The 44,873-nt window shown below is 68.3% G+C and carries 40 protein-coding genes and 1 tRNA gene (1 of these 41 cut by a window edge); 16 read left to right on the top strand and 25 right to left on the bottom strand.

The features are described from left to right. Positions 1-13: 13 nt before the first annotated feature. Positions 14-319 carry a DciA family protein gene (locus tag KBC94_RS25410; RefSeq protein WP_294377041.1) on the bottom strand — a complete coding sequence of 102 codons (306 nt, stop codon included), beginning with the start codon at positions 317-319 and terminating at the stop codon, positions 14-16. Between the two features lie 178 nt (positions 320-497). Between KBC94_RS25410 and secA the strand changes: the two genes are divergently transcribed. The 4 genes from secA to KBC94_RS25390 all read left to right on the top strand — a co-directional run bounded on the left by secA (position 498) and on the right by KBC94_RS25390 (position 5,955). Then, complete coding sequence (gene secA / locus KBC94_RS25405; protein ID WP_294377039.1) at positions 498-3,272, top strand: preprotein translocase subunit SecA; 2,775 nt, start codon at positions 498-500, stop codon at positions 3,270-3,272. 100 nt (positions 3,273-3,372) lie between these two features. Beyond that, entirely contained in the window at positions 3,373-4,599 is a 1,227-nt protein-coding gene (gene argJ, locus KBC94_RS25400) for a bifunctional glutamate N-acetyltransferase/amino-acid acetyltransferase ArgJ (protein WP_294377037.1), read from the top strand. Positions 4,600-4,633: 34 nt separating this feature from the next. Next, entirely contained in the window at positions 4,634-5,509 is an 876-nt protein-coding gene (locus KBC94_RS25395; protein ID WP_294377035.1) for an ATP-binding protein, read from the top strand. Then, positions 5,506-5,955, top strand: coding sequence for an NUDIX domain-containing protein (locus KBC94_RS25390; RefSeq protein ID WP_294377032.1), 450 nt, complete (start codon positions 5,506-5,508; stop codon positions 5,953-5,955). The genes KBC94_RS25395 and KBC94_RS25390 overlap by 4 nt, the downstream gene beginning before the upstream one ends. 85 nt (positions 5,956-6,040) lie before the next feature. Here the strand turns inward: KBC94_RS25390 and KBC94_RS25385 are convergent, their stop codons facing one another. The 11 genes from KBC94_RS25385 to KBC94_RS25335 all read right to left on the bottom strand — a co-directional run bounded on the left by KBC94_RS25385 (position 6,041) and on the right by KBC94_RS25335 (position 16,550). Next, the gene (locus tag KBC94_RS25385) at positions 6,041-6,259 is read right to left on the bottom strand and encodes a DNA gyrase inhibitor YacG (protein ID WP_234197724.1); all 219 of its coding nucleotides are present in this window, start codon (positions 6,257-6,259) and stop codon (positions 6,041-6,043) included. A gap of 19 nt (positions 6,260-6,278) precedes the next feature. Continuing rightward, positions 6,279-7,034 carry a cell division protein ZapD gene (gene zapD, locus KBC94_RS25380; RefSeq protein ID WP_294377021.1) on the bottom strand — a complete coding sequence of 252 codons (756 nt, stop codon included), beginning with the start codon at positions 7,032-7,034 and terminating at the stop codon, positions 6,279-6,281. 69 nt (positions 7,035-7,103) lie between these two features. After that, entirely contained in the window at positions 7,104-8,111 is a 1,008-nt protein-coding gene (locus KBC94_RS25375; protein WP_294377018.1) for a hypothetical protein, read from the bottom strand. Positions 8,112-8,119: 8 nt separating this feature from the next. Continuing rightward, the gene (locus tag KBC94_RS25370) at positions 8,120-9,142 is read right to left on the bottom strand and encodes a hypothetical protein (RefSeq protein WP_294377014.1); all 1,023 of its coding nucleotides are present in this window, start codon (positions 9,140-9,142) and stop codon (positions 8,120-8,122) included. A 13-nt stretch (positions 9,143-9,155) separates the two neighbouring features. Beyond that, complete coding sequence (locus KBC94_RS25365; protein ID WP_294377011.1) at positions 9,156-10,646, bottom strand: MBOAT family protein; 1,491 nt, start codon at positions 10,644-10,646, stop codon at positions 9,156-9,158. Between the two features lie 115 nt (positions 10,647-10,761). Next, positions 10,762-11,367 carry a dephospho-CoA kinase gene (gene coaE / locus KBC94_RS25360; protein WP_294377008.1) on the bottom strand — a complete coding sequence of 202 codons (606 nt, stop codon included), beginning with the start codon at positions 11,365-11,367 and terminating at the stop codon, positions 10,762-10,764. Between the two features lie 7 nt (positions 11,368-11,374). Then, positions 11,375-12,328, bottom strand: a complete 954-nt coding sequence (locus tag KBC94_RS25355; protein WP_294377005.1) for an A24 family peptidase — start codon at positions 12,326-12,328, stop codon at positions 11,375-11,377. Beyond that, on the bottom strand, positions 12,328-13,566 hold the full coding sequence (locus tag KBC94_RS25350; RefSeq protein ID WP_234197718.1) for a type II secretion system F family protein: 1,239 nt from the start codon (positions 13,564-13,566) through the stop codon (positions 12,328-12,330). Before KBC94_RS25350 ends, KBC94_RS25355 begins: the two co-directional genes overlap by 1 nt. A gap of 28 nt (positions 13,567-13,594) precedes the next feature. After that, a complete protein-coding gene (pilB, locus tag KBC94_RS25345; protein ID WP_294376999.1) occupies positions 13,595-15,328 on the bottom strand; it encodes a type IV-A pilus assembly ATPase PilB in 1,734 nt (577 codons plus the stop codon). 190 nt (positions 15,329-15,518) lie between these two features. Next, positions 15,519-15,595, bottom strand: a tRNA-Pro gene (locus KBC94_RS25340). Between the two features lie 25 nt (positions 15,596-15,620). Then, on the bottom strand, positions 15,621-16,550 hold the full coding sequence (locus KBC94_RS25335; protein ID WP_294376996.1) for a polyprenyl synthetase family protein: 930 nt from the start codon (positions 16,548-16,550) through the stop codon (positions 15,621-15,623). Between the two features lie 236 nt (positions 16,551-16,786). Here KBC94_RS25335 and rplU point away from each other — a divergent pair, with 236 nt between their 5' ends. The 4 genes from rplU to proB all read left to right on the top strand — a co-directional run bounded on the left by rplU (position 16,787) and on the right by proB (position 19,719). Beyond that, entirely contained in the window at positions 16,787-17,098 is a 312-nt protein-coding gene (gene rplU / locus KBC94_RS25330; protein WP_017761189.1) for a 50S ribosomal protein L21, read from the top strand. A gap of 18 nt (positions 17,099-17,116) precedes the next feature. Beyond that, on the top strand, positions 17,117-17,374 hold the full coding sequence (gene rpmA / locus KBC94_RS25325) for a 50S ribosomal protein L27 (RefSeq protein WP_017761188.1): 258 nt from the start codon (positions 17,117-17,119) through the stop codon (positions 17,372-17,374). An 89-nt stretch (positions 17,375-17,463) separates the two neighbouring features. Then, on the top strand, positions 17,464-18,531 hold the full coding sequence (gene cgtA, locus KBC94_RS25320; protein ID WP_294376988.1) for an Obg family GTPase CgtA: 1,068 nt from the start codon (positions 17,464-17,466) through the stop codon (positions 18,529-18,531). 54 nt (positions 18,532-18,585) lie between these two features. Then, positions 18,586-19,719: a glutamate 5-kinase gene (proB, locus tag KBC94_RS25315; RefSeq protein WP_294376985.1), complete on the top strand. Its 1,134-nt coding sequence runs from the start codon at positions 18,586-18,588 to the stop codon at positions 19,717-19,719. A gap of 102 nt (positions 19,720-19,821) precedes the next feature. Here proB and KBC94_RS25310 read toward each other — a convergent pair whose 3' ends face one another. Both KBC94_RS25310 and KBC94_RS25305 read right to left on the bottom strand, forming a co-directional pair. Further along, the gene (locus tag KBC94_RS25310) at positions 19,822-20,322 is read right to left on the bottom strand and encodes a CNP1-like family protein (RefSeq protein ID WP_294376982.1); all 501 of its coding nucleotides are present in this window, start codon (positions 20,320-20,322) and stop codon (positions 19,822-19,824) included. Positions 20,323-20,335: 13 nt separating this feature from the next. Further along, positions 20,336-21,001 carry an RNA pyrophosphohydrolase gene (locus KBC94_RS25305; RefSeq protein WP_017761184.1) on the bottom strand — a complete coding sequence of 222 codons (666 nt, stop codon included), beginning with the start codon at positions 20,999-21,001 and terminating at the stop codon, positions 20,336-20,338. Positions 21,002-21,142: 141 nt separating this feature from the next. Between KBC94_RS25305 and KBC94_RS25300 the strand changes: the two genes are divergently transcribed. Together KBC94_RS25300 and KBC94_RS25295 are read left to right on the top strand one after the other, a co-directional pair. After that, positions 21,143-22,885, top strand: a complete 1,743-nt coding sequence (locus tag KBC94_RS25300; RefSeq protein ID WP_294376978.1) for a proline--tRNA ligase — start codon at positions 21,143-21,145, stop codon at positions 22,883-22,885. A gap of 89 nt (positions 22,886-22,974) precedes the next feature. After that, positions 22,975-23,652 carry a lytic transglycosylase domain-containing protein gene (locus KBC94_RS25295; protein ID WP_294377051.1) on the top strand — a complete coding sequence of 226 codons (678 nt, stop codon included), beginning with the start codon at positions 22,975-22,977 and terminating at the stop codon, positions 23,650-23,652. 59 nt (positions 23,653-23,711) lie between these two features. Here the strand turns inward: KBC94_RS25295 and KBC94_RS25290 are convergent, their stop codons facing one another. From KBC94_RS25290 to hemA, 6 genes are all read right to left on the bottom strand, one after another. Continuing rightward, a complete protein-coding gene (locus KBC94_RS25290; RefSeq protein WP_294376975.1) occupies positions 23,712-25,037 on the bottom strand; it encodes a hemolysin family protein in 1,326 nt (441 codons plus the stop codon). Between the two features lie 154 nt (positions 25,038-25,191). Next, the gene (locus KBC94_RS25285) at positions 25,192-26,190 is read right to left on the bottom strand and encodes an AAA family ATPase (RefSeq protein ID WP_294376973.1); all 999 of its coding nucleotides are present in this window, start codon (positions 26,188-26,190) and stop codon (positions 25,192-25,194) included. A gap of 258 nt (positions 26,191-26,448) precedes the next feature. Further along, the gene (gene grxD / locus KBC94_RS25280) at positions 26,449-26,772 is read right to left on the bottom strand and encodes a Grx4 family monothiol glutaredoxin (RefSeq protein WP_294376969.1); all 324 of its coding nucleotides are present in this window, start codon (positions 26,770-26,772) and stop codon (positions 26,449-26,451) included. 38 nt (positions 26,773-26,810) lie between these two features. Further along, entirely contained in the window at positions 26,811-27,662 is an 852-nt protein-coding gene (gene prmC, locus KBC94_RS25275; protein ID WP_294377048.1) for a peptide chain release factor N(5)-glutamine methyltransferase, read from the bottom strand. Between the two features lie 95 nt (positions 27,663-27,757). Next, positions 27,758-28,843: a peptide chain release factor 1 gene (gene prfA, locus KBC94_RS25270; RefSeq protein WP_294376966.1), complete on the bottom strand. Its 1,086-nt coding sequence runs from the start codon at positions 28,841-28,843 to the stop codon at positions 27,758-27,760. A gap of 110 nt (positions 28,844-28,953) precedes the next feature. After that, entirely contained in the window at positions 28,954-30,240 is a 1,287-nt protein-coding gene (gene hemA / locus KBC94_RS25265) for a glutamyl-tRNA reductase (RefSeq protein WP_294376963.1), read from the bottom strand. A gap of 91 nt (positions 30,241-30,331) precedes the next feature. Here hemA and KBC94_RS25260 point away from each other — a divergent pair, with 91 nt between their 5' ends. The 6 genes from KBC94_RS25260 (at position 30,332) to KBC94_RS25235 (ending at position 38,472) form a co-directional block, all read left to right on the top strand. Then, on the top strand, positions 30,332-30,607 hold the full coding sequence (locus KBC94_RS25260) for a hypothetical protein (RefSeq protein ID WP_294376960.1): 276 nt from the start codon (positions 30,332-30,334) through the stop codon (positions 30,605-30,607). Positions 30,608-30,702: 95 nt separating this feature from the next. Next, complete coding sequence (locus KBC94_RS25255; protein ID WP_294376957.1) at positions 30,703-31,392, top strand: TetR/AcrR family transcriptional regulator; 690 nt, start codon at positions 30,703-30,705, stop codon at positions 31,390-31,392. Further along, entirely contained in the window at positions 31,389-33,302 is a 1,914-nt protein-coding gene (locus KBC94_RS25250) for an alkyl sulfatase dimerization domain-containing protein (RefSeq protein ID WP_294376953.1), read from the top strand. Before KBC94_RS25255 ends, KBC94_RS25250 begins: the two co-directional genes overlap by 4 nt. A 79-nt stretch (positions 33,303-33,381) precedes the next feature. Then, positions 33,382-35,058: a GMC family oxidoreductase N-terminal domain-containing protein gene (locus KBC94_RS25245; protein ID WP_294376950.1), complete on the top strand. Its 1,677-nt coding sequence runs from the start codon at positions 33,382-33,384 to the stop codon at positions 35,056-35,058. A 78-nt stretch (positions 35,059-35,136) separates the two neighbouring features. Beyond that, on the top strand, positions 35,137-37,452 hold the full coding sequence (locus KBC94_RS25240) for an arylsulfatase (RefSeq protein ID WP_294376948.1): 2,316 nt from the start codon (positions 35,137-35,139) through the stop codon (positions 37,450-37,452). A 51-nt stretch (positions 37,453-37,503) separates the two neighbouring features. Further along, complete coding sequence (locus tag KBC94_RS25235; RefSeq protein WP_294376942.1) at positions 37,504-38,472, top strand: tripartite tricarboxylate transporter substrate binding protein; 969 nt, start codon at positions 37,504-37,506, stop codon at positions 38,470-38,472. A gap of 90 nt (positions 38,473-38,562) precedes the next feature. Here KBC94_RS25235 and KBC94_RS25230 read toward each other — a convergent pair whose 3' ends face one another. From KBC94_RS25230 to ugpA, 5 genes are all read right to left on the bottom strand, one after another. Further along, positions 38,563-41,016: a DUF3772 domain-containing protein gene (locus KBC94_RS25230; protein ID WP_294376940.1), complete on the bottom strand. Its 2,454-nt coding sequence runs from the start codon at positions 41,014-41,016 to the stop codon at positions 38,563-38,565. A 126-nt stretch (positions 41,017-41,142) separates the two neighbouring features. Beyond that, the gene (gene ugpQ, locus KBC94_RS25225; RefSeq protein WP_294376938.1) at positions 41,143-41,880 is read right to left on the bottom strand and encodes a glycerophosphodiester phosphodiesterase; all 738 of its coding nucleotides are present in this window, start codon (positions 41,878-41,880) and stop codon (positions 41,143-41,145) included. After that, positions 41,881-42,891, bottom strand: a complete 1,011-nt coding sequence (locus tag KBC94_RS25220; protein WP_294376936.1) for a sn-glycerol-3-phosphate import ATP-binding protein UgpC — start codon at positions 42,889-42,891, stop codon at positions 41,881-41,883. Between the two features lie 138 nt (positions 42,892-43,029). Then, positions 43,030-43,881, bottom strand: a complete 852-nt coding sequence (gene ugpE, locus KBC94_RS25215; RefSeq protein WP_294376933.1) for a sn-glycerol-3-phosphate ABC transporter permease UgpE — start codon at positions 43,879-43,881, stop codon at positions 43,030-43,032. 159 nt (positions 43,882-44,040) lie between these two features. After that, positions 44,041-44,873, bottom strand: partial view of a sn-glycerol-3-phosphate ABC transporter permease UgpA gene (ugpA, locus tag KBC94_RS25210; protein WP_294376932.1) — the 3' portion only. 49 nt of this gene lie beyond the right edge of the window; the window shows 833 of its 882 coding nt (coding positions 50-882); the start codon falls outside the window, past its right edge; its stop codon occupies positions 44,041-44,043.

The following is a 44,873-nucleotide window of genomic DNA, read 5'->3' as shown; positions in this document are numbered from 1 at the left end:
AACCGAGAGTCCATCAACTCGCCGTCGATATCTTGATCCGAATCGCCGTGGTCTCCCAGCCGTGGGAGCGCAGATGCGCCAGCAGCATCGGCACCATCTGCCGCAGTTTCGCCGCCACCGCACTGCCTTTGACAAGCAGGCACCAACTGCCGTCCTCCAACGGCCCCGCCTGCAGCGTCGCGAACATCGCCGGTGGAACCAGCGGCTGGATGGCCTTGAGCCGCGCCTGGCTGGCTCGAACCCGGGACAGCAGCCCCGACAACGTGGGCGAATCCTCGGTGGCTTGAAGCAAGGTGATGGCGTGGGAACGTCGGGTCATGGACAGGCTCTAAAATGCCCTGTTCACCGGCCCCAGGGCTGGTGAGGCATGTCGCGGGATGGCGTGGCGGGTCTTCTCTTGGAAGGCTGGTCGGCGCCCCCAACTCGTCCACTATCTTAGGCTTTCCGACCCGCCGTTTCTCGAGGCAGCCTCGAAGCGCGCGCCGATATCGCATCCAATGGCCACGAACTTCCTCACCCGCCTATTCGGCAGCCGCAACGACCGCCTCCTGAAGCAGTATCGAAAGAACGCAGAGCGCGTGAACGCGCTGGAGCCACAGTTCGAGAAGCTCGACGACGATGCGCTGCGGGGCAAGACGCAGGAGTTCAAGGAGCGGCTCGCCAAGGGCGAGCTGCTGGACGATCTGCTGCCTGAGGCCTTCGCCACGGTGCGGGAGGCCTCGAAGCGCGTGATGAAGATGCGGCATTTCGACGTGCAGCTCATTGGTGGCATGGCCCTTCACCAGGGCAAGATCGCCGAGATGCGCACGGGCGAAGGCAAGACGCTTACCGCAACGCTGCCGGTCTACCTGAACGCGCTCACTGGCAAGGGCGTGCATGTGGTCACGGTGAACGACTATCTGGCCAGCCGCGATGCGACCTGGATGGGGCGCCTGTACAACTTCCTCGGACTGACGGTGGGCATCAACCTGCCCAACATGCCCAAGGAGGAGAAGCAGGCGGCGTATGGCTCGGACATCACCTACGGCACCAACAACGAGTACGGTTTCGACTACCTGCGCGACAACATGGTCTACGAGCCGACCGACCGTGTACAGCGGGGGCTCAACTACGCCATCGTCGACGAGGTGGACTCCATCCTGATCGATGAAGCGCGTACGCCGCTGATCATCAGTGGCCAGGCCGAAGACCATACGCAGATGTACCTGACCATCAACCAGGTCGCGCCTCTGCTGACCCGCCAGGAGGGCGAAGAGGATCCCCGCACTGGCGAGGGCATCACCAAGCCTGGCGACTTCACAGTCGACGAGAAGGCGCACCAGATCTTCCTGACCGAAGATGGCCACGAGAAGGCCGAGCAACTGCTGAGCCAGGCCGGCCTGCTTCCGGACGGCGCGTCGCTGTACGACCCGGCCAACATCACGCTGATGCACCATCTGAACGCCGCGCTGCGTGCACGGCACCTGTACCACCGTGACCAGCATTACGTGGTGCAGGAGGGCGAAGTGGTCATCGTCGACGAATTCACCGGCCGCCTGATGAGCGGCCGCCGCTGGAGCGACGGCCTGCACCAGGCCGTGGAAGCCAAGGAAGGCGTGGAGATCCAGGCCGAGAACCAGACGCTGGCCTCAATCACCTTCCAGAACTATTTCCGCCTGTACGGCAAGCTCGCGGGCATGACCGGCACGGCCGACACCGAGGCCTACGAGTTCCAGGAGATCTACGGGCTCGAGACGGTCATCATCCCGCCCAACCGGCCGAGCAAGCGCGACGACCAGCTCGACCGCGTCTACAAGACCACGCGCGAGAAGTACGAGGCGGCCATCGGCGACATCCGCGAATGCCACGAGCGCGGCCAGCCAGTGCTGGTGGGCACCTCGTCGATCGAGAACTCGGAAATCATCTCCGGGCTGCTCACCCAGGCAGGCCTGCCTCATCAGGTGCTCAACGCGAAGCAGCACGCCCGCGAGGCGGACATCATTGCCCAGGCCGGCCGGCCCAAGATGATCACCATCGCCACCAACATGGCAGGCCGCGGCACCGATATCGTGCTGGGCGGCAATGTGGAGAAGCTGGTCGAGGCCGTGGAGGCCGACGAATCGCTGGATGCCGCGACCAAGCAGGCGCGCATCGACGAACTGCGCGAAGGCTGGAAGGCGGAGCACGAGTTTGTGCGCTCGCTGGGCGGCCTGCGCATCATCGCCACCGAGCGCCACGAGTCCCGCCGAATCGACAACCAGCTGCGCGGCCGTTCGGGCCGCCAGGGTGATCCCGGCTCCTCTCGCTTCTACCTGAGCCTGGACGACCAGCTGATGCGCATCTTCGCGGGCGACCGCGTGCGCGCCATCATGGACCGCCTGAAGATGCCGGACGGCGAAGCGATCGAGGCCGGCATCGTGACGCGCAGCATCGAGAGCGCGCAGCGCAAGGTCGAGGCGCGCAACTTCGACGTCCGCAAGCAGCTGCTCGAATACGACGACGTGGCCAACGACCAGCGGAAGGTCATCTACCAGCAGCGCAACGAGATCCTGGACGCCACCGAACTCGGCGCCCAGATCGACGCGCTGCGCGAGGGCTGCTTCACCGACCTGGTCCGCCAGTACGTGCCGGCCGAGTCGGTGGAAGAGCAGTGGGACCTGCCGGGTCTGGAGCGTGCCCTGGCGGCGGACTGGGGCCTCGAACTGCCGCTGGTGCAGGAAGTCGAGGGCGCCGCTGCCATGACCGACGAGGACATCGTCGAGCGCGTGGTCAAGGCGGCCAACGAGGCCTACGAAGCCAAGGTCGCCCTCGTCGGCCGCGAGCAATTCACGCAGTTCGAGCGCATGGTGCTGCTGCAGGCCATGGACAGCAACTGGCGCGAGCATCTGTCCTCGCTCGACTACCTGCGCCAGGGCATCCACCTGCGCGGCTACGCGCAGAAGCAGCCCAAGCAGGAATACAAGCGCGAGGCCTTCGAGCTCTTCGGGCAACTGCTCGACACGGTCAAGAACGAAGTGACGCGGCAGCTGATGTTGGTGCGCATCCAGTCGGCCGAGCAGATCGAGCAGGCCGCCGACGATCTGGAAAGCCGCGCCGAGGCCATCTCCAACCTCACCTACACCGCGCCGACCGAGACGGGCGAACCAGAGGTGCGCAGCACTGCCGCGGCCAGCCCCACGGCAGCCGCAGCGGCCGTGGCCGCCGCCGTCGCTGCCGGCCGCGTGGGCCGCAACGATCCCTGCCCCTGCGGCAGCGGCAAGAAGTACAAGCAATGCCACGGCAAGCTGAGCTGATCGCCGGCTGAGCCTTCGCCTTTGCACCCCGGCGCCGGCCGTCATCGGCACGGCACCGGGGCGCCGCCCAATCTGCGTCCGAGATTTTTCAGGAAACCCCATGCCCGTGAACCTGACCGCCCCCGATCCCGCTCAACTGCACCCGGTGCCGGGTGTGCGTATCGGCGTCACCGAAGCCGGCGTGCGCAAGGCCAATCGCAAGGACCTGACCGTATTCCTGCTCGACGAGGGCAGTGCCGTGGGTGGCGTGTTCACGCAGAACCGCTTCTGCGCCGCTCCGGTGCAGGTCTGCCGCGAGCACTTGGCCGCGGGTTTCGGCGTCCGCGCGCTGGTGATCAACACCGGCAATGCCAACGCCGGCACCGGCGAGGATGGCCTGGTGCGTGCGCGCTCCACCTGCATCGCCCTGGCCCGCCTGCTGGAGGTGGCGCCTGAGCAGATCCTGCCCTTTTCCACCGGCGTGATCATGGAGACGCTCCCCAACGACCGCATCGCCGCAGGCTTGCCCGCCGCGCTGGACGACGCATCGGAGGCGCACTGGGGCCGCGCCGCTGAAGGAATCATGACCACCGACACCGTGCCGAAGGCCTTCAGCCGTCAGGTCGCGCTGGGCGGTGCCACCGTCACCATCACTGGCATCAGCAAGGGGGCCGGCATGATCCGCCCGAACATGGCGACCATGCTGGGCTTCCTGGCCACCGATGCGCGCATCGCGCCGGCGCTGCTGCAGCCGCTGGCCCGCACGCTGGCCGAAGGCTCCTTCAACCGCGTCACCATCGACGGCGACACTTCCACCAACGATTCCTTCGTCGTCATCGCCACGGGCAAGACCGGCCCGGCCATCGACGCGCTGGACAGTGCCGATGGCCAGGCCTTGCTGGCGGCCATGCAGGCGGTCGCGCGCGACCTGGCCCAGGCCATCGTGCGTGATGGCGAGGGAGCGACCAAGTTCATCACCGTGCAGGTGGAAGGCGGCCGCGACGCCGCCGAATGCCGGCAGGCGGCCTATGCCGTGGCGCATTCGCCCCTGGTCAAGACGGCCTTCTTCGCCAGCGACCCGAACCTGGGCCGCATCCTTGCGGCCGTGGGCTATGCCGGCATTGCCGACCTGGACCAGACGCGCATCGAGCTGCACCTGGACGATGTGCATGTGGTCACACGTGGCGGCCGTCATCCCGACTACCGCGAAGAAGACGGCCAGCGCGTGATGAAGAAAAGCGAGATCGTCGTGCGCATCGGCCTGGGCCGCGGCGAGGCCAGCGACACGGTCTGGACCTGCGACCTCAGCCACGACTACGTCTCCATCAACGCGGACTACCGCTCCTGAGAAGGCGCGGGCCCCGCGCCCGCCGCATGCCGCCATGAACGAGAAATTCGAGCGCCTGATCGAACGGGCCGAGCAGTTGATCGACCGCATCGAGTCCGTGCTGCCCCAGGCACTGGGCGCGCCGCCCGACTGGAACGCCGCCATCGCCTGGCGCTACCGCCGCCGCAGTTCCGGCCATGGCCGGCTGGAGCCGGTGCGCCACGTGGCGGCGATGGCGCTCTCCGATCTCAAGGAGATCGACGGCCAGAAGGAAAAGATCGAGCGCAACACCCGCCAGTTCATCGAGGGCCGCCCCGCCAACAACGTGCTGCTGACCGGCGCGCGCGGTACGGGAAAGTCCTCGCTGGTGCGGGCCTGCCTGCATGAGTTCGCGCCGCGAGGCCTGCGCCTGATCGAGGTCGACAAGGCGGACCTGACCGACCTGCCCGACATCGTCGAGGTGGTTTCCGGCCGGCCGGAGAAGTTCATCATCTTCAGCGACGACTTGAGCTTCGACGAGGGCGAGCCGGACTACAAGGCGCTCAAGTCCATCCTCGACGGCTCGGTGGCCGCGGCCACGCCCAATGTGCTGATCTACGCGACCAGCAATCGGCGCCATCTGCTGCCCGAGTACATGAAGGAGAACCTCAGCTACACGCACACGGAGGACGGTGAAGTCCATCCCGGCGAGGTGGTGGAAGAGAAGATCTCGCTGTCCGAGCGCTTCGGCCTGTGGGTGAGCTTCTATCCCTTTTCGCAGGCCGAGTACCTGGCGATCGTGGCGCAGTGGCTGTCGTCCTTCGGTCTGGACGCTGCCGCCATCGAGTCGGCGCGGCCCCAGGCGCTCGTGTGGGCACTGGAGCGGGGCTCGCGCAGTGGCCGGGTGGCCTACCAGTTCTCCCGCGACTTCGCGGGGCGGATGGCGGCATGACGGAAGTCGCCCCTTCCACCGCGCCCCGCAAGCACACCGAAGTGGCTGTCGGTGTGCTCATCGCTGTGGACGGCGCGCTGCTGCTGTCCACGCGCCCTGACGGCAAGCCCTATGCGGGCTACTGGGAGTTCCCCGGCGGCAAGATCGAAGCCGGCGAAACGGTCGAAGAGGCGCTGCGTCGGGAGCTGCAAGAGGAACTGGGCATCACCATCGACGGCGCCGAGGTCTGGCGCGTGACCGAGCACGACTATCCGCATGCGCTGGTGCGGCTGCACTGGTGCAAGGTGTTCAGCTGGTCCGGCGAGTTCGAGATGCGTGAAGGCCAGACGATGTGCTGGCAGCAGCTGCCGCTGACGGTGATGCCGGTGCTGCCCGGCGCCATGCCGGTGCTGCAGTGGCTGGCGGAGGAGCGGGGGATCGTGGGTCCGGTGCTCGCCGGCGGCTGAGGCAACATCCCTCAGGCTGGGCGTCGCCTCCCGGCTGCTGCGAATGTGCCGAGTGACCAGCCTTCCGCGGCCAGGCGACCTTCTCTCAGCTTTGCAGGCGCGGATCCCCGAAGGGCTCGTCGTCGGGCGGCGCCTCGGTCGGCATGCGGAACTGCTCGCTGGCCCACGCCCCCAGGTCGATGCCCTTGCACCGTGCGCTGCAGAACGGGCGGAAGCGGTTCTCTGGCGCATAGACGCTGTCCTGCCCGCAGGCGGGGCAGGGCACCAGGCGAACAGCAGGCTTCTTCTTTGGGTCGGAACTCATCGGAACGGCAGGGCGCCCTTCAGGCGCACAGAGTGAGCTCGAACGGCGCGTCGTCGATGCTGGGTTGCAGATGGCCCTGCTCATCCTGCCGCATCAGCCGCACAGAGACCATCAAGCGATTGCCGCTGATCTCCGGCACCACATCGAGCGACGGGTCGATACGCAGGCGGAGCAACTGGAAGCTGCGGCTCTGCGGCAGCGTCTGCTGGAACTGCCCACGCGTGGCCATCACCCGGCAGGGCATGTCGGCATCGCGCAGCAGCTTGAGCAGCAGATAGACGGCCTCGGCCAGCGGCGACAGGCTCGCGGCCCATTGCTGCAGGTCGGCCCGACGCTGGGCGGCACTGCGGTGCTGCCAGGCGTGATAGGCGGGCAGGTCGAATTCGCAGGTGCCGGCAGGAATGCCCGCTCGGCTGCGGATGCTCATCAGCCACTCGTTCTCGGCCAGCGTCTGGCCCGCCTTGCCGCTTGCGCTGTTGAGCGACTGGAAGGCACGGTCCAGCTGCAACACGAATGCGTCGAGCAACGACTCCTGGATGGCGGGATTGCCGCGGTAGCCGTTGAACACCGCCTTCTGCTTGTCCAGGTCTCGCAGCGCCTCGGACTTGAGGTCGGCGCGGCCCGCCACGTCCATGATGTCGAACATGGTGAGCAACGCGAAATGATGATGCAGCGCCGAGTCCGATGGCACCAGTTCGCCCAGGCGACGGAACAGGTGCTCGAGCCGAAGGTAGGTCCGGATGCGCTCGTTGAAGGGATATTCGTAGAGGATCACGTCTCTGTGGGGCTCCTTCGCGACATCATAGTTGCCGCGATGCCACATGCGTGTCCGGTTCCCAATGTTTCACGGGGCCTTGGCGACACCCAGTCGCGCCTGCACTTCCTTGAGCATGATGTCCCCCAACGCATACTGCCCGTGCATGGAGAAGTGCGTGTCGTTGGGAAAGTAGAGGTCGCGCACCTGGTGCCGTGCGGATTGCGCATAGGCAAACAGGTCGGGGCCGAGGCCGCTCGGCCGGAAGCGAGCGAGGAAGGCGTCGGAGTAGGACGGGTCCAGGTAGACGGTCGTCTTGTTGGGAATGACCATCCACAAGATGGGGATCGGTTGCGAGCGCGTGAAGCTGACCATGTGCTCGAAGGTCCGCGCCGTCAGCGGGCCGTTGGTCAGATCTTCTTTGAAGAAGAGCGCGCGCTCGCACAGGTGGTGCGAGAACTGCTTGCAGCCATCGGGCACGAAGCGCACTTGGGTGTCGTCGCCGAATTGCAGGTCGGTGTGCGACTTGTGCACCGCCTTCATGTTGCGGTAGGTGATCAGGCCGGTTGTCAGTTTGGCGCTCCAGTTCAGGCCCAGGTCCGGCACCCCGACCAAGGGACGGATGAAGGGCTCGGCCTTCACATCGGGCGGCTTCTTGCCCATGGTGGCGCAACTGTCGCTCTTGCGTACGCGCTCGTCGAGCAGGCGCTCGACGCTTTCGGCGATGACCAGGCGACCGCGGAAGCCCGCGCGCTGAAGCCACTGAGAGAAGTCGCCGCACAGGTAGCCCACCTGGCCCCAGTAGATGGTGGAGACCTTGTAGCCGGCGCGAACCAGCGTCGACTGCCAGTACAGGGTCATCGAAAAGCTGTCCCCCACCACCACGATGTCGGCATCGCTCAGTGGCGAGGACTTCAACGACTCGGCGGGAGGTGCGGGCGGCGCGGGCTGCTGCCAGCCGAACTCCGCGTCCGACAGCCGGCCGATGCGGGTCAGATCGCCATAGGGGACCGGCGTGAACAGCGTCAGCACCAGCAGGACGCTGACGACGACGAAGCCGACGAGAAAGGTGCGAAGCCAGATCGCTGCGTAATTCATGAACGCTGTCAGGGAAGAGGTTCCAGCCCGGCCGCCCGCACGGCGTCGACCATGCGGCTGCCGAAATAGAGCTGGCCTTGCATCGACCAGTGCGTGTCGTTGGGCCAGTAGAGGTCGATGATGCGCAGGCGCTGTTCCTGGGCCATCGCGAAGAGGTCGGGGCCCACGCCCAGGGCGTTGCTGCGGGCCACGAAGGCGCTGGCGTTGGAGATGTCGAGGTAGACGGTGGTCTTGTTGGGCACCACCATCCACATGACCTTCACCGGCGCCGCCCGGCGCGTCAGGGTGGCCATGAAATCGGCATCGCGGGGTTGCAGCTCGCGGTTGGTCCGATCGGCCGTGAGAAACAGGCTCTTGTCGCAGACGCGGCTGCTGAACTGCCTGCAGCCATCGGCCACCGGGCTGGAGAAGATGTAGTCGCCGAAGCGCTCGTGTTCCACGTCCACCACGCCATCCGTCTTCACGATCTGGCGCGTGTTGAGGTAGGTGATGAGGCCGGTGGTCAGGGGCGACTCCCAGTTGAGCCGGAAGCCCGGGGCCGGTTGGGCCGGGCTCTGCGTGGGCACGGGCAGCGCCTTGAGCGGGCGGCGGATCATGGTCTCGCAACCCTGGGCCTGCTCCAGGCGTTCGGGCAGCAGCCGCTCGATGCTCTCGAGGATGACCAGCCGGCCCTTGAAGCCGATGGACGTCAACCAGGCCGGGAAGTCGGCGCACAGCGGGCCGCTCCGGTCCCAGTGCGTGGTCGCCACCTTGTAGCCCGCTGCGACCAGGGGCGACTGCCAGGCGTAGTACATCGAGAAGCTGTCGCCGATGACCAGGATGTCCGCGTCGGCCGGTTCCCATCCACGGACATGGGCCATGGGGATCTCCGGTGGCACGGACCGCCAGCCGAAGGCGTCCTCGGAGACGCGGCCGATGCGCGTGAGGCCGCCTTCGGCCGGCTGCGTGAACAGGGTGACCAGGAACAGCGCGACGATGACCGCAAAACCGGTCATGAAGACGCCGAGCCAGGTCCGCGCGGGCTTGTGCATCACTGCCGCTTCGTCAGAACTGGAAGTACAGGAAGGGGCTGTAGGTGCCCAGTCGCGAGATGGACATGCCCAGCAGCAGCACGGTCACGGCGGCCGTGACCACGGTGGCGAGGCCGGCCAGTCGGGGACGGCCGGCCAGGGCCGGGACCACCGGCACCCAGCGCTGCAGGCTGATGGTGGGCGGCAGGGCCAGGCAGATGAAAAGGCCCAGGAACATGGTCTGGAAGAACTCGGGCTTGCGGTAGGGGATGGTGAACTCGGAGAAGGCGGACATCGAGACGCCGTTGAGCCCCAGCATGCCCTTGTAGAGGTGCATGGCGGTGGTCATGCTGTCGGCGCGGAACACCACCCAGGCGACCATCACGCACAGGAAGGTCAGCAGCCAGCGCAGCGGCAGGGTCCACCTGCTCGGCGGCCGGTTGCGCCGAACCTTGGCGTTCCAGAGATGGTTGATGGTGAGGTAGATGCCGTGCAGCGCACCCCACAGCACGAAGGTCCAGGCGGCGCCGTGCCACAGGCCGCCCAGCAGCATGGTCAGGAAGAGGTTGAGGTAGCGTCGTGCTTCGCCCTTGCGGTTGCCACCGAGCGGGATGTAGAGGTAGTCGCGCAGGAAGGTCGACAGCGAGATGTGCCACCGGCGCCAGAACTCGATGATGCTGGTCGACTTGTAGGGCGAAGCGAAGTTGAGCGGCAGGTTCACGCCCATGCACAGCGCGATGCCCACTGCCATGTCGGAGTAGCCGGAGAAGTCGAAGTAGATCTGCAGCGTATAGGCGAGCACCCCGAACCAAGCGCTGATCAGGGTCGGGATGGTGCCGCCCTGCACGCCGTGGAAGACCATGTCCGCGTACTCGCCCATGCGGTCCGCGATCAGCAGCTTCTTGGCGAGGCCGAAGCTGAAGATGGCCAGTCCAAGTGCGAGCTTGTTGGTGTCCACGCGGTAGGTCGCCGGGTTGGCGAACTGCGGCATCATCTGCGCGTGGTGCAGCACCGGGCCCGCGATCAGGTGCGGGAAGTAGGTCACGAACAGCACGTAGTGCACGAAGCTGCGTTCGCGCACCTTGCCCTGCCAGCAGTCCACCAGGAAGGCGATCTGCGTGAAGGTGTAGAAGGAGATGCCGATGGGCAGCGCCACATGCAGCATCGGCAGGGGTGCGATGCCCGCCTCGCCCAGGGCCTCGTTCACGTTGCCGATGAAGAAGTCCGCGTACTTGAAGACACCCAGCAGCGTCAGGTTCACGGTCAGCGCCAGCACCAGCATGCGCTTGCGTGCGCGGTCGCTGCGGCCCTCCTGCGGCGTGAGCTGCAGGCCGAACCAGTAGTTCATGCAGATGGAAGCCAGCAGCAGGGGCAGGGCCTTCACACTCCACCAGCCGTAGAAGAAGAGCGACGCCAGCGCCAGGAAGCCCGCCGCTGCCCGCGTGTTGCGCCATCCGATCAGGAAGAAGCCCGCCAGCACCAGCGGGAAGAAGACGAAGATGAACGCGTAGGAATTGAAAAGCATCGGGGATGGGGCTTCTTGTGCGCCGGTTTCGGCGGGGCCGTACGAGGTCCTGCGCGTGTCTCTGCGTTGTGATGCCCGCCCCAGGGTGGGCGGGTCGCGAAGGAGCAGCGCGGGATTATCGCAAGCCCGGCCTGACCCAACGCTGCCACAACGACTGGACGCATAGAGCGAGGGCATCCATGCCGAGTTCCTCGTTGTGGATCACGGCGTCGGCCGCCGCCCGCCGCTGGGCGCGCGACGCCTGCTGCGCGATCACGGCGCGCACAGTCTCCTCCGGCCAGCCGGAGCGGGCCATGACGCGGCGCACCTGGACGTCTTCGGACGCATCGACCACGAGCACACGATTCACCAGGGCGCGCCAGCGACCGGACTCCACCAGCAGCGGGACGTCAAAAACGAGCATGGGCAGGTCGCCGTGTTCACGCGCCTGACGCTCGCATTCCTCGCCGATCAGTGGATGGAGCACGCCCTGCAGGCGGTGGCGGACGTCGGGGTTGCCGAAGGCGAGTTCGCGCATCCGGGCCCGGTCGAGGCTGCCGTCGGGGGCCGCCATTTCGGGCCCGAAGGCCTCCACGATGGCGGGCATGGCCCGCCCGCCCGGCGTCGTCAGCTGGCGCGCGATGGCGTCGGTGTCGACCAGGCCTGCGCCCAGCGCCTGCAGTTGGGCGGCGACGGTGCTCTTGCCGCTGCCGATGCCGCCGGTGAGGCCGATGCGCAGCATGGCCGACTCAGAAGCCCAGGGGGAAGGCGAAGGGAAGCCAGTCGCGCACGGTGGCTGGCCCGACGATCAGGCAGAGCAGGCCCGCGCCCGCCAGGAAGGGGCCGAAAGACAGGGGCACATGCCGGTTGGCCAGGCGGCCCACCAGCAGCAGCACGACGCCCAGCACGGCGCCCACCAGCGAGGACACGAGGATGATGGCCAGCAGGAAGGGGGCGCCCAGCCAGGCGCCCAGGGCGGCCAGCAGCTTGAAGTCGCCAAAGCCCATGCCCTCCTTGCCGGTGGCGGCCCGGTAGAGCCGATAGACGATCCAGAGGCTCAGATAGCCGAAGATGGCGCCCCAGATGGCCGAGGTGGGCGAAACCCCGGTCAGCCCATAGGCTGCCCCCGCCAGGCCCAGCCACAGCAGCAGGTAGTTGAGCGAGTCCGGCAGAAGTTGGGTGTCAAGGTCGATGACGAACTGGCAGACGAGGATCGCGCAAAACGTCGCCCAGAGGCCTGCGACCGGCGTCATGCCGAAGCGCCATGCGCACAGCGCGAACAGCGCGCCAGTGACCAGTTCGACCGCCGGGTAGCGCAGGCCGATCGGCGCCTTGCAGGCGCTGCAGCGGCCCCCCAGCACCAGCCAGCTCAGCAGCGGGATGTTTTCGTACCACCGGATCTCGTGGCCGCAGTGGCCGCAGCGCGATCCCGGTCGCGCGAGCGTGAGTGGTGGCAGCGCATCGACCTGGTCGAGCGCGGTCTGGGCATCCTGCTCGAGACGGCCGGGGGGCTTGGTGTCTTTGCCGAAGACCAGTTCCCACAGGCTGGGAATGCCGGGTTGGGGCGCCAGGTTGGCCGTGGCATCCACGAGCCAGCCGCGGTACATCATGCACGGCAGGCGATGGATCACCACGTTGAGGAAGCTGCCGACGACGAGGCCCAGCAGGCCGCCTGCCGCGGCATCCAGGAACGCCGGCGCCATCAGACGACCTGGCCCAGCTTGAAGATCGGCAGGTACATCGACACGACGATGCCCCCGATCACCACTCCCAACACAACGATGATGATCGGCTCCATCAGGCTCGACAGGCCCGCCACCATGGCGTCGACCTCCTGCTCGTAGAAGTCGGCGGCCTTCCCCAGCATGTGGTCGATGGAGCCGGACTCCTCGCCGATGGCCGTCATCTGCAGCACCATGGGCGGGAACAGGTTCGCGCCCGTCATGGCCGTCGTCAGGCTGGTGCCCGTGGACACCTCCTGCTGAATGCGGGTGGTGGCCTTCGCATACACCGAGTTGCCTGATGCGCCACCCACCGAGTCGAGCGCCTCCACCAGCGGGACGCCAGCGGCGAACATGGTCGACAGCGTGCGCGTCCAGCGCGCCACGCAGGACTTGTCGATGAGCGCGCCGAAGATCGGCAGGCGCAGCAGCAGGCGGTCCATGCCTTCCTGGAATTTCTCGTTGCGCTTCCAGGCCTGCATGAGGAAGTAGCCGCCCGCGATCAGCACCCCGAAGATCAACCACCAGTAGCCCACGAAGAATTCGCTCATGGCGATGACGAACAGCGTGGGCGCGGGCAGGTCGGCCCCGAAGGAGGTGAACACCTGCTTGAAGGACGGGATCACGAACAGCATGATGATCGTGACCACGATGAAGGCCACCAGGATCACGGCCGTCGGGTACATCAGCGCCGATTTGATCTTTGACTTGATGGCCTCGGTCTTCTCCATGTAGATGGCCAGGCGGTCGAGCAGTTCTTCCAGGATGCCGGCCGCCTCGCCGGCCTCGATCAGGTTGCAGTAGAGGCTGTTGAAGTACTTGGGATGTTTGCGGAAGGCCGAGGACAGCGAGGTGCCGGTCTCCACGTCGGTGCGGATGTCGTTGAGCAGCCGCGCCATGTTGGGATTGCTGTTGCCGCGGCCCACGATGTCGAAGGACTGCAGCAGCGGCACGCCGGCCTTCATCATCGTCGCCATCTGCCGGGTGAACACGGCCACGTCGCGTGGCTTGATCGCCTTGCCCGAGCGCAGGCGGCGCTTCTTGATCTTGGTGGTCAGCACGCCCTGGCGCCGCAGCGAGGCCTGGACCTGGTTCTCGCCCAGGGCCCGCATCTCGCCCCGGACGGCCTTGCCGTTGCGGTCGCGGCCTTCCCACTCGTAGAGGTGTTCCTTGGCAGAGGTGGGGCGGGTGGGGCTTCGTTTCTGGGCGGCTGTGGCCATGGCAACTCCGTTGGGCGCGCGTCCGAGTCTATTCGTTGGTGACGCCGAGCACCTCTTCGAGCGAGGTCACGCCCTGCATCACCTTCTGCAGACCCGAGCGGCGCAGCGAGCGCACGCCCTCGCGCTCGGACTGGGCGGCGATCTCGAGCGCGCTGCCATCGCGAAGGATGATCTTCTGGATCTCCTCCGAGATCGGCATCACCTGGTAGATGCCGACCCGGCCCTTGTAGCCGCCGCTGCAGGCGGGGCAGCCCACGGGTCGGTAGGGCTTCCAGCTGCCGTCGAGCTCCTCGCGCCGGAAGCCGGCGTCCAGCAGCGCCTGCGGCGGAAGGTCGGCGGGCAGCTTGCACTGCGGGCACAGGCGACGCGCCAGGCGCTGGGCGGTGATCAGGATGACGCTCGACGCGATGTTGAAGGGGGCGATGCCCATGTTGCGCATCCGCGTCAGCGTGGTGGGCGCGTCGTTGGTGTGCAGCGTGGAGAGCACCAGATGGCCGGTCTGCGCGGCCTTGATGGCGATGTCGGCCGTGTCCAGGTCGCGGATCTCGCCGACCATGATGATGTCCGGGTCCTGCCGCAGGAAGGCGCGCAGCGCCGTCGCGAAGGTCAGGCCGGCCTTCTCGTTGACGTTGACCTGGTTGACACCCGGGAGGTTGATCTCGGACGGGTCCTCGGCGGTGGCGATGTTGACGCCCGGCTTGTTCAGCAGGTTCAGGCAGGTGTAGAGCGATACCGTCTTGCCCGAGCCCGTGGGCCCGGTCACCAGGATCATGCCGTAGGGTCGGCCGATGGCGGTGAGCAGGCGCTCCTTTTCGTCTGCGTCGTAGCCGAGCGCGTCGATGCCCAGACGCGCGCTGCTGGGGTCGAGGATCCGGATCACGATTTTCTCGCCGAAGAGCGTGGGCAATGTGCTGACGCGGAAGTCGATCACCCGGTCGGCGCCGATCTTCAGCTTCATCCGGCCGTCCTGCGGGATGCGCTTCTCGGAGATGTCCAGCTTGGAGATCACCTTGATGCGCGAGGCCAGCTTGTCCTTGATGGCCACGGGCGGGCTGGCGATCTCGCGCAGTTCGCCATCCACCCGGAAGCGCACGCGGTAGTTGTGCTCGTAGGGCTCGAAGTGGATGTCGGAGGCGCGCATGGAGAAGGCGTCGAGCAGCATCTTCTGCAGGAAGCGCACCACGGGTGCGTCCTCCACCTCGGAAGAGGCGGCCGTCTCCTGGGCCTCGTCCGGCTCGCCGAGCAGTTCGTCGTACTCGAACTCGCTGCTCGCCAGTTGCTCCAGCGTTTCCGAGGGGGTGGCCGCGCTCGCGTCGACCAGGCGCGACAGCTTGTCGTACTCGGCCACCACCCAGTCCACGCCCAGTTGGGAGGCGAACTTGATCTTTTCTGCCGCCTGCTGATCGGAGGGGTCGGCCGTGGCCACCACCAGCCGATTGCCACGCTTGGCCAACACCACAATGCGGTAGGACTGGCAGAGGCGCACATCCAGCAGCCCCTTGGGCAGTCGCAGCGGATCGACTGCGGCGAGATCGACCAGGGGGGCGGAGAAGCTGATCGCCAGCACATGCGCCAACTCATGCGGAGATACCTGGCCGGTGCCGGTGAGTTCGGCAATGAAACTGCTGCGCGAGGCCAGCGAGCGACGGTAAATCTGCTCGGCGGCTTGCGCGTCCAGGATGCCTGCCGACACCAGGGCGCGTGCCAAACCAGGCAGCGCAACGGAGGCGGTGTCACGAAGCGGTGGGTCGGCAACAGCCATGCGGCGGAAAACGGGAGGTGGGAGCTGGACGGTCAACGGACCATCGTGCCAATGTACATTGGTTGCACAAAAACACATTGTGCAACACGGCTGTAGGCCCTTCGTGTGAGTGCCGGGCGTGGGATTGGACCAACAAAAAAGCCCCACGACGTGGGGCTTTGGTGCCTTGCCCGGTGGGCAAGGATGAATCTGGTCGGGGTGAGAGGATTCGAACCTCCGGCCTCTACGTCCCGAACGTAGCGCTCTACCAGGCTAAGCTACACCCCGTTAATCAGTCTTGCTTCGGTGCCGATCAGGTTCGGCGCTCAAGAAGCTGAGCCGCTAACTGTAGCATACCTTTCGAGTAAATATTGGCCGGGAGCGCGTCGAGCGCGGAAATTGCGCGTTCGGCTTCGCGCGCGGCCGCGGCACGTGTGGCTTCCAATGCGCCGGTTTCCCGCACGACCTGGACCACCTGCGGGAGTTGGGAGACGTCGCCTGTCTCCAGTGCCGTGCGGACGATGGCGGCCTGCGCGGCGTTGCCGCGCTTCATGGCGAGGATGAGTGGCAGCGTGGCCTTGCCTTCCCGGAGATCGTCGCCGACGTTCTTGCCCGTTTCGGCCGCATCGCCCGCGTAGTCGAGCACATCGTCCACCACCTGGAATGCGGTCCCGAGGGCTTGGCCGTAGGTGGCGCACGCTTCTTCCAGATCGCGCGGGGCGCCGGACAGGATCGCCGCCAGCCGGGTGCTGGCCTCGAACAGCTTGGCAGTCTTGGAGCGGATGACCTGCAGGTAGGCCTGCTCGTCCAGCGACGCATCGCCCATGTTCATGAGCTGCAGCACCTCGCCTTCCGCGATGACGTTGGTGGCTTCGGCCAGAACCTCCATCACGCGCATGTCCTGGGCGTCCAGCATCATCTGGAAGGCGCGCGAATAAAGAAAGTCGCCGACGAGCACGCTGGCTGCGTTGCCGAAGGACTCGTTGGCGGTGGGCCGGCCTCGGCGCAGGGTGGACTCGTCCACCACATCGTCGTGCAGCAGCGTCGCGGTATGGATGAACTCGACGACCGCTGCCAGGTTGAAGTGCTGCGTCCCCTCGTAGCCGAGCGCTCGGCTCATCAGCAGAAGCAGGACCGGGCGCAGGCGCTTGCCACCTGCGGCAATGATGTAGCGCGACACTTGGCTCACCAGGGGCACGCCCGTGGACAGGCGGGCGTCGATGACCCGGTCGACCTCGGTCATGTCGCTGGCCACGAGGTCGAGCGCTGCAAAGGTCGGCGGAGGTGGGCTGGCTGTGGTGGAAGACAAGAGAGGTGGCGCGAGGCGCGGTGATCGGTCTTTCGAGCGCCGGAATTATAGGGAGCGGCCAAGGACAGGCCCGTCCTTGGGCTGCCGGGGCGTGCATCTTGTCATTGCCCGTGCTATCATGGAGAGCTTCGCGGAATGAGCCGCGGAGAATCTTTCACAAGAGGTTTCCCATGTACGCGGTCATAAAAACCGGTGGCAAGCAGTATCGCGTTGCCCCCGGCGAGAAAATCAAGGTAGAACAGATTGCTGCGGACGTTGGCCAGGAAATCGTGATCGACCAAGTGCTTGCCGTCAGCGACGGTAGCGCGATCAAGGTCGGCACGCCCCTGGTGTCCGGCGCCACGGTGACGGCCACGGTGCTGTCCCACGGCAAGCATGACAAGGTGCGCATCTTCAAGCTGCGTCGCCGTAAGCATTATCAAAAGCGTCAAGGCCATCGCCAGCAGTTCACCGAGCTGCAGATCGGTGCGATTGCCGGCTAAGCCCAGGAGCAGGACACCATGGCACAGAAAAAAGGCGGCGGCTCTACGCGTAACGGGCGCGATTCCAAGCCCAAGATGCTCGGCGTGAAGGCCTTCGGCGGCCAAGTGATCAGCGCCGGTTCCATCATCGTGCGTCAGCGCGGTACGCGCCTGCACGCCGGTGACAACGTGGGCGTGGGCAAGGACCACACCCTGTTCGCGCTGGTCGATGGCCGCGTCTCGTTCGGCATGCGCGGCGCGCTGAACAAGCACGTCGTGAACATCACCCCGGTCTGAGCGACCTCGCTCTCCCGTGTGAAGCCCCGCTTTGCCGGGGCTTCATCGTTTATGTGCCTCCCGGCACGTCTCATTTGTAAACTGCCCTCATGAAGTTCGTCGACGAAGCCTTCATCGACATCGCCGCTGGCGATGGCGGCAACGGCTGCGTGTCGTTCCGCCATGAGAAGTACAAGGAATTCGGCGGTCCCGACGGCGGCGACGGCGGCCGCGGCGGCCACGTCTTCGCGGTGGCCGATCCCAACCTCAACACGCTGGTCGACTACCGCTTTTCACGCCGGCACGAGGCCAAGCGCGGCCAGCACGGCATGGGCTCCGACATGTTCGGGGCCGCGGGTGACGACGTCACGCTGCGCATGCCGGTCGGCACCATCATCAGCGATGCCGAGACGGGCGAGGTGCTGTGCGAACTGCTCGTGCCCGGCGAGCCCGTCACTATTGCCAAGGGCGGCGATGGCGGCTTCGGCAACCTGCGCTTCAAGTCCTCGATCAACCGTGCGCCGCGGCAAAAGACGCCCGGCTGGCCCGGCGAGCGCAAGAGCCTCAAGCTCGAACTCAAGGTGCTGGCCGACGTGGGCCTGCTGGGCATGCCCAATGCCGGCAAGTCGACACTGATCAGTGCCGTCTCCAATGCCCGCCCGCGCATTGCCGACTATCCCTTCACGACGCTGCATCCCAACCTGGGCGTGGTGCGCCTGGGACCGGAGCAGAGCTTCGTCATTGCCGACCTCCCGGGGCTGATCGAAGGCGCCTCCGAAGGGGCGGGCCTGGGCCACCTCTTCCTGCGACATCTGCAGCGAACCCGGCTGCTGCTGCACGTGGTCGATCTGGCCCCCTTCGACGAGGGTGTGGACCCCGTCGCCCAGGCCAAGGCCATCGTGGGCGAGCTCAAGAAGTACGACAAGGGCCTTCACGACAAGCCCCGCTGGCTGGTGCTCAACAAGCTGGACATGATCCCGGTCGACGAGCGCGCCGCCCGCGTCAAGGACTTCGTCAAACGCTTGCGCTTCAAGGGACCGGTCTTCGAGATCTCCGCCCTCACGCGAGAAGGCTGCGAGCCGCTGATGCAGGCCATCTACCAGCACGTCAAGGCGCAGCAGAAGGCCGAGCAGCCGCCGGAATACATCGATCCGCGCTTCGCTTCGCCCCAGGACTGACCACCGCCTTCGCCCGCACTCTCCACGGCGCCCGGCGCCGCACGATTCCGCTCCATGACCCGCAACTTCTCGTCCTCCGTCCTGCGCGATGCGCGCCGTCTCGTGGTGAAGGTCGGCTCCAGCCTTGTCACGAATGAAGGCAAGGGACTGGATGAGCAGGCGATCGGCGAGTGGTCGCGCCAGCTCGGAGCGCTGGTCCGTGATGGGCGCGAACTGGTCATGGTGTCGAGCGGCGCGATTGCCGAGGGCATGAAGCGCCTGGGCTGGTCCGCGCGGCCCAAGGAGGTCCACGAACTGCAGGCGGCCGCCGCCGTGGGGCAGATGGGCCTGGCCCACATGTACGAGAACAAGCTGCGTGAGAACGGCCTGCGCAGCGCGCAGGTGCTGCTCACGCATGCCGACCTCGCCGACCGAGAGCGCTATCTCAATGCCCGCTCCACCCTGTTGACCCTGCTCGGCCTGGGCGTTTTGCCTGTGATCAACGAGAACGACACCGTCGTCAACGACGAGATCAAGTTCGGTGACAACGACACGCTGGGGGCGCTAGTCGCCAATCTCGTGGACGCAGATGCGCTGGTCATCCTCACCGACCAGAAGGGCCTCTACACCGCCGATCCGCGCAAGAACCCCGATGCCACCTTCGTGCATGAAGCCCAGGCTGGCGATCCCGCGCTGGAGCTGATGGCCGGCGGGGCGGGCTCCAGCATTGGCCGGGGTGGCATGCTGACCAAGATCCTGGCGGCCAAGCGTGCGGCCGGATCGGGCGCCTCCACGGTCATCGCCTGGGGGCGGGAGCCCGATGCGCTCATGCGGCTGGCGCGCGGTGAGGCCATCGGCACGCTATTGGTGGCCGACACCGCCAAGCACCAAGCCCGCAAGCGCTGGATGGCCGACCACCTGCAATTGCGAGGTGCGGTGATCGTGGACGAGGGCGCTGCGCGCAAGGTCCGGGGCGAGGGCAAGAGCCTGTTGCCCATCGGCATGACGGCCGTCGAAGGCGACTTTTCGCGGGGTGACGTCATTGCCATCCGCGATGCGGCCGGTGTCGAACTGGCCCGTGGCCTGGCGAACTATGCGGCCGCCGAGGCTCGGTTGCTCTGCCGGCGCTCGTCGACGGACATCGAAGGGCTGCTGGGCTATTCGGCCGAGCCCGAGATGATCCACCGGGACAACCTCGTCCTGATGTGAGCGCGGGGCCTCGACGGCCCTCTTGCAGTTCGGCGTGATTCGCCGGCCGCATGCGGCGTGTTGCCCGCTGTTTGGTTGCCGGCCGCCCTGGGCCTGTGGTGCTCAGTTGAGCAGGATCTCCGGGCGCTTGAGTTCGCGCACCATGTCCGTCACGCTTGCCCGCGGCGCGCGTCCCCGGCAGAGCGCCTGCCGGGACAACTCGTACGTGTAGATCGAATTGCGGTCGTCGATCCGCTTCCAGTCGGCATTGTCGACCAATCGCCACGCGCCATCGGCCGATCGTGCGTAGGTCTTGTATTCCGCCGTGGCGCAGCGCACGCCTTCGTAGAAGGCATTGATAGTGCTGCTGCCCTCGCGCCAGCCGAGCACCACGTAGCGAACGACGCCGTCCGGCGTGATCACGATGGTCTTGGGGTCGATGCCGAACTTGAGCGTCATGTACGCCGGCATCTCGATCTGCAGCGCACGCTTGACGTCGTAGGCGGGCGGAGGCGGGACTGCCGATTCCTGCCAATCCGGGTTGTCGACCAGCTGCGCATGCGCGGTGCCCGCCACCAAGGCCGCCGTGGCGAGCAGGTGCGTGAACTTGGCCGCTGCCGTCAAGCGCCACCGGGCACTAGGGACTTGCGGGTGTCGGGCTGTCTGGATGCGAGGCATGATCGGAGGCACTGTTGGGGTCGGGGTCGAAGGACGCGCCCGGCGGCAATTCGAAGGTGGGCGCCGCGGCGGCAGGGCCGTGCGGTGGCCGGTCACGATGATCGGCTTCGCGGCCCCGCATGCTGCCGCGCAGGAAGCGGTTACGCATGTCGGGCCGTGGCAGGAAGCGGGCCAGTTCGGTCAGCGCCATCTCGTAGACGCCACGCTTGAACTCGACCACCACGTCCAGCGGGACCCAGTAATCGTGCCAGCGCCAGGCGTCGAACTCGGGATGGTCGGTGGCACGCAGGTTGAGATCCCAGTCGTGCCCCACAAGTTGCAGCAGATACCAGATCTGCTTCTGGCCTTTGTAATGGCCGCGGGCGTCGCGGCGGATGTAGCGGTCGGGCACCTCGTAGCGCAACCAGTCGCGGGTGCGGGCCACGATGCGCACGTGGTCCGGCATCAGGCCGACCTCTTCGTGGAGCTCGCGGTACATGGCCTGCTCGGGTGTCTCGCCCCGATCGATCCCGCCTTGAGGAAACTGCCAGGAGTGGGTGCGGATGCGTTTGCCCCAGAACACCTGGTTTTTCTGGTTGAGCAGGATGATGCCGACGTTGGGCCTGAAGCCGTCCCGGTCAAGCATAATCAAACCCCAATTTTTGAACTGGTTCGATTATGCATAGATCGATGCTGGCCGGAGCTTGACGCCGGCCCGCCCAGTTCCCGGCCCCGCGCCGCGTGCGGCACGCCGCCTTCCTTCCTCCAGCTTCTTGCCCTGCAGTCGATGAAAGCATCCCGTTTCCTGGTGTCCACACTCAAGGAGGCCCCGGCCGACGCCGAAGTGGCCAGCCACCGGCTCATGACCCGTGCCGGCATGATCAAGAAGCTCGGCGCGGGCATCTACACGTACATGCCCATGGGCTTGCGCGTGATCCGCAAGGTGGAGGCCATCGTGCGCGAGGAGATGAACCGCGCCGGCGCCGTCGAGATGACCATGCCCGTGGTGCAGCCTGCCGAGCTCTGGCAGGAGACGGGCCGCTTCGACAAGATGGGCCCCGAGCTGCTGCGCATCAAGGACCGGCACGACCGCGACTTCGTGGTCCAGCCCACCAGCGAGGAGGTGGTGACGGACATCGCCCGCCAGGAGATCCGCAGCTACAAGCAGCTGCCCAAGAACTTCTACCAGATCCAGACCAAGTTCCGCGACGAGCGCCGTCCGCGCTTCGGCCTGATGCGTGGCCGTGAGTTCATCATGAAGGACGCCTACAGCTTCGACCGCAGCCCCGAGGCGGCCAAGGCGAGCTACCAGGTGATGGCGCAGGCCTATCGCCGCATCTTCGACCGCTTCGGCCTGCGCTACCGCGCCGTGGCGGCGGACAGCGGCGCCATCGGCGGCGACCTGAGCGAGGAATTCCAGGTCATCGCCGCAACGGGTGAGGACGCCATCGTCTACTGCCCCGACAGCGACTACGCCGCCAACATGGAGAAGGCAGAGGCGCTGGCGCCCACCGGCCCACGCGGCGCGGCGACGCAGCAGATGACCAAGACGCCGACGCCCGGCAAGTCCACCTGCGAGGACGTGGCGGCGCTGCTCGGCGTACCGCTCTCGACCACGGTGAAATCGCTCGTACTGGCCACGGACTTGCTCGACGACAAGGGCGCCATCAAGGCCACCCAGGTCTGGCTCCTGCTGCTGCGCGGCGACCACGACATGAACGAGGTCAAGGTCGGCAAGCTGCCCGGCCTGGCCGGCTTCCGATTCGCCACCGTGGGCGAGATCGAGGCCCACTTCGGCTGCAAGCCCGGCTACCTGGGCCCGCTCCACATGAAGCAGCCGGTCAAGGTTGTGGCCGACCGCGAGGTGGCACTGATGGCCGACTGGATCTGTGGCGCCAACGAGCCCGACTTCCACATCACCGGCGTCAACTGGGGCCGCGACCTGCCCGAGCCCGACCTGGTGGCCGACCTGCGCAATGTCGTCGCGGGCGATCCGTCGCCGGACGGCAAGGGCGTGCTGGCCATCGAGCGCGGCATCGAGGTGGGCCACGTCTTCTACCTGGGCACCAAATACAGCCACGCCATGAGCGCCACCTTCCTCGAAGAAGACGGCAAGCCGCGTCCGCTGGAGATGGGCTGCTACGGCATCGGCATCACGCGCCTGCCGGCCGCCGCCATCGAGCAGAACCACGACGAGCGCGGGATCATCTGGCCCGATGCGCTGGCGCCCTTCACGGTGGTGCTGTGCCCCATCGGCATGGACCGCAGCGCCGAGGTCAAGGCGGCTGCAGAGGCCCTGTATGACCAACTGCTGGCCGACAGGGTGGACGTGCTGCTCGACGACCGCAACGAGCGCCCCGGCGCCATGTTCGCCGACTGGGAGCTCATCGGCGTGCCGCACCGGCTGGTCATCTCGGACCGCGGCCTGAAGGAAGGGCAGTTCGAATACCAGCACCGCCGCGACACGGCGGCGACCAAGGTGCCTGCAGCAGAGGCGGCGGCCTTCCTGAAGGGCCGCCTGGCGGTGTGACGCAGCAGCGCCTGGCCTTCGCCGATGTGCAGGCCGGCGTGCCGCTCGGCCCTGCTGCAACTGCGGCCACGGCTGCGGTGGCCGAGGCGATGTCGCCTGTGTCCCAGACCGGGCGCCGTGGCTTCCTGGGCCGCGCGGTGCAGGTGGCTTCCTGGGCTGGCCTCGCCGGCCCGCTGTGGCGGCCTTCCACCGCCCACGCCGGCGCCCAGATCGAGGAGCCGCTGGCCGATGCGGTGCGCACCGCACTCAGCTCGGCCATCCTCAACAACGCCCCGCCGGTTCCTGAGTTCGACGACTTCGCCGGCCGCCTGCACTACCTGCGCTGGCTCGGCACCATGGGCGACCGGCTGCGGCGCAAGGTGTCCGATTGGCAGACCCGCAAGGAGCTGCTGCAGACCATCTGGTACGAAAGTCGCCGCGCCGGCCTGGACGTGAGCCTGGTGCTGGGCCTGATCCAGGTCGAGAGCAACTTCCGCAAGCACGCGGTGTCGAGCGCGGGTGCGCGGGGCTACATGCAGGTGATGCCCTTCTGGGTGCGGACCATCGGCAACGGCGACCCCTCGGTGCTGTTCCACATGCAGACCAACCTGCGCTTCGGCTGCGTGATCCTGCGCCACTATCTGGACCGTGAGCGCGGCGACCTGTTCATGGCGCTGGGCCGATACAACGGCAGCCGCGGCCGCGCGCCGTACCCGGACGCCGTCTTCGCCAACCAGCGCAACTGGACCTTCGATCCTCGTCACACCCCGGGCGGCGCAGGCGAGTGACTGGCGGGCCACCGGCCGCCGCCCAGACCTTCGCCGGAGGGCCGCCGACGCTGCGCCCTTCAGTGGTGCACCGCAGGATCGGGCTGCGCTGCGGCCGGTCCGCCGCGGGTGACCATCACCTGGTCGATGCGGTGGCTGTCCACGTCCATCACCTCGAAGGTGAAGCCGGCCCAGCTCACGCTGTCGGTGCGGCGCGGCACGCGGCGCAGCATCACCATCAGAAAGCCCGCGAGCGTCTCGTACTCGTCCTCGTGCGGCATCTCGTCGATGCCCAGGGCGCGCTGCACGTCCTGGATGGGCGTGACGCCGTCGATCAGCCAGGAATGCTCGTCGCGCTGCACGATCTGCTGCTCGTCGGTGGAGGGCGGCACCAGGTCGCCCATGACCGTGCTCATCACGTCGTTGAGCGTGATGACGCCCACCACCAGGCTGTATTCGTTGACCACGATGGCGAAGTCTTCATGCGCGGAGCGGAACTGTTCCAGCACTTCGGTGAGGGTCAGCCGGTCCGGGATCACCAGCGCCTTGTGGATCGGCAGGCCCTGGTCAAAGGAGAGCGGCTGGCCGCCCAGCACGCGCTGGAACATGTCCTTGGCGTCGACATAGCCGAGCACATGGTCGATGTCGCCTTCGCACACCGGGTAGGCGGAATAGGGCTCGGCCACGATGCGTGCGCGCAGCACCGACTCCGGATCGTCGCGGTGCAGCCAGGCGATGCGCTCGCGCGGCGTCATCACGCTGTTGACCATGCGCACGTCCAGCTCGAACACGTTGGCGATCACCTGGTGCTCCTGGGCCGCCAGCACGCCGGCGCGGGTGCCGGCCTCGGACATGGCCAGTATGTCGGCCAGGGTGATCTTGTCCTCGCGCACCATGGGCAGGCCGAGCAGCCGGAACAGGCCGTCGGTCATGCGGGTGAACAGCCAGGTGAGCGGGCCCAGCAGCGTGATCAGCCAGCGCATGGGCCGGGCGATGCGCATGGCCATGCGCTCCGGCTCGCTCATGCCCAGCCGCTTGGGGAAGAGGTCGGCGAAGACCAGGAAGGCCGCGATGATGGTGATGAAGGAGGCGGTGAAGGCGGCTCGCTGGGCGTTCTCGGCATCGAGCGCCAGCTCGAACAGGCGCGCGAAGTAGGGCGTCAGCGCCCCTTCGCCCACCACGCCGCCCAGGATGGCGATGGCGTTCAGGCCGATCTGCACGACGGTGAAGTAGTGGCCCGGCTGCTCCTGCAGCGCGATCACCTCCTGGGCCCGCGCGTCCCCGTCGTCGGCCAGCTGGCGCAGGCGCAGCCGGCGGGCGGCGGCCAACGAGATTTCGGCGACGGAGAAGAAGGCGCTGACGGCAATCAACAGCGCGATCAGGAGCAGGCTTTGGGTCAGGGTCATCGGCTGGCAGGAAGTGGCGCCGGCCTGAGGATAGCGCCCCGGCGCACGGCGTCACCCGTGTCTCAGCCCCGCGAGCATGCCGGGCCGCGCTCGAACGGCAGGCGCGCGAGCGGGCAGGTCCCACGCGGCCCGGGACGCCCTCCGTGGCGTCGGGTTACTGCACGAAGCCGATGCGTGTGCGCTGGCTGCCGGCGCTGCGCGGCAGGTCGTCCGCCTGCATCTGCTCGCGCCGGGCCAGGCGGGCATTGCCGAAGCCGGTCATCAGCGCGCGTCTCATCTCGCGCGGAGCCAGGCTGGCCAGCACATCGAGCACGTCGTCGGCCGGCTCGGCGGCCAGGTGACGGCCCCAGTCGTGCTCGGCGCGGATGGACAGGTACAGGTTGCGGGCGATGCGCCGCGCCTGCTCGGGCGAGGGCGCTTCGATCTCGAACACGTTCATCCGGTTGAGGATGGGCTCAGGCACGCTGCGCTCGTCGTTGGCGGTGGTGATCCAGATCACCTGGCTGGCGTCGATGGCGACTTCGGCGAACTCGTCGACGAAGTGGTGGGCCGTGTCGTGCTCCAGCAGGCTGTAGAGCGCGCCCAGCGGGTCGTACTGGGCATCGGCGCTGGCCTTGTCGATCTCGTCCACCACGATGACGGGGTTGGCGTACTGGCCGTCGACCAGCGCCTCGAACACCTTGCCGGGCTTGGCGCCCTTCCATTGCGAGGAGGCACCGGAGAGCAGCCAGCCGGCGGTCATGGAACTCATCGGGACCAGTTGCATGCCGGTGCCCAGCAACTCGGCCAGCTTGCGGGCGAAATGGGTCTTGCCGATGCCGGGTGGGCCCAGCAGCAGCATGGGCGTCACTTCCAGGCCGTCACGGCTGTCCTGGGCCAGCGCGACGTGGCGGCGTACGTCGTCCAGCACATCGGTGAAATTGGGGAGCTGTTCGTAGAGCGCGGCCATGTCGGGCACGCCGCTGGGCTTGACCTGGAAGCGTTCGGGCCCGCGCTCCAGCATGCGGGTGTAGGTGCTGCGCAAGGTCTCGTGCTCGCGCTCGGGCAGCTTGGCGAGCCGGCGCTCAACCTCATGCGTCTCGTAGACGCTGCGCAGCTGCGCCACGGGCAGCTGGAAGCCTGCGCTGGTGGGGACGAGACTGCGGGAATCCATCGGGAACACCTCCGTATCGAACAACAACACCTGGTGCGATACAGCATAAGACGTGCCCGCGCCGCTTGCACACGGACCGCAGGGGGCCGACAGCCAATGTGGCTTGGCGACTACAAGAGAGTAGGCGGTGCTCGGGGCGTGTATGAATCCGCCGAGGCCGGGTCGGACGAGGCGGGTGCCGCCCAAAGCAATTCGGCCCGCACGCAGCGAGCCGAATCGAAGCCGGGCTGGCCGGCGGTGGAGAGGTGCCCTGCAGCCTCAGGCGGCCTGGGTCAGCATCTGCTGCAGTTCGCCGGACTCGTACATCTCCATCATGATGTCCGAACCACCCACGAACTCGCCCTTGACGTAGAGCTGGGGGATGGTCGGCCAGTTGCTGTATTCCTTGATGCCCTGGCGGATCTCGGCGTCGTCCAGCACGTTGACCGTGGTCAGCGCCCTGGTGTCGACGCCGCAGGCCTTCAGGATCTGGACGGCGCGGCCGGAGAAGCCGCACATGGGAAAGCTCGCGTTGCCCTTCATGAAGAGCACGACATCACTCGACTTCACGATGCCGTCGATGCGTTGCTGAACGTCGCTCATGGGGTTTCCTGTGGGTGGTGGGGTGATAAGGACGTGGATTATTTCACCGGGGCCCAGGTTGCGCCGGTGCAGCGGGCAATGCCGGACAGATCGTGGCGGTGCTGGATGTCGGCAAAACCCGCGGCCGCCAGCAACTCGCGCACGGCGGCAGCCTGGTCGTGGCCGTGTTCCAGCAGCAGCCGGCCACCGGGCAAGAGGTGGCCGGGCGCGGCGCGGACGATCTGCCGCAGGTCGTCCAGACCATCGGCGCCGGCCACCAGCGCCGACAGCGGCTCGTGGCGCAGGGCGGGAAGGTGCGGGTCGCCCTCGGCGATGTAGGGCGGGTTGCTGACGATGAGGTCGTAGGCGGTCGGGGGAGCTCCGTCCAGCCAGGAGGCCTGGCGGAAGGCGACGGGCAGGCCGAGCCGCTGGGCGTTCGCCGCGGCCACCGCGAGTGCATCGGCGCTGGCATCGACCGCCTCGACCCGCGCATCGGGCCGGGCGCGCTGCAGCGCCAGGGCGATGGCGCCGCTGCCGGTGCCCAGGTCGAGCACGCGCGGGGCGTGGCGGCCCTCCAGGCAGGTGAGGGCCCAGTCGACCAGCGTTTCGGTGTCCGGTCGCGGCACGAGCACGCGGGCGTCCACCTGAAGGTCGAGGCCGTGGAATTCCTTCTGGCCGAGCAGATAGGCGGCGGGTTCGCCTGCCAGGCGCCGTCGGAAGAGGGCGGCGATGCGCGGCCAGTCGCCGGCAGCGAGCGCGTCACCGTCGTGCGTCAGCAGCCAGGCCCGGTCGTGCGGCGCCCGGTCCAGCGCAAAGAGCAGCAGCAACTGGGCATCGAGCCGATCGAGGCCGGCGCGCAGGCCGGCCTGCAGGGCGGCGGCGACGCTCGGTGGGGCGGCTTCTGCGGACAAGTGAGCGGACGTGGCGGCCGCTGGCGCGGGCGCGGCGCTCGCGGCCTCGGCCCCCGCCGTGGTGTCATCGCCAGCCGGCATGCTCGGGCGACCGCTCATGCCTGGCTCGCCTCCAGCTCCGCCAGCTGCTCGGCCTCGCGCGCCGCCTGCAGCGCATCGAGCACCTCACCCAGGTCGCCTTCCATCACCGCGCCGAGCTTGTAGAGCGTGAGGTTGATGCGGTGGTCGGTGAGCCGGCCCTGCGGGAAGTTGTAGGTGCGGATGCGGTCGCTGCGGTCGCCGCTGCCGATCAGTCCCTTGCGCAGCGCGGCCTCCTTGGCGGCGCGCTCGCTGCGCTCCTTTTCCTGCAGCCGGGCCTGCAGCACCTGCAGCGCCTTGGCCTTGTTGCTGTGCTGGCTGCGGCCGTCCTGGCATTCGGCGACCAGGCCGGTGGGCAGGTGCACCACGCGCACGGCGGAGTCGGTCTTGTTGATGTGCTGGCCGCCGGCGCCGCTGGCGCGGAAGGTGTCGATGCGCAGGTCGGCCGGGTTGAGGGTGATGGCCTGCGTCTCGTCGGGCTCGGGCATCACGGCCACGGTGCAGGCGCTGGTGTGGATGCGGCCCTGGGTTTCGGTGGCGGGCACGCGCTGGACGCGGTGGCCGCCGGATTCGAAGCGCAGCCGGCCGTAGGCGCCGTCGGCTTCGACGCGCAGCACCACTTCCTTGTAGCCGCCGATCTCGCTCTCGCTGGCGCTCATGATCTCCAGCTTCCAGCCCTGGCTGGCGGCATGGCGTGTGTACATGCGCGCCAGGTCGCCCGCGAACAGGGCCGATTCGTCGCCGCCCGTGCCCGCGCGGATTTCGAGGAAGGCATTGCGGGCGTCGTCCGGGTCCTTGGGCAGCAGCAGGCGCTGGAGTTCGTCCTCCAGTTGCTGAAGCTCGGCGGTGGCGGCGGCGATCTCCTCCTGCGCCATCTCGGCCATGTCCGGGTCACCCAGCATGTCGCGGGCGCCGGCCAAGTCGGTCTCGCGCTGCCGGTAGCGGGCCCAGCGCCCGGCGATGGCCGTGACCTCGGCATGCTCGCGTGATAGCACGCGGTACTGCGCCATGTCGGCCATGATGTCCTCGCGCGAGAGCAGGAAGTCGAGCTCTTCCAGGCGCTGGGCGAAGCGTTCGAGTTGGTGGCGGAGGAAGTCTTTCACGGGCGAAGCGGAAGGGGGGACGGGGCCGTGCGGCAAGGGCGGCGCAAGGCGGTTGCGCGGCGGAAGTGAGCAGCCCCCCGTGCAGAGGAGGCTTCAGCGAGCGAGCGTCGCTAGTTGTCGCGGCGCGGGTCGCCGTTGCGCAGGAAGAGCCGGCTCACCGTCTGCGCCGTCTGCTCGCGGTGGGTGGCGTCGCCGGCGTGCAGTTCGGCCAGGGCGCCGTGCAGCATCTTCTGCGTGAGGCCGCGCGACAGGGCCTCCAGCACCGCCTCGACATCGTCGCCGCGGGCGAGCTGGCGGCGGGCGCGGGCCAATTCGGCCGTGCGCCAGGCATCGGTCTGGGCCTGCAACTGCTGGATCAGCGGCACGCTGCTGCGCTGGTCCATCCAGTGCAGGAAGTTCTGCACCCCGGCATCGATGATGGCCTCGGCCTGGGCGACGGCGGCCTGGCGGCTGGCCTCGCCCTGGCGCACCACATGGGCAAGGTCGTCCACGGTGTACAGATAGACGTCTTCCAGCGCCTTGACCTCGGGCTCGATGTCGCGCGGCACCGCCAGATCGACCATGAACATCGGCCGGTGCTTGCGCACCTTGAGTGCCCGTTCCACGGCACCGAGGCCGATCAGCGGCAGGGTGCTGGCGGTGCAACTGACCACGATGTCGAACTCGGCCAGGCGGCTAGGCAGGTCGGCCAGGCGCATGGCCTCGCCGCCCAGGCGGCTGGCGAGCTTCTCGCCGCGCTCGAGCGTGCGATTGGCGATGACGATGCTTGCGGGCTGGCGCGCGGCGAAATGGGTGGCGGCCAGGTCGATCATTTCGCCGGCGCCGACGAAGAGCACGCGGGTCTCGCGCAGGTCCTCGAAGAGCTGGCCGGCCAGCCGAACGGCAGCGGCGGCCATGCTGATGGAATGCGCGCCGATCTCGGTGGAGGTACGCACTTCCTTGGCGACGGCGAAGGAGCGCTGGAACAGCTGGTTGAGCGTGGTGCCCAGCGCGCCGGCCGTCTCGGCGGCGCGGATGGCGTCCTTCATCTGGCCCAGGATCTGGGCCTCGCCCAGCACCATGGAGTCGAGGCCGCTGGCCACGCGGAAGGCATGGCGCGCGGCCTGGCCATCGGTGAGCGTGTAGGTGTGGGAGCGAAGCAGGGCCGGCGAGACGCCGCCGCTGCCGGCCAGCCAGTCGACCGTGTGCTCCAGCGCGGGGCGGTCGGCGGCGCAGTAGATCTCGGTGCGGTTGCAGGTGGAGAGGATGGCGGCCTCCACCGGCGGATGGCCGCGCAGGCCCACGGCGCTGCGCAGACTCTGCAGGGTGGGTGCGATCTGGTCGACGGCAAACGCGAAGCGGCCGCGCAGGTCGAGCGGCGCGGTCGTGTGGTTCAAGCCGAGTGCCCAGACTGCCATAACCGCGCATTATAAAATTTGCGCCCCTCTTCGGCGCCTTGCACTGCAGCAAACCCTCCTATCGCAGTCATTGGCAGGTGCTCTGCAGCGCATGTCCCCCCTCCAGTTCCTCGATCACCTGCTCAATTTCGTCGCACCGGCCATCGTCGTCGCCGGGCTGCTGGCGCTGGGCCTGCGGGTGACGCAGCGGACACGCTCGCTGCGCGTGCCGTTGTGGAAGCAGGTGGCAATCACCACCGGGGCCGGCGTCGTGACGCTGCTCGGTGGCCTGGTGCTGACGGGTCACGACGGGCGGATGGCGACTTATGCGGCGCTGGCGCTGGTCGCCGGCACCGTGCAGTGGGCCCTGCTGCGCGGCGGACGCTAAGCCGGTCCTTTCCTCATTCCTGCGGGTAAGCCCGAGCTTCCGACGCCGTTGTTCACGCCATAACATGAATATGAATTCATGTTCATGTTGAGTCGATGCAGGAAGAACTCGTCCAGAAAGCCGCCGGCACGCTGCCGGCGCAGCATGCCGTCGCACCCAAGCGCCCGCGCGGCCAGGAGCGACAGCAGGCGCTGATCGAAGCCGGGCTGCAGCTGACGGCCAGCCGCCGCTGGTCCGAGGTGACGGTCAGCGACATCGCCCAGGCCATCGGCTGCTCGGTCGGCACCTTCTACACGCGCTTCCACAACAAGGAGGCCTACTTCGCCGTGCTGCAGCAGCTGTTGGCGGAGGTGCTTCAACAGCGGCTCGACGCCTTCCACGCCGCGCCGGAGCGCGAGGGCGAGACGCCCGCGCAGTTCCTGCAGGCCTGGGTGGGGCTGATGGTCCATTCCTTCCGGCTGCACCGCGGGCTCTATGCCGCAGCGCTGGGGCAGACCCAGCAGCAGCCGCGCGACGCCAACACGGCGCATCCGCTCGCGAAGCTGCGGTTGGTCACGCGCGGACGGCTGGTGGCGGCCATGGCGCGCTGGCCGCAGTGGCAGGGCGAGGTCGCCGCCGCGCGCCTGGGCTTCGCGCACCAGATGCTGCACGGGCTGCTGGTCAGCGCCGTGCTCACCGACCCGGGGCCCGTCCGGCTGGACGAAGCCGCCCTGGTCGCGCAGACCGCCGAGGCGCTCGGCGCCTACCTGGGCATCGCGCCCGACCACCGGGACACCCAGCCATGAAGACCGCCTACGGCCCCACCCTCGACCTCCAGCGCCTGGCCGCGGCCGGCGCGCCGCCGGAGGACGGCGAGGACTTCGACGACGCCCACCGCGGCTTCCTCGGTAGCGACGACGAGGCCGAGGTGGCCGGCGTCTCCGGCGCGCCGGTCTGGAGTCTGCGCCCCTACGCCTTCCTTGACGACGAGACGCCGGCGCCCACCGTCAATCCGGCCCTCTGGCGGCAGGCGCGGCTCAACCGCATCCACGGGCTGTTCCAGGTCACGCCACGGATCTTTCAGGTGCGCGGCTACGACCTGGCCAACATCACCTTCATCGAGGGCGACGACGGCCTGATCGCCCTCGACGCCCTCACGGTGCCCGAGACCGCCGCCGCGGCGCTGCGCCTCTACCGGCGCCTGCGCGACCCCGAGGGCCGCCGGCCGCTGCACACGGTGATCTACAGCCACAGCCACAGCGACCACTTCGGCGGCGTCGCCGGCCTGGTCTCGCAGAAGGACGTGGATGCCGGCCGGGTGCAGGTGATCGCGCCCGTGGGCTTCATGCACCACGCCGTGGCCGAGAACGTGATCGGCGGCGTGGCCATGGCGCGGCGGGCGCAGTTCCAGTTCGGCCACACGCTGCCGGTGGGCGCCGACGGCCAGGTGGATGCCGGCCTGGGCAAGAGCCTGCCGCGCGGCCGGCCCTCGCTGATCGCGCCCACCTGGGAGATCGTGCAGGACGTCGAGGCCCACACCATCGACGGCGTGGCCATCGAGTTCCAGCTGGCGCCCGACACCGAGGCGCCCGCCGAGATGCACTTCTACTTTCCGGGCGAGCGCGCCCTGAACCTGGCCGAGAACGCCACGCGCACGCTGCACAACCTCTGTCCGCTGCGGGGCGCCAAGGTGCGCGATTCGCTGGCCTGGTCCAAGTACCTGCACCAGGCGCTGCAGCGTTGGGGCGACCGCAGCGACGTGGCGCTGGCCCAGCACCACTGGCCCACGTGGGGGCAGGACCGGGTGCAGGGCTTCCTGCGCGAGCAGCGCGACCTGTACCGCTGGCTGCACGACCAGACCGTGCGGCTGATGAGCCATGGCCTCAAGTCGGCCGAGATCGCCGAGGGCCTGACGATGCCGGGCCCGCTGGCGCGGCGCTGGCATGCGCGCGGCTTCTACGGCACCGTGTCGCACAACGTGAAGGCCATCTACCAGCACTACCTGTCCTGGTACGACGCCCATCCGGCCAACCTGCACGCGCATCCGCCGGTGGCGGCGGCCGAGCGCTACGTGCGCTACATGGGCGGCATCGACGCGCTGGTCGAGCGCGCGCGCGAAGACCTGGCGCGCGGCGACTACCGCTGGGTGGCCGAGGTCATGAAGCATGCCGTCTACGCGCACCCGGATCACGCCGGGGCCCGCGCGCTGGCCGCCGAGGCGCTGGAGCAGATGGGCTTCGCCGCCGAGTCCGCCACCTGGCGCAATGCCTTCCTGCTGGGCGCGCGCGAGTACCGAGAGGGCCCGCCCGCCGCGCCGGCGGTGCCCGGCGGCAGCGCCATGCTGGGCGCGCTGGGCAACGGCCTGCTGTTCGACGCGCTGGCCGTGCGCCTGAATGCGCCACGTGCGGGCGAACTCGCCTGCGTGGTCGGCCTGCACCTGGTCGACAGCGGCGAGCACTGGCGGCTGGAGCTGTCCAACGGCGCGCTGAGCCCCATCCGCGTGCCGTCGTCCGAGCCGCCCTGCGATGTGCACCTGACGCTGCCGCGCCGCGCCCTCAACGCCCTGTTCGCGCGTCAGCAGACGCTGCCCGAATTGGTGGGGGCCGGCGAGGCGCAACTGCGCGGCGACGCCAGCCTGCTGCCGCGCTTCTTCGGCCTGCTGGACAACTTCAGCGGCAGCTTCCCGGTGGTCGACGCGGCCCGCTGGCCCGACTAACGACGCACGCGGGCACGAGGGCCCCGCGACCGGCCCGCGCCCACGCTCCGATTCCTCCCCAGCGCTCAGGAGACGCGCCATGCCCCAGAACAACCACCAGGAAGAGCACTTCGACTACGTCATCGTCGGCGGCGGCACCGCCGGCTGCACGCTGGCGGGCCGGCTGAGCGAGGATCCGCGCGTCACCGTCGCCCTGCTCGAAAGCGGCGGCAGCGATGCCAGCGGCTGGGTGACCGTGCCCATGGGCCTGATCGGTACCGTGCCCACGCGACGCATGAACTGGGCCTTCGAGACCGAGCCGCAGCCCGGTCTGGGCGGCCGCCGCGGCTACCAGCCGCGCGGCAGGGTGCTGGGCGGCAGCTCGTCGATCAACGCCATGATCTACGTGCGCGGCCATCCCTCCGACTACGACGAATGGGCCGCGCTCGGCTGTACCGGCTGGGGCTGGCAGGATGTATTGCCGTACTTCCTGCGCGGCGAGGGCAACACGTCGCTGCCGGCCTCCGCCCTGCATGCGACGGATGGGCCGGTGAAGGTCTCCAACATCCGTTCGCCGGCCGCTTTCAACGAACGCTTCCTGGAAGCGGGGGTGCAGTGCGGCTACGTGCTCAACCCGGACTTCAACGGCGCGCAGCAGGAGGGCGTGGGCTGGTTCCAGGTCACGCAGAACGGCGGCGAGCGCTGGAATGCGCAGCGCGCCTACCTGGCACCGGCGCGCAACCGCCCGAACCTGCGTGTGATCACCGGCGCCCACGCCCTGGGCCTGCGCATGGAAGGGCGACGCGTGAACGGCGTGGACGTGTCGGTCGGCGGCCAGCGCCGCAGCCTGACGGCCCGCGCCGAGACCCTGCTGTGCGCCGGTGCCTTCGGCAGTCCGCAACTGCTGATGCTCTCGGGCATCGGGCCGGCCGAGGCGCTGCAGGCGCAGGGCATCGCCGTGCGCCACGCGCTGCCGGGCGTGGGGCGCAACCTGCAGGACCATCTGGACTGCGTGCTGTCGCGGCGCTGGTTCGACCTGGAACTCTTCGGCCGCACGCCGCAGGGTCTGGTGTCGCTCTTCCGGCACTGGGGCCGCTGGCGCCGCGAGCGCGAAGGCTGCTTTTCCACCAACTTCAACGAGGCCGGTGCCTTCCTGTGCAGCCAGCCCGGGCTGCCCCGGCCCGACATCGGTCTGCATTTCTCGCGTGCCCAGGTGCAGGACCATGGCCGTCGCCAGATGCCCGGCCATGGTTACGGCCTGCATGCCTGCGTGCTGAGGCCGGCGTCGCGTGGCACGGTGGGCCTGCACAGTGCCGACCCGCATGCGGCGCCGCGCATCGACCCGGCCTTCCTCTCCGATCCGCAGGACATGGCGGCCATGGTCGAGGCCTACCGCATCTGCCGCCGCATCCTCGCCGCGCCGGCCTTCGCCGACGTGCGCGGCATTCCCGGCCGCGCCGAGCCCGACCCGGCCGACCGCATGGGCGTGGAGGCCTACATCCGTGCCACCGCCGACACCATCTACCACCCCGTCGGCACCTGCCGCATGGGGCAGGACGCGCAGGCCGTCACTGATCCTGAACTTCGCGTGCACGGCCTGGACGGTCTGCGCGTGGTGGATGCCTCGGTGATGCCGCGGCTGATCGGCGGCAACACCAATGCGCCGACCTACATGCTGGCGGAGAAGGCGGTCGACCTGATCCGGGGCCGGTCCGCCCCGCCTGCGACGCTCGCCCCGACGCCTGTGGCGGAGGCCGCCACCCTCGCAGCCGTGTAGGTCGCACGCAGCCTCAAGTCACACGCGCTCGCCGCATCCCGCCCTCCCGCCCCCGGCACCGAAACCCAGGAGCCCGCCATGCCCGCCGCCCAACCGCCCGAAGCCCCCGCCTACCAGGGCCACGCCGGCCGCACCCTCGCCGAGTCGCGCCCCTGGTGGCCCGAGCCCGCCCGTCCCAAGCCCGGCACGCCCAACGTGCTGGTGGTGCTGTTCGACGACGTCGGTTTCTCCGACTTCGGCTGCTACGGCTCCGACATCGCCACACCCACCATCGACGCGCTGGCGCGGCAGGGCGTTCGTTGCACCGGCTTCCATACCACGGCGATGTGCTCGACCACGCGCGCCTCGCTGCTCACGGGGCGCAACCACCATGCGGTGGGCATGGGCTGCCTGGCCAACTTCGACTCGGGCTACCCCGGCTACCGCGGCAAGATCGCGCGCGACGCGCCCACGCTGGCCGAGATGCTGCGTCCACACGGCTACAACAACTACATGGTCGGCAAGTGGCATGTCACGCCCGTCAGCGAGACCGGCCCCGGCGGCCCCTACGACGGCTGGCCGCTGCGCCGCGGCTTCGACCGCTTCTATGGCTTCCTCGATGCCGAGACCGACCAGTACAGCCCCGAGCTGGTCCAGGACAACACGTTGATCGCCGCGCCCGGCACCTACGAGACCGGCTACCACCTGACCGAGGACCTGGTGACCCAGGCCATCCGCATGATCGCCGACCACCAGGCCGACCGGCCGCGCCAGCCCTGGTTCACCTTTCTGGCGCTCGGTGCCTGCCACGCGCCGCATCAAGCGCCGGCCGAACTCATCGCGCACTATGACCAGCGCTTCGCCCACGGCTGGGACGAGGAGCGCGCCCGCCGCCTGGCGCGCCAGATCGCCATGGGCGTCGTGCCGCCCGGCACGCAACTGCCCGAGCGAAACCCCGGCGTGGAGGCATGGGACGACCTTCCGCCCGAGCAGCAGCGCCTGTTCACCCGCCTGCAGGCGGCCTATGCCGCCATGCTCGACCATGCCGACCGGCATCTGGGGCGGCTCGTCGCCTTCCTGGAGGAAGCGGGCCTGCGCGATGACACGCTGATCCTCGTGCTCTCCGACAACGGCGCCAGCCAGGAGGGCGGCCCGCTCGGCATGGTCAATGCCATGGGCCCCTTCAACCTGCTGCAGGAGACGCTGCAGACCAAGCTCGCCCGCATCGACGACATCGGGGGGCCCGACACCCACAGCAACTTCCCTTACGGCTGGGCCATGACGGCCAACACGCCGCTCAAGCGCTACAAGCAGAACACGCATGGCGGTGGCATCCGCGATCCGCTGGTCGTCTCCTGGCCGCGCGGCATCGCCAGCGACGGGGCGCTGTGGAAGGGCTTCTGCCATGTGAGCGATCTGGCACCCACGGTGCTCGACCTTCTGAAGCTGGCGCCGCCCACGCAGGTGGAGGGCGTCGCCGCGCAGCCCATGACCGGCCAGAGCTTCGCCGCCTGCCTGCGTGAGCCCGCCGCGGCCTGGCAGCGCGGGCCGCAGTACTTCGAGATGTTCGGCCACCGCGGCCTGTGGCACGAGGGCTGGAAGGCCGTGGCCTGGCATGCGGTCAACACGCCCTTCGAGGCCGACGTGTGGGAGCTCTACCACCTCGACGAGGACTTTTCGGAGACGCGCGACCTGGCCGCCGTGCATCCCGAGCGGCTGGAAGCACTCAAGACCCTGTGGTGGCGCGAGGCCGAGGCCAACCAGGTGCTGCCGCTGGACGACCGCTTCGCGCCGCGCTTCGCCGAGAACGGCCGGCGCGTGCACGGCCCGCGCACGCAGTTCGTGCTGCATGCCGGCATGGGCCACCTGCCCAACGACGTGGCGCCCGACGTGCGCAGTCGCGACTACCGCATCGAAGCCTACGTGCGCATCGACCGCGCCGATGCCCAGGGCGTGCTGGTGGCCCATGGCGACGCCACCTGCGGCTACAGCCTGTACCTCAAGAACGGCCACCTGGTGCACGACATGAACGTCGGCGGGCGCCACCACCTCATCGTCTCGGAGCGCCCCTTCACGCCTGGCCACCATGTGCTGGGCCTGCAGATGCGACTCGGCCCCTGGGTACGGGTGCGGCTGCCGGTGATCGGCATGACCATCATGCCCTCCACCCGCACCGCCACGCTGCTCATGGACGGCGAGCCGGTGGGCCGGCTGGACACGCGCATGCTGGGCTTCAACAGCCAGGTGTCCTTCTCGGGCCTGGACATCGGGCTGGACCGTGGCAGCCCGGTATCGCACTACGAGGCACCCTTTGTGCTTCAGGGGGCACGGCTTTTCCGCGTCGAGTACCAGCTCGATCCGCTGCAGCGCCTCGATCCTGAATTGCTGGCACTGGTGGAGATGGCCCGGCAATAGCGTTTTTCCCCGCATCGACAACACCGAACGACACAACCAGAGGAGAGACCCATGCAACGCCGAGAACTGCTTGCCGCCGGCCTGGCGGCCCTGCCTGTCCTCGCGCCCTTGCCGGCGCGCGCGCAGACGCCCCTGCGCATCGTCACCACCGACCAGCCTGGCGGCGGCATGGACGCGCTGCTGCGGCCTCTGGCCGACCGCCTGGGCCAGAGCCTGGGTCGGCCGGTGCTGGTGGAGAACCGCGCCGGCGCCCAGGGCCGGATCGGTGGGCAGGTGGTCGCCACCAGTCCTCCGGACGGCAACACGCTGCTCGTCACCGTGCAGGCCGGCGTGGTCATCAATCCGCAGGCCTATCCGAGCTGGCCGTACAACACGCTCACCGATCTGGTGCCGGTGACGGACATGGGCCGCGGGAGTCTGCTGCTGCTGACCGGCCCGTCCATGCCCGCCAACGACTTCGCGGGTCTGGCCAAATGGTTGCAGGCCCAGCCCAGGGGCAGCGTGAGCTACGGCACCTACAGCCCCGGCACCATCTCGCATTTCGGCGGCGTGCTGCTGGCCCAGTCGCTGGGCGTGGACATGGTGGCCGTGCACTACAAGGCCTCGGGCGATCAGGTGCGCGACATCGCCGGGGGACAGGTTGCGCTGGGCTGGGGCCCGGCGGCCGGCTCGGTGGGGCAGCTGATCAAGGCCGGGCGCCTCAAGGCCATGGCCTATCTGGGGCCCAAGCGCCTGCCGGCCTTTCCCGATGTGCCCACCATCCGCGAGCTGGGTCATCCGAGCGTGGAGATGGATGGCTGGATCGGCGTGTTCGCGCCCCGCGGCACGCCTTCCGACGCGGTCGCACACCTCCAGCAGGAGATCGCCCGCGCCATCGCCGCGCCGCAGATGCGCGACCTGTACCTCAACGTCGGCTTTGCACCGGGTGGTGCGCCGCCGGCCGAATTCGCGCAGCTGGTCAAGTCGGACTGGCAGCGCTTCGGAGAGACGATCCGGATGATGGATTACCGGCCCGAGTGAGCGGCGCGCCCGCGGGGCGTTCCTGCCGAGCACAAGCCCGATCGATCGCGGCAGGCCCCCGTTCCAGCCCTGCCCGCGGCCTTCTGGCGCTCAGGCCAGCGGCGCGGGTGCCGGCGGCATTGCCGCCACCACCGGCGTGACCAGCGGCAGGCCCGCGCGCTTGAAGTCCTCCAGCATGGTGAAGAGCAGGTCGCTCTTCACCCCGCCGGCCACGCGCGGGCTGTTGACGTAGGCGATGGCCTGGAAAATCAGCATGCCGTTCTCGATGCCCTCCAGCGACACCGACGGTGCCGGCGTCGGCAGGATGGACGGATGCGCCGCACAGGCCGCCAGCATCAGCTCGCGCACATGGCGTGCATCGCTGGCCAGCGGCATCGGCAGGCGGATCAGCACGCGGCCTTCGGCATTGGCCAGCGTCATGTTGCGCACGGTCTTGGTGATGAACTCCGAGTTGGGCACGATCACGGTGGAGCGGTCGGCCAGCTGAATCTCGGTGGCGCGCACATTGATGCGCCGCACGTCGCCCTCGGTGGTGCCCAGCACCACCCAGTCGCCCACCTTCACCGGCCGTTCGGCCAGCAGGATCAGGCCCGAGATGAAGTTCTGCACGATGGCCTGCAGGCCGAAGCCGATGCCCACCGACAGCGCACTGGCGATCCAGGCGATGCGGTTGATGCCGATGCCCAGCGCCGACAGCGCCATCGCCACCACCAGCACGCCGCCCGCATAGCCCAGCAGCGTGGTGAGCGAGCTGCGCATGCCGGGCTCCAGGCCCGAGGCCGGGAAGTAGCGCGTGTCCAGCCAGACGCGCAGCACTCGCAGGGCGATGAAGCCCGCCACCAACACCGCCAGGGCGCTGAACAGGGCCGCGGGCACGAACTGGAACTCGCCCACCTGCAGGCCGCTGCCGAACTGGCCAGAGCGCTGAACCACCTCTTCCGGGCCTGTTCCCAGCGGCGCCATCAGCGTGATGACGAGATAGAAGAAAAGCGCCAGCCGCAGCACGCCCGACAGCAGCACCGCGGCCTGGTCCAGCCGTGTGGGCTGCAGGCCGAAGCTGGCCGCCAGCCGTTGCCCGGTGGCGCTGCGCGCCGCGAGCAGCGCCATGCACAGGTCATCGACGAACTTGAACAGCACGTAGAAGGCACAGCCCACGATGCCGGTCCAGATCAGCTGGCTGGCCACCAGGCTGGCCAGCGCCACGTAGCCGCTGACGAGCAGCGCCACGACGGCCAGCAGCACCACGCCGACGAGCCCGCGCAGCAGGCCCACCCACACGGGGCGGATCGTCTGGGTGGGCATGGGGCCATCGCCGGCATCCGCACTGCCGCTGGCGTCGGTCCCGGAGCCGACCTGCGCCTCGCCGCCACCGCCCGTGGCCGCCGGCCGCAGCCGGAACATCAGCAGCGCCACCAGCAGGGTCAGGGCGGCGGCCGTGGCGGCCTGGGTCGCCTGCAGGGCCGCATAGCTGGCCTCCACCAGCGCATTCACCTGCGCCGGGATCCACACCAGCGCGCCGACGATGGCGACCAGCAGCGGAAAGGGCCGCAGCCGCAGCGCCATGGCGTCCGCGATGGGCGGCAGGCGCCAGGAACGCCGCGCATTGGCCAGCAGGGCGCGGCCCAGGCTGAGCACGAAGGTCATGAACAGCGCGACGCCGATCAGCTCCTTGATCAGTTCCCGCGCCGCCTCGCCCAGCAACTGCCGGTCTTCCAGCAGTCCGCGAAAGCCGTGCAGCGCCAGCGCCACCAGCAACATGTTCACGAAGACCACGGCGATCACCAGCAATGATCGCCGTAGGCGTCCGCCGGGAAGGATGCGCTGCGCCAGCGCCACCAGGCCGCGCTCCGCCATCATGTTGCCGAGCGTGATGAGCAACAGCACCAGGGCCACCGCGCCCAGCACCACGCCGCGGTTCGCGGGCGACAGGCTGGCGGCGGCCGCAGTACGCAGTTCGTCCAGCAGAGGCTGCAGCCGGTCCCGGTCGTCGGGCCAGGCGTCGGCGATGCCACGCCAGAAGACCGGCGACAGCGGCGAGGCCGTGCGTTCGGTCAGGCGCGCCTCGAAATCCTGGCGGCGCTTGTTCAGCAGTTCGGTCGCGCGCTGCTGGGCATCGACCACCACCAGCCGCGCCAGGCGGATGTCGGCATCGACGCCATTGCGCTCGCGGGTGAGCGTGGCGCGCTGGCGCGTGATGTCGGGGTCTTCGGTGGTTCCAGCTGCCGGTGCCGGTCCGAGCTCGCCCAGGCGGGCATTCAGGTCGTTGAGCTGGCCCGTGCGCAGGTCGATCAGCTTCTGCGCCGCGGTGCCGATGGCATCGACCTGGCGCACCAGCAGGCGGGCCTCCTCGCTCGTCTCGGCCGATTTGGGCAGGGCCGTGAGCTGGGATCGCAGCGTGGCGATGTCGGCCGGTGCATCGGCCTGCGTGGCCGGGGTCGAGGCGCCGGAGGCGGGCTGGGCCCAGGCCGTGGGCAGGTGGGGCAGGCCCGTCCACAAGGCCAGCCAGAGGGCGAAGAGGCAGAGAAGACGCGGAGTCGGGCGCATCCGCTGGATCATAGGCAGCGCGGTCTGCCGGGCCTGTCGGCCGGCGCTGGCAGCGTGGGCATCGCATGCGATAGCCCCCGAGGCCCAAACCCTTCAAGCGCGCATGGGCGCCAGACGATCAGGCGATCAGCCCGCCGGCGAGAACAGGTCGACCCGGTCCGTGATGATGCCGTCGGTGCCCAGATCGACGAGCCGCTGCGCCGCCCATTCGTCGTTCACCGTGTAGCTCAGCTGCCGGAAGCCGGCAGTGCGGGCGTCGGCCACGGTCTGCGCGTCCCACAGCGCATGGTTGCAGACGATGGCCACGCAGCCGAGCTGGCGGGCGATGTCCAGCCAGTCGCTGCGCATGGCGTCGAGCAGCAGGGCCCGAGGCAGGGCGGGAGCCGCATCGCGTGCAGCCGCGAGCGCATCGGGGCGGAAGGAGCTGAGCAGTGGCGGCACGGCCGCATCCGTCCACAGCCGCGCGGCCTCGCGCGCGACGGCGGCACCGGTCTGGGCGTCGGTACCGGGCGTGGGCTTGATCTCGATGTTGAGCAGATGGCCGTTCGCCAGGCAGAAGCGCGCCAGCGCGGCCAGCGTGGGCAGCGGCTCGCCGGCGTAGCGCCGCGAATGCCAGCCGCCCGCGTCCAGCTGCGACAGCGCGGCCCAGGGCTGGTCGCCGCCGATGCCGGGCATGCCGGTGGTGCGCGCCAGCGTGGCGTCGTGCATCAGGAAGACCACGCCGTCCTGGCTGAGTTTGGCGTCGCACTCGAACATGCGATAGCCGTATTCCGCGCCGAGGCGGAAGGCGGCCAGCGTGTTCTCCGGCGCAAGCTTGCCGGCGCCGCGGTGGGCAATCCAGCGGGGATAGGGCCAGGGGGCCATTCAGGACTCCAGGCGCTTGCCCGATCCGGCGTCGAACCAGTGCAGCCGCTCTTCGCTGGCGCCCAGCCGCAGCGTGTCGCCGACCTTGGGCGCAGGCTTGTCGGCATCGGTGCGCATCACGATCTGCTCGTCGCCGATGCGGCCGTAGACCAGGCGTTCGGCCCCCAGCAGCTCGACCTGTTCGACGTTCACGGTCCAGCCCGAATCGTGCGGCGCGATGTGCTCGGGGCGGATGCCGAGGATCTTGCCGCTCGGCACGCCCGGCGCGTTCTTCAGCAGGTTCATGGGTGGCGAGCCGATGAAGCTGGCCACGAAGGTGGTGGCGGGGCGGTGGTAGACCTCCTCGGGCGTGGCGAACTGGTCCATCACGCCGCCGTTCATCACGATGATGCGCTGGGCCAGCGTCATGGCCTCGACCTGGTCGTGCGTGACGAAGAGCGAGGTGATGCCCAGCTCGCGGTGCAGCTTCTGGATCTCCAGCCGGGTCTGGGCGCGCAGCTTGGCGTCCAGGTTCGACAGCGGCTCGTCGAACAGGAAGACCTGCGGCTGGCGCACGATGGCGCGGCCCATGGCTACGCGCTGGCGCTGGCCGCCCGACAGCTCGCGCGGCTTGCGCTCCAGCAGATGGCCCAGTTCGAGGATCTTGGCGGCCTTGTCCACCCGGGTCTTGATCTCGTCCTTCGGCACGCCCTGGATGCGCAATCCATAGGCCATGTTGTCGAAGTTGGTCATGTGCGGGTAGAGCGCGTAGTTCTGGAACACCATCGCGATGTCCCGCTTGGCCGGCTCCACGTCGTTGACCACCCGCCCGCCGATGGCGATCTCGCCGGCGGAGATTTCCTCCAGCCCCGCCACCATGCGCAGCAGCGTGGACTTGCCGCAGCCCGAAGGCCCCACGATGACGACGAATTCGCCATCCCGGATATCGGCCGAGACGCCATGGATGACCTGATTGGCCTTGGCACCCTTGCCGTAGCGCTTGATGACGTTGCGAAGGGAAATACCGGACATAGGTGAGCTGGAAATAGGTTGCGACGTAAATGAGCGCGCGATTCAGGCGGGAGACACCGCGGAACCGGCTTTGCCGGGCCGTCGGTGTCGCCCCTTGAGGGGGATTCGGCTACACGAAGTGAGCAAGAAACGGGGTGGTCATTTTTCAGTGTCGACGAGGCCCTTGACGAACCACTTCTGCATCAGCACCACCACCACGGCCGGCGGCAGCAGCGCCAGGATGGCCGTCGCCATGATGATGTTCCAGTCGTTGGCCGCATCGCCGCTGGCGATCATCCGCTTGATGCCGATCACGACCGGGTACATGTCCTCGGTGGTGGTGGCCAGCAGCGGCCAGAGGTACTGGTTCCAGCCGTAGATGAACTGGATGACGAACAGCGCCGCGATCGAGGTCTGCGACAGCGGCACCAGCACGTCCTTGAAGAAGCGCATGGGCCCCGCGCCATCGATGCGCGCCGCCTCGACCAACTCGTCCGGCACCGACAGGAAGAACTGCCGGAACAGGAAGGTGGCCGTGGCCGAGGCGATCAGCGGCACCGTCAGGCCCGCATAGGTGTTGAGCATGTTGAGGTCCGACAGGACCTTGTAGGTGGGCAGGATGCGCACCTCCACCGGCAGCATCAGCGTCACGAAGATCATCCAGAAGACGAGCTTCTTGAACGGGAAGCGGAAGTACACGATGGCAAAGGCCGACAGCAGCGAGATGGCGATCTTGCCGATGGCGATCACCAGTGCCGTGACCAGGCTGACCCACATCATGCGTCCGACCGCCGCCTTGGAGCCCTGCGTCTCGGCGGTGCCGGTGAGGGCGGCGGTGTAGTTCTCCACCAGGTGCTTGCCGGGCGTGAGCGGCATGGGCACCTGCACGATCTCGTCGCGCGTGTGGGTCGAGGCCACGAAGGCCAGGTAGATCGGGAAGGCGATGATCAGGATGCCCAGCAGGAGCACCACATGCGAAAGGACCGTCAGGCCCGGGCGGCGCTCAACCATGATGCGACTCCAGCAGGTGGGTCAGGATTGCGAAGGCCGCGGAGCAGGCCACGCGCGCGACACCCGCGGAACTGGCTTCGCCAGGCCGCTGGGTGTGCCCCCGTGAGGGGGGTGGCGAAGCGACACGAAGTGCGCGAAGACTGGGGGCGGGCCTCATCATCAGTACTGCACCTTCTTCTCGACGTAGCGGAACTGCACCACGGTCAACGCGACCACGATCAGCATCAGCACCACCGACTGCGCGGCCGAGCCGCCGAGGTCCAGCGCGCGGAAGCCGTCGTGCCACACCTTGTAGACCAGGATGGCGGTGTCGCGCCCCGGGCCGCCCTCGGTGGTGGCATGCACCAGCGCGAAGGTGTCGAAGAAGGCATACACCACGTTGATCACCAGGAGGAAGAAGGTGGTGGGCGACAGCAGCGGGAACTGGATGGTCCAGAAGCGCCGCAGCGGCCCGGCGCCGTCGATGGAAGCCGCCTCGATCAGCGCCTTGGGGATCGACTGCAGCCCGGCCAGGAAGAACAGGAAGTTGTAGGAGATCTGCTTCCACACCGCCGCCACCACGATCAGCGTCAGCGCCTGGTTGGAATTGATCAGATGGTTCCAGTCGTAGCCCATCTTGCGCAGGCCGTAGGCCACCACGCCGATGGAGGGCGAGAACATGAACACCCACAGCACGCCCGCAATGGCCGGTGCCACGGCATAGGGAATGATCAGGAAGGTCTTGTACGCCAGCGCCCCGCGCAGGATGCGGTCGGCAAAGATGGCCAGCACCAGCGACAGCGCGATGCCGCAGCCGGCCACCAGCACCGAGAAGATGGCGGTGACCTTGAAGGACTCGATGTAGGCAGGGTCCTGGAAGAGGTGCTGGAAGTTCTCCAGCCCCACGAACACGGTCGACGTGCCGAAGGCGTCCTCGCTCTGCATCGACTGCAGCACGGCCTGGCTGGCGGGCCAGAAGAAGAAGACCAGGATCACCGCCATCTGCGGCGCGA

The organism is Pseudacidovorax sp. (genome assembly GCF_017991995.1).
Lineage (GTDB): Bacteria > Pseudomonadota > Gammaproteobacteria > Burkholderiales > Burkholderiaceae_C > Xenophilus.
Note: the sequence above shows the minus strand (reverse complement) of the source record. Positions and strands in the feature narration are given on the sequence as shown.

Excerpts from the sequence above, each read along its gene's own strand:
- KBC94_RS25220 (WP_294376936.1), bottom strand. The coding sequence starts at position 42,891 with ATGTCCGGTATTTCCCTTCGCAACGTCATCAAGCGCTACGGCAAGGGT.
- KBC94_RS25335 (WP_294376996.1), bottom strand. The coding sequence starts at position 16,550 with ATGACCGAGGTCGACCGGGTCATCGACGCCCGCCTGTCCACGGGCGTG.
- KBC94_RS25385 (WP_234197724.1), bottom strand. The coding sequence starts at position 6,259 with ATGAGTTCCGACCCAAAGAAGAAGCCTGCTGTTCGCCTGGTGCCCTGC.
- KBC94_RS25255 (WP_294376957.1), top strand. The coding sequence starts at position 30,703 with ATGCAGGAAGAACTCGTCCAGAAAGCCGCCGGCACGCTGCCGGCGCAG.
- KBC94_RS25250 (WP_294376953.1), top strand. The coding sequence starts at position 31,389 with ATGAAGACCGCCTACGGCCCCACCCTCGACCTCCAGCGCCTGGCCGCG.
- KBC94_RS25235 (WP_294376942.1), top strand. The coding sequence starts at position 37,504 with ATGCAACGCCGAGAACTGCTTGCCGCCGGCCTGGCGGCCCTGCCTGTC.
- KBC94_RS25295 (WP_294377051.1), top strand. The coding sequence starts at position 22,975 with ATGTCGCCTGTGTCCCAGACCGGGCGCCGTGGCTTCCTGGGCCGCGCG.
- KBC94_RS25240 (WP_294376948.1), top strand. The coding sequence starts at position 35,137 with ATGCCCGCCGCCCAACCGCCCGAAGCCCCCGCCTACCAGGGCCACGCC.
- ugpQ (WP_294376938.1), bottom strand. The coding sequence starts at position 41,880 with ATGGCCCCCTGGCCCTATCCCCGCTGGATTGCCCACCGCGGCGCCGGC.
- KBC94_RS25245 (WP_294376950.1), top strand. The coding sequence starts at position 33,382 with ATGCCCCAGAACAACCACCAGGAAGAGCACTTCGACTACGTCATCGTC.
- KBC94_RS25350 (WP_234197718.1), bottom strand. The coding sequence starts at position 13,566 with ATGGCCACAGCCGCCCAGAAACGAAGCCCCACCCGCCCCACCTCTGCC.
- KBC94_RS25355 (WP_294377005.1), bottom strand. The coding sequence starts at position 12,328 with ATGGCGCCGGCGTTCCTGGATGCCGCGGCAGGCGGCCTGCTGGGCCTC.
- rpmA (WP_017761188.1), top strand. The coding sequence starts at position 17,117 with ATGGCACAGAAAAAAGGCGGCGGCTCTACGCGTAACGGGCGCGATTCC.
- KBC94_RS25260 (WP_294376960.1), top strand. The coding sequence starts at position 30,332 with ATGTCCCCCCTCCAGTTCCTCGATCACCTGCTCAATTTCGTCGCACCG.
- proB (WP_294376985.1), top strand. The coding sequence starts at position 18,586 with ATGACCCGCAACTTCTCGTCCTCCGTCCTGCGCGATGCGCGCCGTCTC.
- ugpE (WP_294376933.1), bottom strand. The coding sequence starts at position 43,881 with ATGGTTGAGCGCCGCCCGGGCCTGACGGTCCTTTCGCATGTGGTGCTC.
- KBC94_RS25395 (WP_294377035.1), top strand. The coding sequence starts at position 4,634 with ATGAACGAGAAATTCGAGCGCCTGATCGAACGGGCCGAGCAGTTGATC.
- pilB (WP_294376999.1), bottom strand. The coding sequence starts at position 15,328 with ATGGCTGTTGCCGACCCACCGCTTCGTGACACCGCCTCCGTTGCGCTG.
- KBC94_RS25290 (WP_294376975.1), bottom strand. The coding sequence starts at position 25,037 with ATGACCCTGACCCAAAGCCTGCTCCTGATCGCGCTGTTGATTGCCGTC.
- KBC94_RS25230 (WP_294376940.1), bottom strand. The coding sequence starts at position 41,016 with ATGCGCCCGACTCCGCGTCTTCTCTGCCTCTTCGCCCTCTGGCTGGCC.
- KBC94_RS25370 (WP_294377014.1), bottom strand. The coding sequence starts at position 9,142 with ATGCACAAGCCCGCGCGGACCTGGCTCGGCGTCTTCATGACCGGTTTT.
- rplU (WP_017761189.1), top strand. The coding sequence starts at position 16,787 with ATGTACGCGGTCATAAAAACCGGTGGCAAGCAGTATCGCGTTGCCCCC.
- KBC94_RS25365 (WP_294377011.1), bottom strand. The coding sequence starts at position 10,646 with ATGCTTTTCAATTCCTACGCGTTCATCTTCGTCTTCTTCCCGCTGGTG.
- secA (WP_294377039.1), top strand. The coding sequence starts at position 498 with ATGGCCACGAACTTCCTCACCCGCCTATTCGGCAGCCGCAACGACCGC.
- KBC94_RS25300 (WP_294376978.1), top strand. The coding sequence starts at position 21,143 with ATGAAAGCATCCCGTTTCCTGGTGTCCACACTCAAGGAGGCCCCGGCC.
- hemA (WP_294376963.1), bottom strand. The coding sequence starts at position 30,240 with ATGGCAGTCTGGGCACTCGGCTTGAACCACACGACCGCGCCGCTCGAC.
- argJ (WP_294377037.1), top strand. The coding sequence starts at position 3,373 with ATGCCCGTGAACCTGACCGCCCCCGATCCCGCTCAACTGCACCCGGTG.
- KBC94_RS25390 (WP_294377032.1), top strand. The coding sequence starts at position 5,506 with ATGACGGAAGTCGCCCCTTCCACCGCGCCCCGCAAGCACACCGAAGTG.
- cgtA (WP_294376988.1), top strand. The coding sequence starts at position 17,464 with ATGAAGTTCGTCGACGAAGCCTTCATCGACATCGCCGCTGGCGATGGC.
- coaE (WP_294377008.1), bottom strand. The coding sequence starts at position 11,367 with ATGCTGCGCATCGGCCTCACCGGCGGCATCGGCAGCGGCAAGAGCACC.
- KBC94_RS25410 (WP_294377041.1), bottom strand. The coding sequence starts at position 319 with ATGACCCGACGTTCCCACGCCATCACCTTGCTTCAAGCCACCGAGGAT.
- KBC94_RS25375 (WP_294377018.1), bottom strand. The coding sequence starts at position 8,111 with ATGAATTACGCAGCGATCTGGCTTCGCACCTTTCTCGTCGGCTTCGTC.
- grxD (WP_294376969.1), bottom strand. The coding sequence starts at position 26,772 with ATGAGCGACGTTCAGCAACGCATCGACGGCATCGTGAAGTCGAGTGAT.
- KBC94_RS25285 (WP_294376973.1), bottom strand. The coding sequence starts at position 26,190 with ATGGATTCCCGCAGTCTCGTCCCCACCAGCGCAGGCTTCCAGCTGCCC.
- KBC94_RS25305 (WP_017761184.1), bottom strand. The coding sequence starts at position 21,001 with ATGCTTGACCGGGACGGCTTCAGGCCCAACGTCGGCATCATCCTGCTC.